General features: G+C 75.3%; 52 protein-coding genes and 1 pseudogene (1 of these 53 cut by a window edge). 22 read left to right on the plus strand and 31 right to left on the minus strand.

Going from position 1 to position 55769, the window contains the following annotated elements; all coding sequences use genetic code 11:
• Window positions 1-143: 143 nt before the first annotated feature.
• Together ACFWW8_RS19120 and ACFWW8_RS19125 are read right to left on the minus strand one after the other, a co-directional pair.
• Window positions 144-2318, minus strand: coding sequence for a bifunctional serine/threonine-protein kinase/ABC transporter substrate-binding protein (locus ACFWW8_RS19120; RefSeq protein WP_386530135.1), 2175 nt, complete (start codon window positions 2316-2318; stop codon window positions 144-146).
• A gap of 34 nt (window positions 2319-2352) precedes the next feature.
• A complete protein-coding gene (locus ACFWW8_RS19125; RefSeq protein WP_386530136.1) occupies window positions 2353-3216 on the minus strand; it encodes a hypothetical protein in 864 nt (287 codons plus the stop codon).
• A 305-nt stretch (window positions 3217-3521) separates the two neighbouring features.
• Here ACFWW8_RS19125 and ACFWW8_RS19130 point away from each other — a divergent pair, with 305 nt between their 5' ends.
• Window positions 3522-4088, plus strand: a complete 567-nt coding sequence (locus ACFWW8_RS19130; protein ID WP_386530137.1) for an SH3 domain-containing protein — start codon at window positions 3522-3524, stop codon at window positions 4086-4088.
• A gap of 40 nt (window positions 4089-4128) precedes the next feature.
• Here the strand turns inward: ACFWW8_RS19130 and ACFWW8_RS19135 are convergent, their stop codons facing one another.
• The 7 genes from ACFWW8_RS19135 to ACFWW8_RS19165 all read right to left on the minus strand — a co-directional run bounded on the left by ACFWW8_RS19135 (window position 4129) and on the right by ACFWW8_RS19165 (window position 8934).
• Window positions 4129-4479 (minus strand): NTP pyrophosphohydrolase, encoded by a 351-nt coding sequence (locus ACFWW8_RS19135; RefSeq protein ID WP_386530138.1) that lies wholly within the window; start codon window positions 4477-4479, stop codon window positions 4129-4131.
• A 5-nt stretch (window positions 4480-4484) separates the two neighbouring features.
• Window positions 4485-5564 carry an AAA family ATPase gene (locus tag ACFWW8_RS19140; protein WP_386530139.1) on the minus strand — a complete coding sequence of 360 codons (1080 nt, stop codon included), beginning with the start codon at window positions 5562-5564 and terminating at the stop codon, window positions 4485-4487.
• A 3-nt stretch (window positions 5565-5567) separates the two neighbouring features.
• A complete protein-coding gene (locus tag ACFWW8_RS19145) occupies window positions 5568-6776 on the minus strand; it encodes an RNA ligase (RefSeq protein WP_386530140.1) in 1209 nt (402 codons plus the stop codon).
• A gap of 84 nt (window positions 6777-6860) precedes the next feature.
• On the minus strand, window positions 6861-7142 hold the full coding sequence (locus tag ACFWW8_RS19150) for a hypothetical protein (protein ID WP_386530141.1): 282 nt from the start codon (window positions 7140-7142) through the stop codon (window positions 6861-6863).
• A gap of 74 nt (window positions 7143-7216) precedes the next feature.
• Window positions 7217-7693, minus strand: a complete 477-nt coding sequence (locus tag ACFWW8_RS19155; protein WP_386530142.1) for a cupin domain-containing protein — start codon at window positions 7691-7693, stop codon at window positions 7217-7219.
• Window positions 7694-7793: 100 nt separating this feature from the next.
• The gene (locus ACFWW8_RS19160) at window positions 7794-8231 is read right to left on the minus strand and encodes a VOC family protein (RefSeq protein ID WP_386530143.1); all 438 of its coding nucleotides are present in this window, start codon (window positions 8229-8231) and stop codon (window positions 7794-7796) included.
• 568 nt (window positions 8232-8799) lie between these two features.
• Window positions 8800-8934, minus strand: coding sequence for a hypothetical protein (locus ACFWW8_RS19165; protein WP_386530144.1), 135 nt, complete (start codon window positions 8932-8934; stop codon window positions 8800-8802).
• A gap of 460 nt (window positions 8935-9394) precedes the next feature.
• Here ACFWW8_RS19165 and ACFWW8_RS19170 point away from each other — a divergent pair, with 460 nt between their 5' ends.
• Window positions 9395-10012, plus strand: a complete 618-nt coding sequence (locus ACFWW8_RS19170) for a YoaK family protein (RefSeq protein WP_386530145.1) — start codon at window positions 9395-9397, stop codon at window positions 10010-10012.
• Here the strand turns inward: ACFWW8_RS19170 and ACFWW8_RS19175 are convergent.
• Window positions 9981-10925 carry a tellurite resistance/C4-dicarboxylate transporter family protein gene (locus ACFWW8_RS19175; protein ID WP_386530146.1) on the minus strand — a complete coding sequence of 315 codons (945 nt, stop codon included), beginning with the start codon at window positions 10923-10925 and terminating at the stop codon, window positions 9981-9983. The two genes, ACFWW8_RS19170 and ACFWW8_RS19175, sit on opposite strands and share 32 nt — an antisense overlap.
• A 282-nt stretch (window positions 10926-11207) precedes the next feature.
• On the opposite strand from ACFWW8_RS19175, the gene ACFWW8_RS19180 reads away from it, so the two are divergent.
• The 5 genes from ACFWW8_RS19180 to ACFWW8_RS19200 all read left to right on the plus strand — a co-directional run bounded on the left by ACFWW8_RS19180 (window position 11208) and on the right by ACFWW8_RS19200 (window position 14122).
• Window positions 11208-12059 carry an oxaloacetate decarboxylase gene (locus tag ACFWW8_RS19180; RefSeq protein ID WP_386530147.1) on the plus strand — a complete coding sequence of 284 codons (852 nt, stop codon included), beginning with the start codon at window positions 11208-11210 and terminating at the stop codon, window positions 12057-12059.
• Between the two features lie 187 nt (window positions 12060-12246).
• Window positions 12247-12639 carry a molybdopterin-binding protein gene (locus ACFWW8_RS19185; protein ID WP_386530148.1) on the plus strand — a complete coding sequence of 131 codons (393 nt, stop codon included), beginning with the start codon at window positions 12247-12249 and terminating at the stop codon, window positions 12637-12639.
• A 9-nt stretch (window positions 12640-12648) separates the two neighbouring features.
• Window positions 12649-13437, plus strand: coding sequence for a sulfite exporter TauE/SafE family protein (locus tag ACFWW8_RS19190; protein WP_386530149.1), 789 nt, complete (start codon window positions 12649-12651; stop codon window positions 13435-13437).
• 138 nt (window positions 13438-13575) lie between these two features.
• Window positions 13576-13755 carry a CsbD family protein gene (locus tag ACFWW8_RS19195; protein ID WP_386530150.1) on the plus strand — a complete coding sequence of 60 codons (180 nt, stop codon included), beginning with the start codon at window positions 13576-13578 and terminating at the stop codon, window positions 13753-13755.
• Between the two features lie 151 nt (window positions 13756-13906).
• Window positions 13907-14122, plus strand: coding sequence for a hypothetical protein (locus ACFWW8_RS19200; protein WP_386530151.1), 216 nt, complete (start codon window positions 13907-13909; stop codon window positions 14120-14122).
• A gap of 268 nt (window positions 14123-14390) precedes the next feature.
• On the opposite strand, the gene ACFWW8_RS19205 is transcribed toward ACFWW8_RS19200, so the two are convergent.
• The 5 genes from ACFWW8_RS19205 to ACFWW8_RS19225 all read right to left on the minus strand — a co-directional run bounded on the left by ACFWW8_RS19205 (window position 14391) and on the right by ACFWW8_RS19225 (window position 17589).
• On the minus strand, window positions 14391-14582 hold the full coding sequence (locus ACFWW8_RS19205; protein ID WP_150521392.1) for a DUF4236 domain-containing protein: 192 nt from the start codon (window positions 14580-14582) through the stop codon (window positions 14391-14393).
• A gap of 124 nt (window positions 14583-14706) precedes the next feature.
• Window positions 14707-14970: a hypothetical protein gene (locus ACFWW8_RS19210; protein ID WP_386530152.1), complete on the minus strand. Its 264-nt coding sequence runs from the start codon at window positions 14968-14970 to the stop codon at window positions 14707-14709.
• A gap of 217 nt (window positions 14971-15187) precedes the next feature.
• Entirely contained in the window at window positions 15188-15517 is a 330-nt protein-coding gene (locus tag ACFWW8_RS19215; protein WP_386530153.1) for an STAS domain-containing protein, read from the minus strand.
• Between the two features lie 356 nt (window positions 15518-15873).
• Window positions 15874-17004 carry an EcsC family protein gene (locus ACFWW8_RS19220; RefSeq protein WP_386530154.1) on the minus strand — a complete coding sequence of 377 codons (1131 nt, stop codon included), beginning with the start codon at window positions 17002-17004 and terminating at the stop codon, window positions 15874-15876.
• A gap of 321 nt (window positions 17005-17325) precedes the next feature.
• Window positions 17326-17589, minus strand: coding sequence for a hypothetical protein (locus ACFWW8_RS19225; protein ID WP_386530155.1), 264 nt, complete (start codon window positions 17587-17589; stop codon window positions 17326-17328).
• A 329-nt stretch (window positions 17590-17918) separates the two neighbouring features.
• Between ACFWW8_RS19225 and ACFWW8_RS19230 the strand changes: the two genes are divergently transcribed.
• Entirely contained in the window at window positions 17919-18227 is a 309-nt protein-coding gene (locus tag ACFWW8_RS19230; RefSeq protein WP_386530156.1) for an SCO0607 family lipoprotein, read from the plus strand.
• 66 nt (window positions 18228-18293) lie between these two features.
• Here the strand turns inward: ACFWW8_RS19230 and ACFWW8_RS19235 are convergent, their stop codons facing one another.
• The 5 genes from ACFWW8_RS19235 to ACFWW8_RS19255 all read right to left on the minus strand — a co-directional run bounded on the left by ACFWW8_RS19235 (window position 18294) and on the right by ACFWW8_RS19255 (window position 24012).
• On the minus strand, window positions 18294-18905 hold the full coding sequence (locus tag ACFWW8_RS19235) for a GPP34 family phosphoprotein (protein WP_386530157.1): 612 nt from the start codon (window positions 18903-18905) through the stop codon (window positions 18294-18296).
• A gap of 347 nt (window positions 18906-19252) precedes the next feature.
• A complete protein-coding gene (locus ACFWW8_RS19240; protein WP_386530158.1) occupies window positions 19253-19834 on the minus strand; it encodes a TMEM165/GDT1 family protein in 582 nt (193 codons plus the stop codon).
• A 557-nt stretch (window positions 19835-20391) separates the two neighbouring features.
• The gene (locus tag ACFWW8_RS19245) at window positions 20392-21579 is read right to left on the minus strand and encodes an ALF repeat-containing protein (protein ID WP_386530159.1); all 1188 of its coding nucleotides are present in this window, start codon (window positions 21577-21579) and stop codon (window positions 20392-20394) included.
• A 247-nt stretch (window positions 21580-21826) separates the two neighbouring features.
• Window positions 21827-22453 (minus strand): ATP-binding protein, encoded by a 627-nt coding sequence (locus tag ACFWW8_RS19250; RefSeq protein WP_386530160.1) that lies wholly within the window; start codon window positions 22451-22453, stop codon window positions 21827-21829.
• 209 nt (window positions 22454-22662) lie between these two features.
• On the minus strand, window positions 22663-24012 hold the full coding sequence (locus tag ACFWW8_RS19255; protein WP_386530161.1) for a lysine N(6)-hydroxylase/L-ornithine N(5)-oxygenase family protein: 1350 nt from the start codon (window positions 24010-24012) through the stop codon (window positions 22663-22665).
• Window positions 24013-24391: 379 nt separating this feature from the next.
• On the opposite strand from ACFWW8_RS19255, the gene ACFWW8_RS19260 reads away from it, so the two are divergent.
• The 3 genes from ACFWW8_RS19260 (at window position 24392) to ACFWW8_RS19270 (ending at window position 27624) form a co-directional block, all read left to right on the plus strand.
• The gene (locus ACFWW8_RS19260) at window positions 24392-24871 is read left to right on the plus strand and encodes a hypothetical protein (RefSeq protein ID WP_386530162.1); all 480 of its coding nucleotides are present in this window, start codon (window positions 24392-24394) and stop codon (window positions 24869-24871) included.
• 873 nt (window positions 24872-25744) lie between these two features.
• The gene (locus ACFWW8_RS19265; RefSeq protein ID WP_386530163.1) at window positions 25745-26143 is read left to right on the plus strand and encodes an SAV_915 family protein; all 399 of its coding nucleotides are present in this window, start codon (window positions 25745-25747) and stop codon (window positions 26141-26143) included.
• Window positions 26143-27624 carry a diaminopimelate decarboxylase family protein gene (locus tag ACFWW8_RS19270; protein WP_386530164.1) on the plus strand — a complete coding sequence of 494 codons (1482 nt, stop codon included), beginning with the start codon at window positions 26143-26145 and terminating at the stop codon, window positions 27622-27624. Before ACFWW8_RS19265 ends, ACFWW8_RS19270 begins: the two co-directional genes overlap by 1 nt.
• 183 nt (window positions 27625-27807) lie before the next feature.
• Here ACFWW8_RS19270 and ACFWW8_RS19275 read toward each other — a convergent pair whose 3' ends face one another.
• Both ACFWW8_RS19275 and ACFWW8_RS19280 read right to left on the minus strand, forming a co-directional pair.
• Window positions 27808-28779 (minus strand): SMP-30/gluconolactonase/LRE family protein, encoded by a 972-nt coding sequence (locus tag ACFWW8_RS19275; RefSeq protein ID WP_386530165.1) that lies wholly within the window; start codon window positions 28777-28779, stop codon window positions 27808-27810.
• A gap of 85 nt (window positions 28780-28864) precedes the next feature.
• Entirely contained in the window at window positions 28865-29785 is a 921-nt protein-coding gene (locus ACFWW8_RS19280) for a helix-turn-helix domain-containing protein (protein ID WP_386530166.1), read from the minus strand.
• A 144-nt stretch (window positions 29786-29929) separates the two neighbouring features.
• Between ACFWW8_RS19280 and ACFWW8_RS19285 the strand changes: the two genes are divergently transcribed.
• The 4 genes from ACFWW8_RS19285 to ACFWW8_RS19300 all read left to right on the plus strand — a co-directional run bounded on the left by ACFWW8_RS19285 (window position 29930) and on the right by ACFWW8_RS19300 (window position 32932).
• A complete protein-coding gene (locus ACFWW8_RS19285) occupies window positions 29930-30442 on the plus strand; it encodes an SRPBCC family protein (RefSeq protein ID WP_386530167.1) in 513 nt (170 codons plus the stop codon).
• A gap of 200 nt (window positions 30443-30642) precedes the next feature.
• Window positions 30643-31278: an ATP-binding cassette domain-containing protein gene (locus tag ACFWW8_RS19290; protein ID WP_386530168.1), complete on the plus strand. Its 636-nt coding sequence runs from the start codon at window positions 30643-30645 to the stop codon at window positions 31276-31278.
• Window positions 31275-32141, plus strand: coding sequence for a metal ABC transporter permease (locus ACFWW8_RS19295; RefSeq protein WP_386530169.1), 867 nt, complete (start codon window positions 31275-31277; stop codon window positions 32139-32141). The genes ACFWW8_RS19290 and ACFWW8_RS19295 overlap by 4 nt, the downstream gene beginning before the upstream one ends.
• On the plus strand, window positions 32099-32932 hold the full coding sequence (locus tag ACFWW8_RS19300) for a metal ABC transporter solute-binding protein, Zn/Mn family (RefSeq protein WP_386530170.1): 834 nt from the start codon (window positions 32099-32101) through the stop codon (window positions 32930-32932). Before ACFWW8_RS19295 ends, ACFWW8_RS19300 begins: the two co-directional genes overlap by 43 nt.
• A gap of 91 nt (window positions 32933-33023) precedes the next feature.
• Here ACFWW8_RS19300 and ACFWW8_RS19305 read toward each other — a convergent pair whose 3' ends face one another.
• The gene (locus ACFWW8_RS19305) at window positions 33024-34721 is read right to left on the minus strand and encodes an AMP-binding protein (RefSeq protein ID WP_386530171.1); all 1698 of its coding nucleotides are present in this window, start codon (window positions 34719-34721) and stop codon (window positions 33024-33026) included.
• Window positions 34718-36508 carry a CoA transferase gene (locus ACFWW8_RS19310; RefSeq protein WP_386530172.1) on the minus strand — a complete coding sequence of 597 codons (1791 nt, stop codon included), beginning with the start codon at window positions 36506-36508 and terminating at the stop codon, window positions 34718-34720. The genes ACFWW8_RS19305 and ACFWW8_RS19310 overlap by 4 nt, the downstream gene beginning before the upstream one ends.
• Before the next feature lie 196 nt (window positions 36509-36704).
• Here ACFWW8_RS19310 and ACFWW8_RS19315 point away from each other — a divergent pair, with 196 nt between their 5' ends.
• Window positions 36705-37859 (plus strand): acyl-CoA dehydrogenase family protein, encoded by a 1155-nt coding sequence (locus ACFWW8_RS19315; RefSeq protein ID WP_386530228.1) that lies wholly within the window; start codon window positions 36705-36707, stop codon window positions 37857-37859.
• Between the two features lie 9 nt (window positions 37860-37868).
• On the opposite strand, the gene ACFWW8_RS19320 is transcribed toward ACFWW8_RS19315, so the two are convergent.
• From ACFWW8_RS19320 to ACFWW8_RS19330, 3 genes are all read right to left on the minus strand, one after another.
• Complete coding sequence (locus tag ACFWW8_RS19320) at window positions 37869-39104, minus strand: sugar ABC transporter permease (protein WP_386530173.1); 1236 nt, start codon at window positions 39102-39104, stop codon at window positions 37869-37871.
• The gene (locus ACFWW8_RS19325; protein WP_386530174.1) at window positions 39101-40309 is read right to left on the minus strand and encodes an MFS transporter; all 1209 of its coding nucleotides are present in this window, start codon (window positions 40307-40309) and stop codon (window positions 39101-39103) included. Before ACFWW8_RS19325 ends, ACFWW8_RS19320 begins: the two co-directional genes overlap by 4 nt.
• A gap of 363 nt (window positions 40310-40672) precedes the next feature.
• On the minus strand, window positions 40673-41206 hold the full coding sequence (locus ACFWW8_RS19330) for an RBBP9/YdeN family alpha/beta hydrolase (protein WP_386530175.1): 534 nt from the start codon (window positions 41204-41206) through the stop codon (window positions 40673-40675).
• A 117-nt stretch (window positions 41207-41323) separates the two neighbouring features.
• Here ACFWW8_RS19330 and ACFWW8_RS19335 point away from each other — a divergent pair, with 117 nt between their 5' ends.
• The gene (locus tag ACFWW8_RS19335; protein ID WP_386530176.1) at window positions 41324-41461 is read left to right on the plus strand and encodes a hypothetical protein; all 138 of its coding nucleotides are present in this window, start codon (window positions 41324-41326) and stop codon (window positions 41459-41461) included.
• A gap of 123 nt (window positions 41462-41584) precedes the next feature.
• Here the strand turns inward: ACFWW8_RS19335 and ACFWW8_RS19340 are convergent, their stop codons facing one another.
• Together ACFWW8_RS19340 and ACFWW8_RS19345 are read right to left on the minus strand one after the other, a co-directional pair.
• The gene (locus tag ACFWW8_RS19340) at window positions 41585-43000 is read right to left on the minus strand and encodes a M1 family metallopeptidase (protein WP_386530177.1); all 1416 of its coding nucleotides are present in this window, start codon (window positions 42998-43000) and stop codon (window positions 41585-41587) included.
• Window positions 43001-43143: 143 nt separating this feature from the next.
• Window positions 43144-47334, minus strand: coding sequence for a Pls/PosA family non-ribosomal peptide synthetase (locus ACFWW8_RS19345; RefSeq protein WP_386530178.1), 4191 nt, complete (start codon window positions 47332-47334; stop codon window positions 43144-43146).
• A 237-nt stretch (window positions 47335-47571) separates the two neighbouring features.
• Between ACFWW8_RS19345 and ACFWW8_RS19350 the strand changes: the two genes are divergently transcribed.
• The 4 genes and pseudogenes from ACFWW8_RS19350 (at window position 47572) to ACFWW8_RS19365 (ending at window position 50280) form a co-directional block, all read left to right on the plus strand.
• Window positions 47572-48861: a PP2C family protein-serine/threonine phosphatase gene (locus ACFWW8_RS19350; RefSeq protein WP_386530179.1), complete on the plus strand. Its 1290-nt coding sequence runs from the start codon at window positions 47572-47574 to the stop codon at window positions 48859-48861.
• A gap of 12 nt (window positions 48862-48873) precedes the next feature.
• Window positions 48874-49445: pseudogene (locus ACFWW8_RS19355) on the plus strand (hypothetical protein); the annotation flags it as partial.
• A gap of 258 nt (window positions 49446-49703) precedes the next feature.
• On the plus strand, window positions 49704-49958 hold the full coding sequence (locus ACFWW8_RS19360; protein ID WP_386530180.1) for a hypothetical protein: 255 nt from the start codon (window positions 49704-49706) through the stop codon (window positions 49956-49958).
• 175 nt (window positions 49959-50133) lie between these two features.
• Window positions 50134-50280, plus strand: a complete 147-nt coding sequence (locus ACFWW8_RS19365) for a hypothetical protein (protein WP_386530181.1) — start codon at window positions 50134-50136, stop codon at window positions 50278-50280.
• A gap of 120 nt (window positions 50281-50400) precedes the next feature.
• Here ACFWW8_RS19365 and ACFWW8_RS19370 read toward each other — a convergent pair whose 3' ends face one another.
• Entirely contained in the window at window positions 50401-51405 is a 1005-nt protein-coding gene (locus ACFWW8_RS19370; RefSeq protein WP_386530182.1) for a BtrH N-terminal domain-containing protein, read from the minus strand.
• Window positions 51406-51569: 164 nt separating this feature from the next.
• Window positions 51570-53303 (minus strand): putative Ig domain-containing protein, encoded by a 1734-nt coding sequence (locus ACFWW8_RS19375; RefSeq protein WP_386530183.1) that lies wholly within the window; start codon window positions 53301-53303, stop codon window positions 51570-51572.
• Between the two features lie 656 nt (window positions 53304-53959).
• On the opposite strand from ACFWW8_RS19375, the gene ACFWW8_RS19380 reads away from it, so the two are divergent.
• Window positions 53960-55769, plus strand: partial view of an AAA family ATPase gene (locus ACFWW8_RS19380; RefSeq protein ID WP_386530184.1) — the 5' portion only. Its footprint extends 959 nt past the window's final position; 1810 of the gene's 2769 nt are visible here — the first part of the coding sequence; it begins with the start codon at window positions 53960-53962; the stop codon falls past the right edge of the window.

Consider the following 55769-nt stretch of genomic DNA (forward strand, 5'->3'; position numbering starts at 1 on the left):
GGTTCTTCCGCGGGGGCGGCCCCCCGGGGGGGCGCGGCCCCCCCCCGGGGGGCCGGCGGGGGGCCGGGGCGCGTGGGGGGGAGGGCACGGCCGCGCTTCCGCACGCCCCCGACGCTGATCGGTCGGGTTGGGCGGTGGCGGGTTCAGGCGGGCCAGGCCGTGGAGCGGGTGCCGAGGAGACGGAAGCGGGCCGAGGCGACCTCGTAGCAGAACAGGCCGTCGCCCGTGTAGGTGCCGTTGGCCTGCTCGAAGGCGTAGCGCTTGGAGACGCCCTCGTGCGTCGTCGCGCGCAGGGTGGGCAGCAGGTCGCCGCGGCCGACCTGGGCACGGCCCAGGTCCTGCGCGCAGCGGGCGAGCAGGTGGACCGCGTCGTACGCCTCGGCCGCGTGGAGCGGCGCCGGCCGGTCGTGGCGGGTGCGGAAGGCCGTGTCGAAGGCGCGGGCGGCGGCCGGGGCGACGGCCGACACCGGGTCGACCGCGGTGGAGACCAGCAGCCAGCCCTCGGCGCTCTCCCCCGCCTCCTGGAGGAAGCGGAGGTCGTGGACGGCCTGGGTGGCGACGGCACGCCCCCGGTATCCGGCCGCGGTGAGGGCCCGGGCGAGACGGGCCGCGCCGAAAGGGCCGCCCCCGTAGAGGACGGCGCCCGCTGCGGCGCGCACGGCGTCCCGCGCGACCGCCGTGTGGTCGGCGCCCGCGGCGACGGTCGCCGGGGTCACGGGGCTCTTGCCCGCGCGCAGCGCCTCGCTGAGGAAGCGGGTGGTCTGCCAGCCGTACGTCGTGCCGTCGTCCACGAGCAGGGTGGTGCCGCGGTCCCTCCCGGTGAGGTATTCGGCGACGGGTCGCATCTGGTAGGCGTCGTTGGGGCGCAGGCAGGTGTAGACGCGGCTGAGGTGGGTGGTGTCCCCGTCGGTGACGGTCAGGACGGGCAGGCCCGCCTTGTCGTAGCCGGTGAGGGCCGCGCCGACGGCCGGGCCCGCGGTCGCGGCGAGTACGGCGACGACGGAGGGGTCCGCGGCGAAGGCAGCGGCCGCCGCGGCCGCGGGGCCGGGAGCGCCTTGGTCGTCGGCCTCGACCAGACGGAAGGAGAAGGGGAGGTCGGCGCGGGCGGACAGCTGTTCCACGGCCAGCAGCGCGCCATCCCGCTGGGCCTGGCCCGCGGCCCGGCCGGGACCGGTCAGGTCGGCCTGGAGACCGACGGCGAGGGTGGGGCGGACCCGTTCGCCGCCCTTGCCGTCGAGGCCGGTGCCCTTGCCGTCCGGAGGGGTACGGTTCCCCAGCAGCCAGGCCGCCCCGCCGCCGGCGACCAGGGTCGCTGCTGCCGTGCCGAGCAGGATCCGGCGGCGGGGGCGCGGGGGCGCCACCGGTGCGGGCGGGGCGTCGGCGGGGGTGGCATCGGCGGGAGCGGCCGGGACGGTGGGGGCCGTCGCCCGGGTCGGCTCGATGTCGGGCAACTGCAGCATCTGCGCCGAGCGTTCGGCGATCAGCTGGAGCAGGGGACCGGGCAGCCACGGGCCCTCGGCGTCCCGGACGAGTGCGTCCCTCAGCCCCGCGGCCGTGGGACGGTCGCCCGGCGCCTTGGCGAGACAGGCCGCCACCACGTCGAGCAGCCCGTGCGGGATGCCCGTGGTGTCGGCCGTGTCGTGGACGGTACGGAACAGCATCGCCTCCACGGGGCCGGAGCCGAACGGCCGCCGCCCGGTGGCCGCGTACGCCAGCACGCACCCGAGGGAGAAGACGTCGCTCGGCGGTCCGACGTGCCCGCCCTGGGCCTGTTCCGGGGAGAGGAAACCGGGCGAGCCGATCACGACGTCGGTGGCGGTGAGCACGGTGTCGTCCAGGGCCCGTGCGATGCCGAAGTCGATCAGGCGGGGCCCGTCGGTGGCGAGCAGCACGTTCGCGGGCTTCACATCGCGGTGGACGAGCCCCGCCGCGTGGACGGCGCCGAGGGCCTCCGCCAGCCGGGCTCCGAGGAAGCGGACACTGTCCGGCGGGAGCCCTCCGGCCCGGGCGACGGCGTCGCTCAGCGCGGGCCCGGGGACGAACTCCGTGGCGAGCCACGGCGCGGGGGCCTCGGTGTCGGCGTCCACGACCGGGACGGCCCAGCGGCTGCGGACCTTGCGGGCGACCGCAACCTCCCGCCGGAAGCGGACGCGGAAGGCGGGGTCGTCGGCGTACTCGGCCCGGACCAGTTTGACGGCGGCGAGCGCGCCGCCGGCCGAGCGGCCGAGCAGGACCACTCCCATGCCGCCGGCGCCGAGCCGCCCGAGCGTGCGGTATCCCCCGACCCGTGCGGGGTCGGTGGGGTGCAGCGGCTGCATCAGCGGGTTCTCCCGCGGGAGGGGGTGCGGGGGTTCACTTCAGCTCCAGCTCGACGCGGTACAGGGCCTTGGCCCCGCCCTCGGCGGCCACCGGCAGCAGGTCCCGTACCTGGTACCCCCGGGCGCCCTTGACGGACAGCGCCATCACGACCGTACCGATGCGGGACTTGACCCATACGTAGGGCTGCGGGCCGCCCGAATCGGCGGACGTGTACGCCCCCGACTCGAACATCGAGGCGTCGGCGTTGAGCACCGACTCCTTCGGCTGGTGCATGGACATCAGGCCGCGGAGGAACTGGCCGCCGCCGAGGTCCTGGTCGGGGCAGCGGAAGCTCTGCTGCACGGTGTCGCTCATGTCGCGGTCGGCCGCGGCCGCGTCCCGGTGCACGGTGAGCGTGACGGAGCCGAGCAGCCGGCCCTTGCCGTCCTTGGCCGGCATGTCGATCTTCCGGGTGTAGCTGTCCAGGACGTCGGCTGGCAGGCCGCCGCGCGACCAGGCGCAGTCGCCCGAGAGGACGGGCACGCTGCCGCCGCTCTCGTACGGGTCGTGCGCCACCATGCCCGCCGACCAGGAGTCCGGGTCCAGCGCGGCGGCGCGGGTCAGGCGCCGCGCCTCCTCCCCGGTGCGCGGGACGCGGCCCGGGTCGGGCGTGAAGGTGTACGCCGTCGGCAGCGTGCCCGGGGGCGTCGAGCCGGAGGGTGCCGGGGTCCCGCCCCCGGGTGTCCCGGTGGGGGTGGTGGTCGGTGTGCCGCCGGGCGCGCGCGGCACGGGGCCGGACGCCGTGGCCGCCGGCCCCGGTTTCGCGGCGGTGTCGCCGCCGGCTCCGCAGCCCGCGAGGGCCAGCGCCCCCGCCAGTGTTGCGCCCAGTGCCCCCGCCAACGCGCGCGCACGCCGCATGACCGCCCCCCGAACCCTCGTCGGACTTCGCCTGGCCCCCGTGTGGATCTCACCGTAGCGAGGGCGGTGGCCGCTCGTCCTGAGTACGCGGGCCCAGCCCTCTGAGTACGAGCGCGCCGTCGTGACCGGCCCGAGGGGTCTGCGGACCGCCACGGATGGACAGATTGGGCATTTCGGGCTAAACGACGGTGAGTCAGCGGGGCGGCCGGGCCCGGCGTCGTCATAGTCGACCCTGGCAGCCGCCTGGTTGCCGCCCCGCGCCGCACGTCGCGGCCGGGTGGATGTCTTCGTAGAGGAGCCGGCTCATGCTGAAGCCCACCAGGACCATCCTCGCTCTCGCCGCCGGAAGCCTGGTTCTCGGCCTGGTCGGGGCGGGCGCCGCCGTCGCGGACGAGAACCCGATGGCCGGGGCGCCGTCGCAGGCCTCCGCGGTCCGGGACGGCCACGCCGTCGGCCGGGTCGTCTCGAAGGGCCCGCTGAAGGTCCGCAGCAAGCCCTCCACCCGCTCGCGGATCGTCGGTCAGGTGTACCCGAACCACAGGGTCGAGATCGAGTGCAAGAAGTACGGCGAGTCCGTCGACGGCAACCGCCTCTGGTACCGCCTAGACGACCGCAACGACGACGTGGAGAACGGCGACGGCGGCATGGACGACCGCGAGGACGAGCGCGAGGACGAGCGCGAGGACGACCGCGAGGACGGCGGCATGGACGACCGCGAGGACAGCCGCGAGGACGAGCGCGAGGACAGCCGCGAGGATGACGGCGAGGATGCCCGCCAGGACGACCGTGCCGGCGTAAAGGCAGGCGACGGCGACCGCTGGGTCTCCGCCCGCTGGGTCAAGAACCTCTCCCAGGTGCGGTTCTGCCGCTGACCGGCTCCCCGTCGAAGCCCCCGTGCGCCCGGTGCCCGTTTCAGGGCGCCGGGCGCACGGCGCGCGGGCCCACGCACTCGGCCCCGTACGCCCGGACCCGCTCGCGCAGTTCCCGGTCGGCGGTCACCACGGTGCAGCCGCGCTCCGCATAGGTCGCGGCCAGTTCCACGATCAGGTCGTCGCCGCTGCCGGGCGCCGACTCCACGCGCACGCCCGGTACGGACTCGACGCCCCGGGCGGCACCTTCGACGACGAGGACGACCTCCTCACCGCCCTCCCACCCGGCGAGCCGGTCGCGCAGCCGCTCCGCGGCGCCGCGGCGGTCACGCCACCAGCCGTCCGGAACCGAGCCGACGACGTTCGCTCCGTCCACGACGAGTACGCGTCCCACGGCGGTTAGAAGTCGCCGTAGTTGACCTGCCAGGTGGGCAGGCCCATCCGGCGCCAGACGGCGACCACCCGGTCCCGGTCGTCGAGCGACACCCGCACCGCGTACCGGTGGCGCACGTGGGCGTCGAAGAGCTCTGCCTTCACGACGTCGTCGCGGCGCCCGTCGCCGGCCGCACGCATCCACAGCTCGTCGTACGGCACCTCGTGCCGGCGCAGCCAGGACTCGGTCTGCGACCGGTGCTCCTCGCTGCGTCCCGACAGCAGCACGATGGTGTCGCCGTCGGCCCGACGGAAGGCGTCCAGGGCGTGCTTGACCGACTCGTTGAGCAGGTCGAGCTCGCAGCGCGAGAAGTCGTACGGGCCACGGTCGCCGGTCAGCGCGAGCGTCCCGTCGATGTCGCACATCACCGCGGACGGCAGGTCCGGATCGGGGACGTACTCCGTCACGGGCGGCACGGCCGCGCCGGAACCGCCGTTCATCCACTCCGCCGTCAGCCGCCAGCCGGCCTTGCGGACGTTCCGGTGCTTCTCGGCCAGGATCCGGATGATCTCCTCGCCGACCGGGCGCTCCCGGGCCGCGTCCCTGCGCAGGCACTCGTCCAGGGGGACGTCGGTGAAGTCGTGCACGACGAAGGTCGCCAGGCCTCCGACGGCCGCCTTGAGCCGCTTGGGGATGTGCTTGGTCAGGTGGGTGTTGTCGACGACCACGTCGAACCCGCCGTCGACGGCCGCGCGGAGCGCCGCGTCCTGGACGGCCAGCACCGTCTGCTCGTGCGCGAAGCTGCGGCCCCGCTCGGGATCCGGCAGGTCGAGCATGCTGCGCAGGTCGTCGAGGTTCACGCGGCGCATGCGCCCGCCGGCCTCGGCCTGCAGGGCGCGCGCGGCCGTCGTCTTGCCGGAGGCCGGCAGGCCCGTCATGACGTGCACGACGGGCAGCCGGGCCTCTTGGGCGGCTGCGAGGGCCTCGGCCGCGGCGTCGGTCCCGGGAGGGGTCCGGGTCTCGGCTCCGGCTTCCGCTTCGGCTTCGGCTTCGGCTTCGACTTCCGCTTCGGCCAGGGGCTCGGGCTCGGGTGTCTCCTGGGACACGGTTCAGTTCTCCTCGTCGTTCGTGAAGGGGGCGGGGGTCTCGGGCCGGACGAAGCGCCAGACGACGAGGTCGGTGGGCTTGCCGTCCAGGCGCAGGAACATCGCCGCGCGGATCCCGCCGTCGGGCAGTTCCCTGACCGCGCGGGCGAAGGCGCCCCGGTCGGCGGCCAGGTGCGCGAGGCCCGTGTACGCGTCGTCGACGGCGCGCTCGCGGAGCGCGGCCTGGTCCTCCAGGCGGGCGACGACCTCGCGGACCCAGCTGTCGAACTCGTCGGGCACCTGCTCCAGCAGCGCGTCGAGCGGCTTGCCGTCGGCCGCCTCGATGTCCGCGACCCGGCAGTTCAGGCCCTGGGCGAGCTGCTTGGCGGGCAGGCCGGCGAACCGCTGGACGCCGTACGACCGCCAGATGTCCCGCTCGGTGACGCCGGTGAGCACCTTGTGCAGGCGTACGTACTCGGCCAGCTTGGCCTTCGCCCGGACGCCCGAGGCGAAGCGCAGCACGAAGCCCTCGGCCTGGGTGCCGGTCGCGGGGGCGCCGCCGGGCAGGGTGTTGGAGTCGGCGAGCGCGATCAGCTCGTCGAGGGGCATCGCGGGCCACACGGTGACGACGGAGCCGATGTTCTGCCAGCGGGGCGCGGCCTCGGCGAGCGGCACCTCGGCGCCGTCCGTGGTGAAGGCGGCGAGGAGGACGAGGTCCCGGCGGTCACCGTAGTCGACGACGATGCGGTTCTGCGGGTGGAGGACCTCCGCGAGGTAGGTCGTGCCCGGCACGAGCGCCGTGGTGTCCCGGGCGTCGAGGTGGCGCTGCGCCCAGGTGGCCTGGGTGCTGGTGAAGGACCCCTTGGAGGCGGCACGCCAGCGGCCCGCGTAGTGGAAGACGACCGCGAGGCTGCCGTCGACCTTGTCGTAGACCTCGAACGGCTCGTCGGGCAGGGCGGGCGCGTACGGCTGGCCCGACTCGTGCTCGCCGACGTTGAAGAACTTCGGCAGCGGCAGCGCGACGATGGCGCCGGTGGCGTCGTCGGCGACGAGCCCGCGGCAGCGGGTGGTGACCTGGTTCCAGACGCGCTCGTACTGGGCCGTCCGCGTGTACGTGTAGAGGGACAGCGGCAGTTCGGGGTGCGCCTTGCGGGTCACGTACCCGGCGTCGATCGAGGCGGCGAGCTCCTGCGCGGGCATCAGGTCGTGCAGAGTCAGGCGGTCCTGGCTCATGGGGTCCTCCCGGATTGAGATGGTCCATTCTCACGTGCGGGAGGGTCGGCCCGGTAGTCGATTATGACTGGTCGGAGCCCGCTGTCAGCCGGTTGGTGTGCCGGGGCGCAGGACGCGCTCGGGGGTCGTGGACGGCACGCCGCACACGGGCTGCTCGATTCCGGGCCGGAACATCGAGGCGCCGAAGGGCGGTCGGAGGAGTTCGTTCTCGGTCCACCCCCTGGCGCGGGCCCACACGGAGCGGCCCCGCTCGGTGCTGTCCGTGTCCTCGCCGGAGACGTGGACGAAGGCGACCGCGGGATGGGCCGCGGCCAGGAGGTGGGCCACCGCGGGCGTCAGTCGTACGTCACGCGCCGGTACAGGCATTCCCGCAGGACGCCCCGGCCGGTCATGCCGGTCGCGCCGAAGAGGATGACGTTCACGGCGGCGGCCGGGGACGCTCAGTGGGGCAGTCGCGTGCCGCACCGGGTGCAGTGGCGCGCGTCCCGTTCGGCGGCGAGGCGGCCGCACTCGGTGCAGACCCGGTCCAGGAGGCACACCGGCTCCCCCGCATCAGCCGCGCGGACGGCGGGGGGCGGGCGGCGGCGGTGGGCCGTGGCGTAGGCGAGCCCCTCGGCGCCGGCCCGCACGGAGCGGACGGTCCCGGCCGGGAGCCAGGCGACGGAACCCGGGGCGAGCACCTGGGCGGCGTCCGGGGTGCGGAGTTCTCCCGTACCGGAGACGACGACGAGCAGGACGCCGAGGGCCGTGTCGGTGTGATCGCCGATGCCGGCGCCGGGGCCGAGCCGGACCAGGTTCGCGTCGAGGTCGCGGGCGCCGTCGCGCAAGGCCCACACGACACCGGTCGGGCCGCCGGCGGCGGCCGGGTGCGGTGGCGCGAGGAACACCGGCGAGGCCGCGGGACCGGGCGTGCTCATCGGGGGCTCCCCTGCTGCGGAGGCCGGGGCGGCCGGGGCGTGGAGCCCGGCCGCACGGAGGGGTGTGACGGCGGGTGTGGCTGCCGGGTGTGACGGCGGGTCAGTTCGTGATGCAGATCTCGTTGCCCTGCGGGTCGGCGATCGTGGTCCAGACGCTGGGGCCCTGGTGGCCGTCGTGCAGGAAGGTGGCGCCCTTGGCCAGGAGCCGCTCGACGACGCTCTTGTGGTCCTCGTCCGGCTCGGTGCGGACGTCCAGGTGGACGCGGTTCTTGACCGTCTTGGGCTCGGGGACGAACTGGAAGAGGACGCGGGGCGCGCGCTCCAGTCCCTCCGGGTGGCGGATGGCGGCGCCCGCCTTCCACACCAGCTCGCCGTGGTGGGTCGTCGTGTCGTCGTCGGTCGCGTGGCCCGCGGCGATCAGCCCCCGGATGAACGCCTCGTCGCTCGGTTCCACCTCCCACCCGAGTGCGTCGGCCCACCAGTCGGCGAGGTCGTGCGGGGAGGCGGAGTCGATGGTCACCTGGAACGTGTATGCCATGCCGGGACCCTACTGAGCGGACGCCGTGCCCGCCACAGGGGCGGGCGCGTAGTCGGAGGCGACGGCGGGCCGGCCGGTGTGGTTCGGACCCGCTGCCGGATCGGCGCGAGGTGGCCGAAGGTCCGCCGGACGGTGCGCGGGCCGTCCGGGGAGATCCTGTGGCGGCGGGCGCTGTGGCGGAACCCGGACGCGCGCAGCGCCGGGCCGACAGCCGTACGCCCGGCGGGCGCGCCGTCGGCCCTGCGCAGGGATCCGGGGTCGAGGTGCGCGAGCCGCAGCCGTACGCCCGGAGGGCGGGCCGATCGGTGTCCGGTGCGCGCGCGCTCGCACGGCAGGAACGGGTGTGACGGCACCCCCTGGCAGTCCGAGCCGGTCGCCGACGTGGTGGAGGCCGTGGACGCAGGTGATCAGGCCGTACGTCCGGTGGGGCAGCCGGTGCGCGACGAAGGCCCGCACGAGTTCCTGCCCCGGCGGGACGGGGGCGGGCACGAGGCGCCCGACCAGGTCGACGCCGGTCAGCACGGCTCGGTCGGGCAGCCGGAAGGCGGCTTCGCACAGGGCCCGGCCCTCACCGCTGCACAGATCGAGCCGGGGCGGTGGCGCGGGCGGCCAGGCGGACGGCGGGGTCGAAACCGAGCTCGCGCGCGTGGCCGTCGACGCCGGACAGGCCCCGCTCGCGGTTCACGGTGTTGCTCGCGACCACCGGGGACCGTTCCGGTTCGTCGGCGGGGAACCGGCGGGGTGCGGTCAGCGGGCCGTGGCCCGGGGCGGTCGCGGACGTCGGAGCGGCGGGTCGCGCGGGACGCGGCGGCCACGGCCCGCACCATGCAGGGAAGCCGTGCGAGACTCCCGCGCCGGCCCGTCCCGCCGACGGGCGCGGGCCGGCACGGACCGGCGCGGACCGGCCCGGTACGGCGCGGTACGGACCGCACCGCTGACGGGCGGCCCGAACAGGACGGCGTGGCACGGCGCGCGGCACGGACCGGCACCGGCCCGCGCGGATCGGCACGGCACGGCACGGCACGGCACGGCAGAGCGCGGCACGGGAGGACTCATGACGTCAGGCACCCGCCGCGGCATCCTGCGGCCGCTGGCCGCGCTGCTCTTCCCGCCCGCCCGACGGCCCCGGCGGCCCGCACGGGGTGCTGCCGCCGCTGCTCGTCGTGCTCACCTTCGTGAGCGGACTGGTGGACGCGGTGAGCTACCTCGGGCTCGACCACGCCTTCGTCGCGAACATGACCGGGAACGTGGTCTTCCTCGGCTTCGCACTCGCCGGGGACCAGGAGCTGTCCGTCCCGGCCACCCTCCTCGCCCTCGGCTCCTTCGTGGTGGGCGCCGGGGTGGCCGGGCGGCTCCTCCCCGGCGGGACGGCGCAGCGTGCGTTCGGTCCGCTGGTGGCGGTGCAGGCCCTGCTGGTGTCGGCCGCGCTCGCGATGACGGCGGGGGGCGCCGGGCAGCTGGCGGTGGTCGCGCTGCTGGCCCTCGGGATGGGAGTGCAGAACGCGGTCGTCCACCGGCTCGGCGTCCCGGACCTGACCACCACCGTCGTCACCCGGACCCTGACCGGCCTGGCCGCCGACCCGTGGGGCGCGGCCTCCGTACGCCGGCTGGTGTCGGTCGGCGCGCTGGTCTGCGGGGCGTTGTCCGGGGGCCTCCTGATGCTGCGGCACGGGTCCCGGTGGGCGCTGCTGGCAGCGGTGGCGCTGCTGGTCTGGGTGGCGGTCCTGGGGTGGTGGAGGCGTACGCGACTCAGCCCGGCCGCCCCGCCCGGCGGGAGGTGACCATGGCGGCGAGGGTCACCAGCCAGGCGCCCACGGCGATCCAGAGCAGTACCTCGCCCAGCGGGCGCAGCCAGCCGATCCCCGCCGGGCCGGCGGCGGAGAGGCAGGCGGTGGCGGTCATCCCGAGGGGGAAGACGGTGGACCAGCGGCGGATGTCGTAGCGCGTCCGGGGGTGGCGCAACTCGGCGGCGAGGAGGACCGCGTACCAGGCGAGGGACACGGCGAGGGTGACGAGCGTGGCGGCGCGCAGGGCCTCGTGCGCGGGACCGGTCCACACCGGTGACGCCGTGAGCTTGGAGCCGGCCAGTGCGGAGATGGACAGGGCGCCGCCCGCCACCCAGTGGTCGCCGGCGCCGCCGGCCACTTCGCGGAGGTCGAAGAGCACGAGGGCCCGGGCGTAGAGCAACAGCCCGAGGCCGAAAGCGGCGAGGGCCGCCCAGGCCAGCCAGGTACGGGACAGGGCGACGGCGAGGACCGCCGCCAGGATGGCGAGCCCCTGCGTGGCCACGCAGACGAGGAAGGCGACGCCGGGCATCCGCCGCCGCCAGTGACGTACGACGTGGAGCATCAGCCAGGGCCACAGCGCGGCGGACACGGCGAGCAGCACGCACGCGGCGCCCTGCCATCCGAGCCCGCAGACCCGGGTGCCGATCACGGTGGTGGCGGCGACGGCGGTCAGGCCCGCAGGGGTGTCGGCCTCGGCCCGGAACCGGCCGCGGTCGCCGATCAGCCGGGCGGTGAAGTCGATGCCGAGCACCAGCCACAGCGCCACGGCGACGGCCAGTGCGGCCAGGGACAGCACCTCGTGCCCGACGATTTCCAGGCCGACGGAGAGGATGCCGGTCGCCATGACGGCGGCTCCCGCCGCGGGCGGGAGCCCGGCCCACCAGCCGCGCTCGGGAAGAGGGCTCACTCCTCCAGCGGACACCACGGCCCCGGACCCCGCCAGCGGAACCCGACCCGGGCGGGCGGGGCGCGGCAGCCGGGGCGGGACGGCCGGGGCGCGGCGAGCGGGCGGGCGGGACGGGCGACCGGGCCCGGCAGCCGCGGTGACGGCCCGGCCGGGGCGCGGCCTCAACGACCCGTCCGGGTGAACGGACGGCGAGCGGAACCGGCCGGATCGTTCCTGCTCCACCGTGCCCGGACAGGATCGCCACAACGGGACCCGCCGGGTCCCCTCGGGTGAGGAGCCACCGTGGTCCGCGATCGTGGAAGTGCGCTGCGGCAAGCCGTAGCGGAGCCGGGTACGACCCCCCTGGTCGGGGTGTACGACATGTACTCGGCGTCCGTGGCCGCCGGTCACTACGAGGCCTTCTTCCTCTCCGGGTTCGGGTTCGCGGCCTCCTTCTACGGCCTGCCGGACGTCGGATTCATCGCCTGGCCGGACATGGTGGCCTTCACCGAACGGCTGCGCGCCGCGTTCCCCGACCACCACCTGCTGGTGGACATCGACGACGGGTACGGCGATCCCGAGGTGGCCGGCCACGTCGTGCGCCGGCTGGAGCAGGCCGGTGCCTCGGGCGTGATCCTGGAGGACCAGCAGCGCCCCCGCCGCTGCGGTCACGCGGAGGGCAAGCAGATCCTGCCCCTGCGGCAGTACCTCGACAAGCTCGACCGGGTCCTCGACGCGCGTCGGGACCTGTTCGTGGTGGCCCGCACCGACGCCACAGAGGAGTCGGAGATGCTGCTGCGCACCAAGGAACTGGCGGCCACCGAAACCGACATGGTCCTCGTGGACGGGGTGCGCAGCGCCGCGCAGCTGAAGCTGGTGCGCGACGCGGCCGGCGACAAGCCCCTGCTGTTCAACCAGATCGGCGGCGGGAAGTCCCCGCGGTTCTCCCTGACCGAGCTCACCGGGCTCGGAGTCGACGCCGCCATCTACAGCACGCCCTGCCTGTTCGCCGCGCACCGGGCCATGGAGGCGGCGCTGGCCGAGCTGAAGGCATCCGACGGGCGGTTGCCGGACCCCTCGGCCGGCCGGGACGTCGGGGTGGCCGGCTCGACCGAGCTGCTGGCCCGCAACCTGGCCGGGCGCCGCCGGGGCTAAGGGCTGTCCCGTACGCCCGGAGGGCGGGCCCGTGCGGTGTCCGCCTCCTTCGGCTGCCCGGGGCCGGCCCGGGCCAGGGCGGGGAACGAGGTGCCGACGGTCGACGCGTACGGCCTCCTCGTCGCCGCATCGCACCGGCCCGGGGGGAGCGGCCGTGCGGGTGGGGCCGCTGAGTAGGGTGGGGCGCATGGAGTCCTACACGATCGGCCAGGCGGCACGCCTGCTGGGCGTCAGCGTCGACACCGCCCGCCGGTGGGCGGACGCCGGCCGCTTCCCCACCCGGCGCGAGGCCAACCGCCGCATCGTGGACGGCTCCGACCTGGCGGCGTTCTGCGTGGAGGCCGCCCGGGACGGTGCCGAGGACGAGGACCCGGCGTACACCTCCGCCCGCAACGCCTTCCCCGGCATCGTGACCGGGATCCGGCTCGGCGACGTGTCGGCCCAGGTCGAAGTGCAGGCGGGCCCGCACCGGGTGGTGTCGCTGCTGACCCGGGAGGCGGTCGAGGAGCTGGGCCTCGAAGTCGGCATGCGGGCCACGGCACGCGTGAAGTCCACCAGCGTGCACGTCGACCGCGGCTGAGCGACCACCGTGGAGTGGGGGACGGTCCTGGGCGGCCTGGCCGCCGGGCTGCTGATCGCCGTGGTGACGGCGCCGGTCGGGGTATCGGGGGCGGTGTTCCTCCTGCCCGTGCAGGTGAGCGTGTTCGCCGTGCCCAGCCCGGCCGTGACCCCGACGAACCTGCTGTACAACGTCGTCGCCGGACCGGGGGCGCTCCTGCGGTACCGGCGCACCGGCGCGCTGCGCGGCGCGCTGGTACGGCAGTTGGTGCTGGGCACGCTGCCGGGCGTCGTCCTGGGTGCGGTGGTCCGGGTGTTCGCCGTGCCCGGGCCCGGGGTCTTCCGGCTCCTGGTGGCCTCGCTCCTGCTGCCGCTGGGGGTGTGGCTCGTCGCCCGGACCCTCCGGCCGGCCCGGCGTCCGGCCGGTTCGGGTTCCCTGCCGCGGCCCCGGACGGTCACCGGGCTGGCGCTGGTGGTGGGGGTGATCGGCGGGATCTACGGCATCGGCGGCGGCTCGCTGCTCGGTCCGGTCCTGGTGGGGCGCGGCGTGCCGGTCGCGCGGGTCGCGCCGGCGGCGCTGGCCGCGACCTTCGCCACCTCGGTCGTGGGGGCGGCCACGTACGCGCTGCTGTCGCTCGCGGGCTCGGACGACATCGCGCCGCACTGGCTCCTCGGCCTGTCCTGCGGCGCGGGCGGGCTCATCGGCGGCTACCTCGGAGCCCGGCTCGCGCCCCGCCTGCCCGACCGGGCCCTGCGGCTCCTGCTCGGCACGCTGGCCGCGTCGGTCGGCGCCCTGTACGCGACGGGAACGCTGGGCTGACGGGCCCGCGGTCACGTACGCGCGACGCCTGCACATGTTGCAGAGATTCGCCCCTTTTTCATCCGAATTGCACGGGCGCTTCACCGGACGCATGGTGAGCTTGCGTGACCAATCTCCCCAGGAAGGAACGACCTCATCATGAGCAAGGCGAAGGCGAAGGCCAAGCAGGCCAGGGGCAAGCTCAAGGAGACCGCGGGCAGCGCCATGGACGACGAGAAGATGCATGCCGAAGGCAGCGCCGAGCAGATGAGCGGCAAGACCGAGGAGATGGCCACGAAGGCCGGCGACAAGACGAAGAAGGCCAGGGGCACCCACTGACGCTCCGGCCGGCGCAACGAAAGCGGCGTCCGTCACCCGTACGGGCGCCGCACCCGACTCTCTTCCCGTGCTGACACGTACGCCCCCTCGGCGCATCCCCGTCCACACCCCGGGCACGCGCGAGGGGCCACCCCCTGCCGAAGGGACCGTCGTGATCTTCACCGTGCTCCTCGTGCCGCCCCTCCTCCTCTGCGTCATGCTCGCCCTCGGCCGCTACGAGGAGCACATGTTCGATCCCGACCGGCTGCAGCCGGCCCCACCGCGCCGGCATCTGACGCCCGTCCCCGAGGCGGAGGCGGAGACGGCCGTCGAGACCGCTCCCACGCCGCCCGTCGCGCCGGTCGTCCCCGGCAGCCAGGCCGCCTGACCGGGCCGCCGGAGCCGCGCCGCGCCGCGCCGCGCACCAGCCGGGACCGGCTTCGCACGGTACGCAAGGGTCCGATCCGCTCCGCCTCAGGCCGGCTTCAGCGCCAGGCTGCCGAATCGGACGTACGGCCAGCAGCGCGAGCGCGCAGGCGAAACCGATTACCGCCCCGGCGCGCATGCGGACGGGCCCGCCTCCCGAGAGAGGCGGGCTTGTCCGCATGCGCCGGGCGGCCGTGCGTCCGTGGACGCGGCGCGCGCCACCGCGCGGATCAGCCGCGGGTGGTCTTGCGCCAGCCGAAGGGGCCCGGCAGGTCCACCGAGGTGGTGCGGCGGCCGGTGCTGCTATGCGTGTGGCGCGGACCGTGCTTGCCGCCACCGGTGGTGATCGACCACGACTTGCGGTTGATGTTCAGCCGGACGCCGGGCAGGATCCTGAAGCTCTTGCGGAATGTCAGCGGCATGACGTCTCGCTCCCTCGGGGCGCGTAAGGTCGGGCGGGCCCGACTGTTCCTGTGTGCAGGCCAGTTGGCATACGTGTGTCCCGCGCCCGACGTTCCATGCACCCGCGTTCCGCCCGGGCGACGGTCAGGGGGTGTCGCCGTCCCAGACGAACCGCTCGTCGGGGTCGGTCGGGGACGGGCTGTACAGTGCCCGCCCGCCCGGGCCGAAGAGTCCGCGGTCGGTGGCGAGGAGCACGCCGTCCACCCGCTCCTGGTCGGGCAGGTTGGTGACGTCGAGGAGCTGACCGTCGAGAGGACCGCCCGTCAGCCGCACGTACACCCGGCCCGGGGTCGGCCGGACCCGGTGTCCTTCGTCGCCGCAGTACACCCGGTCGTCCGCCGTACCCACCTGCCCACCTGCCCCTCTCCCCGTTCGACCCGCTTCGGAAGACATCCTCTCCTACGCTTCCGGGTGGACGGCAGCCCGGTGGGGTGCGAGACGGCGGCCGGCCCGCGGCGGCTGCCCGGCCCCCCGGATGCCACCGGCGCCGCGCACGTTCCCGCAGGCCGCGCGAGCGGACGAGGGCCGCCGCCCGGAGGCCCGATCGGCCGGCCCGCACCCGGGTCTACAGGGTGCGGGCCGCCTCCACCCCGTCCGCGATCGCGAACAGGTCCCGGGCCTGCGTGAGGAGCAGCAGCCGGTCGAGCTGGTGCGGTACGGGGCCTGCCAGGACCAGGCGACCGGTGCGCAGCAGCATCAGCATCTGGTTGAGCATGGAGGAGTCCGCGAAGGAGACGCCGCGGAGGTCGAGGACGATGCGGCGGACCCCGGGATCGGCGGCGGCCGCCGCGCCCACGGCCCGGAAGGGCTCCAGGGTGTCCTGGTCGAACTCCCCCGCACACACGATGACCCGGACCCCGCCGACGTCCGGCTCGACCCGCACCTGCTGTTCCATCGTCTGCTCCCTCCCACCGGTGACCAGCCCCATTCTCCCCCTCCGCCGCGCGCCTCGCGGCAGCAGGAGCGCCGGAAGCGGCGGACCGGGAGTCCGTACGGCTCCCCGGGGCCGGACCCCGTCGGTACGTACCCGGCCGCCGGGTGGAGGGCGGCGATCACGGGCCGATCATGGTGGTGCAGGCCGCTCCCGGGCCGGGAGTCTTCTCGTGGAGATCGCCGGAAGGTGTGTACCCGGCCGTCACCGCCGGGCCGGGCCCGGGTAGGTTCCGCAGACGAGGGTGTGCGGCCTTGGCCAACAGGGCCGCGACGGGGGCCGCACACCCCGGCCGGTCCGGGCAGGTGGGGTGGGGGTGGTCAGCGGAGGTCGGGACCGCCCGCGTCGGCCAGCTCGCCGAGCAGGCTGATGGCCTCGTCGGCGTCGTCCGGGACGTCTGGGTCGTCTTGGTCGTCCTGGTCGGCATCGGGGCCGGAGCCGGGGGCTTCCTCGTCGCCGAGGTGGGGGTACTTCTCCAGGAGGAACCGCCGCCGGTACGCCGTGTCGGCGGCGTCGACGATCTCCTCCAGCGTGGTCCAGTTGAGGGTGCCTCCCACGAGGATCCCGAAGGCGGGCACCGCCTTGCCGAGTCCCTTCTTGGTCAGGCGGAAGCCGAACGCCTTCGCGAACCGCGCGGCGACCGTGGCGACCACCGACCCGTTCAGGACGTCCCATGACTTGCCGCGGACGAGGGCTTGGGTCAGCCGTGAGATGTCGGCCATGGCGGCGTTCTTGGCGCCGGCCGACACGGCCGTCCCGGCGTTGACGACGGACATCACGAAGAGCTTCTCGGAGGGCTCCTCGGGGTCGTAGCCGTAGAGCAGCGACACCTGGCCGACGGAACGGGAGGCGAGTCCGAGGACGACCGCGGCGTCCACGGCGAAGGCGCCGACGATCGCACCTCCCGAGGGCGCCGCCGCGGCTCCCGCGGAGGCGGCGGTGGCGAGCTGCCCTCCGGAGATGACGAGCCCGGCGCCCGCTCCCGAGAGCGCCGCGCCGGCCGGGTAGTACCAGCTCGCCGCTCGTCCGCGGACCGCGTCGATCTGCTGGAGGTCGAGGCGGCGCAGGTCGGACAGCGATGTCACGTCGTGTCCGCGCTTCGTGTGGAGCGCCACCACCCGCTTCGAGGAGAGTCCGGCGCGCGAGACCCGGCCCACCGTCTTCCGCACGGACTGGAAGGCGGTGCCGCCCCAGTCGGGGAGGGCGTCGGCGGCTCCGCGAGCGCCGGCGCCGACCTTGTGCGCGCCCTTGGCCGCGAGGTCCTGTCCACGCGCGACCGCCGATTGGGCCCGCGGGTGGTTCTCCAGGTACGTCGTCGCCCGCCTGCCGAGTTCCGCGGCGCCGCCGGCCACGTGATCGCCTGCGTTCCTGAGCGCGCGCGACAGCGGGCGGCCTTTGAACCGCTGGGTTTCACGCCATGCCGCGAGCTCGTATTCCGAGGGAGTAGCCACGCCGTGAAGGTAAGGGCCACGCCTCCGCACCGTGCTCGAATCCATCCCATCGGTCCACGCACACAACGGAGTTGTCCGGGTTCAGGATCCAGCAGCGCCGGTCCGTCCGCGCGCGCGTGAGGGGTCACGGGCTGTCGAGTGCGGCCTCCGCGACGTCGGCGCGGGTGATCGCGACGGACCGGCCGTTCTTCGTCCTGACCGTGACCTCCGGCCGGTCCTGGGGCATGGGTGCGTTCCCGGTTGCCCGGCGTCCCGTCGAAACCGGGTGACCGTGACCGCGACGCAGTCCCGCCCGGCCGTCGGGTACGAAGCCCGCACGGGTCACTTGGCGTCGAGGTCACTCCTGATCATGGACACGGCGGAGGCCAGCCGGCTGAGGCCGGTCAGCACCTCGCGGATGCCTTCCGCGGCCTGGGGTTCGTCGTTCTTGGCGGCCCCCGCCACCCACTCGTTGCCCCCGTGTTCGAAGGCGGTGAGCGCTTCCGTCCAGAACTCCCGGGCGTTGTCGCTCGGGGTGGTGTCCAGCTTCTTGGCCTTCGCCACCGCGGTCAGCAGCTCCCGGCATGCGGTGTCCCGGCTGTCCATCGGGCCCGCATACACGTTGCTGACTCCGCTCGAGGCGTCGGAGAGGGCCTTGACGCCGCTCTTGCCCCCGGAAGACCATCAGTCGTCCAGTTCCTCGGCCGGCGTCGAGCTGCACCCGGCGAGCAGCAGCCCGGTGGCCGCGGCGGTGGCGGCGCGTGTGCGTAAGCGGGCGCGGATGCGCATGGACCCCCCCCAGAGATCGGTCGTACCGATGCTGCCAGGAACCACCGCGGCCGGGAGGGCCCGTGACAGTACCGTGACTGCACGGCCACGGGCACGCACGTCCGGGCCGGCACCGGGCACACGTCCCCGGACGACAGGAGGCTGACATGGTCACGTTCCGTACGCACCGTCACCACGGCGGTACCGGCGCCCTCTTCACCGTCGCGGTGCTCACGGCGACGCTGGCCGGGTGCTCGATGGAGGACGCCGTCTGCCGTGACGGGGAGTACCCCGTCATGACGGTCGGGGACACCGGTTCCGCCTGCGTCACGAACGGGGAGCCGCCGCCCGAGGGCTACACGCGCTACCCCGCCGGCGAGGTGCCGGAGCACGTCGACGACACCTGGGACGTGTACTGGCGCACCCATACCCTCGACGCCGGGGGCAACACGGTCGACGTCCCGGCCCCGCGGTAGGCGCCGCCCCCGTCGGAGGCGGCGGCGCGGACCGCGGCGGAGCGCGACGCGCCGGGGGGCCTGGGTTCAGGGGATCCGCCACACGTTGGCGAAGGCCGCGTTCTCGATGGACCGGCGCTGGCGCACCGCTTCCAGTTCCATCACCGCGTCGTTGACGGCGGCCAGCACCGTCGCCACCTCTTCGCCGTCCCAGGCCGTCGCCGCCTCGTCGTCGGACGGGTCGCGGCCGATGCCGACGGCCGCCGCGAGGGCCACGAGCACGGGCTCCTCTTGCTCCCAGCGGCTCCGCGCCCGGCTGCGGCCCGGGGTGTCGACGAGCTCCATGCGCTCGGTCCCGAACGGCAGGCGGCCCCTCCGGGCCCGCGTCAGCAGGCCGTCCTCCTCGAAGGCGGCCTGGTAGGCCGCGGACAGGTCACGGCCCCGCCGCCACAGCCAGTCCTCGACGCGCTCGTACGGCACCTGCCGCACCAGCGCCGAGTCGGCCGCGGCGAGCAGCCGGTCCTCCGGCGCCTGCTGCGGGCCCGGCACGACGCGATCGCCGTCCAGGGCGACGGCCCGCGCGGTCAGGAGATCGAGCAGTTCGGCGCCCGCGAGGGACAGGGACAGGTCGCCCTGTCCCACGGCACCCTCCGGGCGGGGTTCCATGGCAAGGCTGAACAGGTCTTTCGCCGTGGTCATGTACGACTCCCTCGTCGTCGGCCGGATCGGCGTCCCGGGGCCGGGGTGGTGCGGGTCACAGGCCGTTCCTGAGCGCCAGCTAACCACACGCCGCCGACGGACCGGGGCGACCGGACACCGGGTCCCGGCCCCGGTGCGGCCCGTCCGACGGGGCGCCTGCCGCCGCCCTCCCGGCGGGTGTCGCCCGCGCCCGTGGCCGGTGTACGACACGAGCCTGCTGGAGCGGTGCGGCTGGTTCGCCCCGGACGGGGGCGGGTACCCCGTCCGGGCCGTCGATGTGACGACCGGCCGTTCGCGGGTCTGAGGGATCCGGGCCCCGCCCCGGGTACGGCGGCGGGCCCGGTGGTTCAGCCGGTGAAGGCCTCGACGAGGGTCCAGAGGGCCAGGCCGGCCATACAGACGGCGCCGACGCGCTGGACGGTCTTCAGCGGCACCTTCTTGGCGATGAACTGCCCTGCCACGAGGGCGAGTGCGGACACCGACATGAGGGCCGCGGCCGAGCCGATCGCGGTGGGCAGCCAGCCGTTGGAGGCAGCGAGGTTGGCAGTCGTGATCTGGGTCAGGTCACCCCACTCGCTGATGAAGACGGCCGTGAACGCGGTGGTGTAGACGGGCCAGAAGCCCGTCACGATCTTGCTGTCGGCGTCTTCTCCGTCGTCGTCCCCGCTGCGCAGCAGGACGAACGCACCGAAGGCGAACAGGGCGGCGGACACGAGCTTGACGGCCATGTTCGGCAGCAGGCCGAGCAGGCTGCCCGCGCTCACCGCGATGGCGACGTGCACGATGAACGCGGTCGACGTGCCGAACCACACGTACAGGGGGCGCATGCGCGTGCCCATGGCCAGCGAGGCGAACATGGTCTTGTCGGGAAGCTCGGCGAGGAAGATCAGCCCGAAGGCGGTCAGGATCGCCACTGGGTCGAGGGTCATTCCGGGTCTTTCTGCTGGGGCCGGGCCGCCAGCTCCTTCTGCACCCGGGCGGGCGACGGGAAGAACCACTCGGCCCGGCACGACGAAGGAGCCCGCATGGCGATGCGGGCCTGGTCATGCCGTAGCCGAAGGTCTCGTCCACCCCAGGATGCGGGGCCCGGTGGCCGGGATGTCCAAGGACATCCAGCGTGTCGACCAGCGGTATTACAGGACTACTCCCCTTCGCCGCCGACCATTCTAGCCTCATTGGCCCACGGGCCCCCGCCGGCCGGGTGCGCCGCCGGGCTCCCCGCCGACCGTCGGTGCGTCGGCGGTACCCGGGGATGAAGAGCCGGCACGCCTCGCGGCCGCCGATCCGGCGGCCGCGCACGTCGGCCGAGCACCTCGGCCGGCGCCGCCGTCGGCAGGACGACGCGCACGCGTCCGCCCAGCCGGCGGCGTGGATCCATCGCGCCGGCTGGGCTGAACGCGTTCAATTCATTCGTCGCGCCGCCCCCGCGGCGTCCTCACGCCGGCGGCCCGGCACGAACGGGGCGGGAGGGGTGGCCGCCCGGGGGTCAGCGCCCGGAGGCGGCGCGGCGCATCCGCGCGGCGAGCAGGAGGCCGGCGCCGGCGACGAGCGCGGTGCCCGCACCGCCCGCGATCAGGGCCGAGTCGCCCGCACCGGTGGCGGCGAGGGCGGAACCGCTGCCGCCCTGGGGGGTGACGGTGCTGTCGCCGGTACCGGTGGCGGAGCCCGCGCTGATGCCGGTGCCTGTCGTGCCGGTGCCTGTGCCCGTGCCCGTGCCCGTGCCCGTGCCGGAGTTGTTCTGGTTCTGCTGGTCCTTGCTCTTGTCGTTCTGCTGGGCCTGCTTGTCCCTGGCACGCGCCTCGTGCTGACCCGTCTTCAGGAACTCCGTGCGGTCGGCGGCGGTGCCCGCCAGCGCGGCGCGGCCGGCCTTGACCAGTTCCGCTCCCCCGCCGTCGATGATCCTCGCGATCGCGACGCGGTTGTCCTGGTCACGCAGCTCGTGCTGGGTCACCTCGAGGAAGCGGCGCAGCTCGGCGGGGGTCGGAGACCCGTTCAGGAGCTTGCCGATCGCCTCGCTCAGGATGACGCCGTCCCAGCCCTCGTCGATGCGGGCCAGCTCGACCCGGTCGTCCGAGGCCTGCGCGAGGTACTGCCCCGTTTTCAGGAAGGCGGTCCGGTCGGCGGGGGTGCCTTTGAGCGCCTTCTTGCCCGCTTCCCTCACTCCGGGGCCGCCGGTGGAGATCAGCCTGGAGATGGCGACCGCGTTGTCGTCGTCGCGCAGCTCGTGCTGGGTGACCTCGTAGAAGTGGCGCAGCTGCTCCAGCGTCGTCCGCTCACCGCGGGAAAGCTCTTTGATGCCCTCCTTCAGACCGGGACCGGCGTCGTTCAGCAGCCGGGTGATCAGCACCCGGTAGTCGTCGAGGCGGATCTTGTGCTGGTCCGTCTCGATGAACTTGCGCATGGTCGCGGGGCCGTCGGCGATGGCTTTGCGCCCGGCTTCCTGCATGTACTCGCTGGCCATCGGGTCGGCGATGATCGCGAGGATGGCCTTCCGGTCCTGCTCCGCCTGGTCCTCGGCGGCGTGGTCCGGCGCCGCTCGGTCGGGTGCGGTCGGGCCAATCGGGTGGGTGGACGCCGCGGACTCCTGGCCGGCGGCGAAGGCCGGCGACGCGATGAGGACCACCGGAGCCAGCGCGGCAGTGGTGACGGCCGCGGCGATACGGGACAACTTCACAGACAAAACCCCCTGGAAAATGTTCTTACGACCACGAGACCCACCAGCAGCGCCGATGGTTGTACGAACCACCGGAATCGGCAGCCCCGGCCCGCTCCCCCGGCCGGATCCCTCCGGCGCGGGGGTGGCGCGGCGCCCCCGAAGGTCTTGCACCGCGAGAGCTACGCCCCGGCCATCGGCTACCGGCGCCCAGAGCCCGACCGGGACGTTCCCGCCCCTCACGGGGACCGGCGGCCTGCCGTATCCGTCAGTCATCGCGTCGGTCGTCGATCCGCACTTCGAGATACGGCCAGGTCGTGGCCAGGCGCGCAAGGCTGCCGGCCGTCCGCGCGGTCACCCGACCCAACGACTCGTCCGGCCTGAAATGGACCAGCGTGCCGGTCGTGCCGTCGGCCTCGACGGGCTCGAGGTCGGTGACGGGAAGGCCGTGTTCGTAGCGCTGGGTCCAGGCCCCGTTGAGACGACGGTTCGTGTGAACGAGCCACTCGCTGAGCGCCGCAACCAAGGACATGCCGCGCCGAGGAAGGCCGTCAGGAAGCACCTCCGCCTGCGGAAAGTCGAAGTACCGGAGATCCTTCGTGGCCATGACCGGCTTCTTCACGCTCCGGCCGTGCTCGTCCACACGGGTGTCAGTGCCCCGTCCGTCATCACGAACAGACAGCGAACCGTCGGGATGGAGGACGACAACACAGCGTCCTGCGCCCCTGTTTGCCGCCTCGTCGGCAGCATAGGCAAGCACCTCAAGGACGAGGTGCCACGGTCCGTCCGGAGCGAACTGCGCGGGACTCCGCCGGATGAGTGCCAGATGATCGAGATCAACGCCGCCGGACCAGTCATGCGTCGTGTTGACCCAGGAGACCCTCGATGCGTCCATCAGGCAAGTATTCACACGACGATGACGGCCGTACGGCCGGCCGGGTTCATGACGGCCCCCGTCAGCGCGGGGCGGGAACCGACTGACACGGGTGACCGGGGGAAACACTCCGGAGGCCGGGGCGGGGTCACGGGGCGGCCCGGTCGGCGGGTGCGTGGGGCCGCGGGGTGCGCTGCGGGGTGCGCCGCGGGGTGCGCCGCGGGCGGGGACTACCGGGCGGAGCCGATCTCGTCGGAGGTCCTGCGGGGGCCCGCGACGGGGGCGCGGCGCCGGCCGGCGATCGACTCCAGGATCTCACCGACCCGGACTGCGGTGTTGGACAGCAGGGAGGAGGTGATGCCGTGCGTGTGCTCGGTACCGCCCTGGAGGTAGATGCCGCAGCGCAGCGCGGGGTCCGTCGTGATGCGGTAGTCGCGCTCCACGCGGACGCGGCCCTCGTCGTCGTGGAGGCAGTGGCGCGCGACGTCCCCGAGGAGCGCGAGCCCGTCGGCGCAGCGGTATCCGGTCGCGTAGACCAGCACGTCGGCCTCCAGCGACTCCTTCTCCCCCGTGACGAGGGACTCGACCGTGGCAAGCACCTTGTCGGGGGCTTCCAGGACCTCGGTGAGCCGGGACACCCCGAGGAAGCGCAGCCGCTCGGTGCCGAGCACCTTCTCCCGGTACGCCTGGCGGTAGAGCTCGTCGATCAAGTCGATGTCCACGACCGAGCAGTTGGTGTTGGCGTGGTAGGCGATCAGCTTGCGCTTGGTCTCCGCGGGGGCGGTGAAGTAGGCGTCGACCGCGGCGGGGTCGAAGATCCGGTTCGCGAAACCGCTGTCGTCGGCGGGGCTGTAGCCGTAGCGGGAGAAGACGGCGCAGACCTCCGCCCCGGGGAAGGTCCGGTGCAGGAAGGCCACGTTCTCCGCGGCGCTCTGGCCGGCGCCGACGACGATGAACCGGGACGGGTCGCTCCCTTTGAGGGCCTCGACCCTGGTCAGCAGCTCCGACGTGTGCCAGATCCGCTCGGTGCGGTCGACGCCCTCGGGCATGTAGGGCCGCAGACCGGTGCCGATGACGAGGTTGCGGGCCCGGTGGGTGACCAGTTCCGCGCCGGAGCGGGCGGTGACGTCCACGTACTCGATCACGCCGTCGCGCACGACGGGCCGCACGGCGACGACTTCGTGCCCGTAGGACACCATGTCGTCGACCTTGGCCGCGGCCCACTCGAAGTAGTCGTGGAACTCCACGCGCAGCGGGAACAGGTTCTTGTGATTGACGAAGTCGATCAACCGCCCCTTGCTCTGCAGGTAGCAGAGGAAGCTGTACTCGCTCGACGGGTTCCGCAGTGTCACCAGGTCCTTGAGGAACGACACCTGCATGGTCGCGTCGTGGATCAGCATGCCGCGGTGCCAGCCGAAACGCGGCTGCTGCTCGAAGAAGTGGGCGGTTATCGCCTCCTGTCGTCCGACGCCCGCGTTGTGCTCGCCGAGTGCGATCGCCATGGCCACGTTCGAGGGCCCGAAGCCGATGCCGATGAGGTCGTGGATCACTGGCGCGCCGTCGGGAAGATCCGGTGACATGTCACTCCCAATCGTGCGGGGCAGCCGATTGCCGTGCGTGGGGGAGCAGGGTGGGGGCACGCCGAGGGAGCGGCACCCGAACCGAACTTAGGGCAGGCTAACCTGATCGCCGAGGCCTGTCGATGGGCACATCAGATCGAGCCCCATGCAATGTCCGCCGAATTCGCCTAGGACCGGGGCGCCGGGCCGGGGGTGCCGGCGGCCTTCCGGGCGACCTTCCGGACGGCCTTTCCCACGGCCTTCCGCGGGGCGGCCCGCACCGGCCGTTTGCGGGGCCACCGGTCCGCTCACGCCAGTCCAGCGGGTGCGCGCCGCGCCCGGATGGGGGAAGCTGGCAGGGTTCCCGTGCCGATGGCGGGACAACGGCGAGGAGGGTCTCGTGGACGCTTCACAAGACGGCCTGCGCGCATCCCGGTCCAGGCTGCGTACGGCCACCCTGTTGTGCGCTGCCGCGGCCTTGGTGGCGGCGGCGGTTCCGGCCTCCGCCGTTCAGTCCCAGACGCGGGCCGCGCCGATACCGGATCCGGTCGTGGTCGTGGACTGCTTCTCCGAAGACCAGGTGCGTCCCGAGACGTTCCTGCTGGCTTGCGGCGACGGCAACAACCGCCTCGTGGATCTGGACTGGAAGACGTGGGGGCACCGGACCGCGACGGCCACCGGCACCGACATGGCGAACGAGTGCCGGCCCAACTGTGCGGCGGGCCGTTTCCTCTCCTACCCCGTGTCCGTGACGCTGGCCAACCCGGAGCCGTGGCCCGACCGGCCCGGCGTGGAGCGCTTCACGACGATCCGGCTGCTGTTCCCTGCCGATGCGCCGTCGCCGATCCCCCAGGACGTGACGTACAAGCTGGTGTACTGACCGATCCGCGCGGCGGAGCCGCCCCGCCAGGGAGCAGGCGTGCCGGCCGTAGAAGGCGCGGCCCCGCGGGCCGGCCGGAAGCATGCGGTGGAGGGTCTCACCGACCAACACCCTCCTGTCCCCCGCCGGAGGTCTACGAGTCTCCGTCTCCGCGTCGCTGCGCAGCGCGAGCCGCGGACGCTGCGGCGCTGGTCCTTGCGGGGGCCGCGAGGCGGGACATGCCGCCGGCTGCCGCCCGGGCCGGGCGGTCGCGGGGACCGGTCTCCCTTCCCCGGCGGTGCAGTGGGAGGGGCACCGTGTGGAACGCGTGCTCGGCGACGATGAGTTCGAGCCAGTCCCGTACGGACGCGCCCGGCCGGACCGGCCGGTCCGGTGGCAACCGGAGCCGTACCGCCTCGCCGTTCGACCATGGGCCCGCGCCAGTCGGACTCCTCGACGTGCACCCGGGAGTGCAGCGGGGCGCCCCCGTCGTCCAGGGCGTGCAGCCGGTGCCAGCGGGTCAGGTGGATCAGGCGGTCCACGGCGTCCGCCGCGTCGCCGGGGTCCCCGAGCGGCAGGCCGGGGAGCTCGACGGTCCCGTCCCGGCGGAGCACGTCGGCGCGTCCGTCCCGGACGGCGAGGCGGAACCGGATCGGCGCTCCGGCTGCCGGAGGTCCGCCGCCGGGCCGGGACGCAGCAGCGGGGTGGCGCGGAGCGGTCGCGTACGGCGCCGGGCGCCAGCGGGGCGTATGGACCCGGCCACCCGCCGTCAAGGTCCCGTTACCGAGTGGTCGGGGGCGCTCGGAATCGGGGATAGCTTCGGGTGTCACGTCCCGGGCCGCATCATCGCGCTCCGGAACGTCAACCGCCGTTCGTGGCACCCTGGGAGGGCCCATGTGTTTGTTCCTGTACGACGACGACCCCGAGCCCGAGGAACGGCCCCCGGCCAGGCCCCTGTACGTGCCGGCCCGGCCGGGAGCGACGGGGATCGTGGTCCGGCTGTTCCGCACCCCGCTGGGAGCCCGTACCGCCGTCGGCTTCACCGCTCCGGGCCGGCTGGCGGCCACGCTCGGTGCGGAACAGACCTGGATCCGGCTGTCCGGTGCCGCGCTCCGGGCGATGGCCGAACCGCTCGGGGCGTCGCTGCTGACCGTCGACCCGACGTTCACCGCCCCCGCGGCGGCGCCGGTGCCCGAGCCTGAGCCGGTGCCCGTCGGGGAGCCGCTTCCGAGCGCCACCGGCACCCGGAGCGCGGCCGTGGTCGTGGTCGCGCCCGTGGCCGGGACCGCTTGATGGGCCGGCCCGCCGTGACGGTCGCCGCTCCCCCCGGGCCGCGGCCCGGCGGAGGGGACCTGTCCGTGTGGCCGGCGTCCACGACCGGGCTCCCCGGCGGAGACCTGGCAGTCGGCGGGGTGTCGCTGGCCGGGCTGGCCGACCGCTTCGGGACACCGGTCCGCGTGCTGGACGAGGCCGAGGTGCGCGGGCGCTGCCGGACGTACCGGGACGCCTTCCCCGACGCGGACGTGCTGTACGGCGCCCATGCGTTCCCCCACCCCACGATGGTGCGCTGGGTGCGGGAGGAGGGGCTCGGCCTCGGCGTGTGCTCGGCGGGAGAGCTGGAACGGGCGGTCACCGCCGGGTTCCCGGCCGAGCGCACCGTGCTGCACGGCAGCGCCGGATCGTCCCGCGACCTGGAGGCGGTGCTGCGGCTCGGCGTGGGGCGGATCGTCATCGACGGCCCGTCCGGGATCGCCCGGATCGCGGACGCCGTGGGTCCGGGGGGCCGGCAGAAGGTCATGGTGCGTGTGGTGCCGGGCATTTCGGCCGGCGGCCACGACACGTTCCTCACCGGCGCGGACGACCGGAAGGCGGGGCTGTGCCTGGCGGACGGCTCCGCACAGCACGCGGTCGCCCGGATCCTGGGCCGGCCGCAGCTCGAACTCACCGGGCTGTACTGCCATCTCGGCTCGCAGATCACCGAGGTGAAGCCCTACCTGGTCGCCCTGCGCCGCATGGTGGGGCTGATGGCCCGCGTCCACGACGCGCACGGGGCCGCCCTGACCGAACTGGGGCTGGGCGGCGGGCACGGCATCGCCCACCGGCCCGGGGAGCCCGTCCTCGACCTCACCGCGCTGGCCCGCAGGCTGCGGGCCGGCCTGGCCGAGAGCTGCGCCGCCGCGGGGCTGGCCGTACCGCGTCTCGCCGTCGCACCGGGGCGGGCCGTCGCCGGTCCCGCGGGGGTCGCGCTGTACCGGGTGCTCGCCGTCGAGCGCACGGGCGGGAGGATCCTCGTCGCCGTGGACGGCGGCACGGGCGGCCTCCGCCCGGCGCCGTACGGAGCCCGGTACGCACCCCGCCTGATCGGCCGCCGCTCCGCGGCGGAGCCCCGCCCGGCCACGGTCGTCGGCCGGCACCGCGGGGCGGGCGACGACCTCGCGGCCGGCGCGGTACTGCCGGGCGACGTCCGGCCGGGCGACCTGCTCGGCGTACCGGTGACGGGCGCGTACCACCTCCCGGTGGACTCCGGTGACGGTCCGGCCGGCCGCCCGCCCGTCATCGCGGTCCACGCGGGCACGGCGACGCCGCTGTCGGAGGACGAGCCCTGCGGCCTGATCGCCGAAGTTCACCATCGCCCGCCGTCCCCCCGCCGCAAGAGCACGGCAGGTCTCGTGGCGGCCGATGGCTCGGAGGATGACAGCGGCCTCCCTCGTACGGGAGAGCCCGCCGTCCCGCTCTCGTTCCGCGGTGGCGTCAGGGTTCGCCGCGTGGGGTGATGAACCCGGTCCGGCAGCGCGTGACGGTGTGTGGCACGAGTGTCGGGCGGAGTGTGGCGCATCGCCCTGGTGCTCGGGCATCCGGCCGACTGCACCGACGCCGGCTCCGCGTCCTTCCGGACGATCGACGCGCAGGCGCAGGCGCACATGCGGACGCTCAGCGTGTTCTGCGAGCTCGCGGCCTCAGCCGCTCAGGTGGGCCAGGAGGAGGTTGGGGTCCTTCGCCGTGACGTACACGGCGCTCAGGACGTAGGCCGTGTCGCCGCGCAGGGCGATGGAGGTGGGGTTCTGCAGGCCGTCGGCCGCGGTCAGCACCGTGGTGTGGGAGCCGTCCGGCTGGACGAGCGCGACCTCGCCAGGACCGTTGAGGGCGGCCAGGATCTGGTCACCGCGGCCGGTGAAGGCGACGTCGTCGATCCCCGTCAGGCCGGTGGCCCGGGTCTGGACCGGGCCGGCGCTCCCGTCCCGGCGGATCGCGATGCGCAGGACGGTCCCCCGGTCGAGGTTGGTGACCCACAGGGCCCCGTTGCGGATCTTCAGCCCGTTGGCGCCGAGGAAACCGGTGGAGGCCAGTTCGGGGCCGGCCGACCAGGTACGGGCGGCGCCGCCGGTGGTGGGCACGCTCGCGATGGTGCCGAGGACGGAGTCGGTGACGTAGAGGGTGTGCGTCCGCGGGTCCAGGGCCAGGCCGTTGGGCAGGCCGGCCGCGGGCAGCGCGGCGATCCGCTGCGGTGTGCCGCCGGGACGCAGGCGCCACACTCCGGTCAGGTCGGCGGTGCCGGTGGCGTACAGGACGTACAGGGTGCCGTCCTGGGCGCGGACGATGCCGGTGGTGAGGGCGAAGCCGAGGACCGGGGTGTGAACGCCGCCGTCGGCGGGTGCGGGCAGGGTGGCCAGGATCCGGGTGGATCCCCCGGGGGTGGTGCGGGCGATCTGCCGGGCGGCGGCGAGGGTGACGTACGCGCTGCCGTCGGGGGCCACGGCGATGTTCTCGGGCGTCTGGCTCCGGGCCAGGTCGAAGTGCGCGGCGATGCGCACGCAGCTCAGCGGGGCGGAGACGGCCGACGCGACGCCGGGGCCGGCCGCGACGGCGACGGCGGCCGCGGTCAGTACGGCGGTGGTCGCAGCGGTCCTGGACAAGGCGGTCGTGAACATGGTTCCTCCAGGGTTTTCGGGCATGCGGCAGCGGTGCGCCGACGCGATGGGGAATGGGGGTACCCGGAGCGCGGTGCGCGCCCGGTCAGCCGGTCTCGGTGCGGGCCCCCGGCCGTGCCGGGGCGGGCCGGGGGGCGGCCTGCGGGTCGAGGTGGGCGAGCAGGGACAGGGCGGTGTGCGCGGGCGAGCCGGCCTCCGTGGTGGCGACCACGACGTTCTGGCCCGGTTCCTGGCTCAGGGTCTGCTGGGTGACGGTGAGCGGGCCGATCAGCGGATGCCGCATCGCATAGGTCGCGACGGCGCACGCCGTGACGCGGTGGTCGGCCCACATCGAGGCGAAGTCGGCGCTCTTCGCACTCAGTTCGCCCACCAGCGCGTGAAGCGCGGTGTCGTCCGGATGCCGGCCCGCCACCAGGCGCAGGTTCCCCACCACGGCCCTGGCCTTGGCCGGCCAGTCCGCGTACAGGTCGCGGGTGTGGGCGTCGAGGAACACCAGCCGGGCCATGTTGGGGCGTTGGGCCGGGCGGTCCGGGGCGTCCGGGTCCAGGTGGCCGGCGAACAGCGCGTGGCCCGGACGGTTCCAGGCCAGGACGTCGCTGCGGCGGCCGGTCACGATCGTCGGAACGTGGGCCAGCGCCGCCAGCAGTTGGCCGGTCGCCTCCGTCACCCGCTCCGGGGCGGGCCGCCGGGCCCGGCCCGAGCCGCCGCCGGTGCCCTCGGCGGTGGCCGGGGAGCGGGCCAGGTTGTGCAGGTACAGCCGCTCCGCCTCCTCCAGCCGCAGGGCCCGGGCGATCGCGTCCAGCACCTGCGGCGAGGCGTTGAGGGACTGTCCCTGTTCCAGCCGGGTGTAGTAGGAGACGCCGACACCCGCCAGCAGCGCCAGTTCCTCGCGCCGCAGGCCCGGCACGCGCCGCCGCTCCCCGTAGCGGGGTATGCCGACGTCCTCGGGTCCCAGCTGGGAGCGCCGCGTGCGCAGGAACTCTCCGAGCTGCGCTTTTCCGTTCATGGATCCGAGTATGGGCCGGTCCCGGCCGCGCAGCCTGACCCTGGCGTGGGTGGGCACCGGCGGGTCTGGCTCCCCTGCCGGGCGGGTGGTGACGTGGGAGTCGCCGACACGGCACCACACCACCCGCACCTCCAGGAGGACGCCTTGCGCGACACCACCACCAGCGAACACGACCTCTTCGAGGCTCTGGACGCGTCGGACTACGCCTTCACCCGCCGCGCCTGGGTCGATGCCCCGCCCGTCCGGGTCTACGGCCTGGTCAGCGACGTGTCCGCCATCGGCCGCTGGAGCCCCCACGCGAGCGGCGTCGCGTTCGACCGGGGCGCGGGGCCCTGGGCCGGGGCCTGGTTCAGCGGCCGCAACCACCGGGACGGCAAGCAGTGGACCACCCGCTCCCAGGTCGTACGGGCCGACCCCGGCGCCGTCTTCGCCTTCGTGGTCGGCGGCGCCGAGGGCGGCATCGTGCGGTGGAGCTGGACCTGCCGCCCCCGCGGACGCGGAACCGTCGTCGAGCAGTCCTGGCAACTCCTGCGCCTCGACCCCGTACTGGGCACCACCCGTGGCGATCTCGACGCCCTGCGCGCCACCATGGCGGACAGCGTGGAGAGCACCCTGCTCGCCCTCGCCCAGTGGATCGCGGAGGCGCCGGCCGGGTGAGCCGCCACTTCCCCGCCGGCGGAGCCGTTCCCGCCGAGGGGTTCGCGGTGCGGCCGGGCAGCTGAGCGGGCCCCGCCCGGCCCGGTTGCGCACGGATCCGACGGTCGGGGGAACCCGGCGGGCCCGCCGTCCGACTACTGCGATGGGGAGGGCGGGAATCCGCCCGGCCCACTCTGCTGCGGAGGATCGAGGAGCGTGTGATGGGCGGGCTGGATGTGCACATGCGGGAGGTGGCCTGCCGGCACGGCCGGGTGGAGGCCGTCGGCGACGTGGACCTGGAGATCGCCGCCGGTGAGCGCGTGGCGCTGACCGGGACCAACGGCTCGGGCAAGACCACCCTGCTGCGGGCGGTCCTCGGGCTGCACCGGCAGGTCACGGGTTCCATCCTGGTCGGCGGCCGGAGCACCCGCTCCCCCGCCGAGTGGGCCTGGCGGCGGCGGGCCTGCGCCTGGATCCCGCAGAAGCCGGCCGCCGGCCGGTTCCCCTTGCTCGGCGCCGAGTTGCTGGCCGGCAGCGGCGCCGCCGCGGACGCGACCGAGGCCGCGGACCGGCTCGGGGTGGGGGCGCTGACCGGGCGGCCCCTCCACACGCTCTCGGGCGGCCAGTTGCAGCGCATGTACCTGGCCCGGGCGATCGGGTGCGTGGCCGCCGGGGCGCAAGTGCTCCTGGCGGACGAGCCGACCGCCGCCCTCGACTTCGACGGCCAGTCGGAGGCCGCGGACGTCCTCACCTCCCTGCCGGTGACGCTGGTGGTGGTGACGCACGACCGCGTGATGGCCGCACGCTGCGACCGGGTCCTGGAGATGGCCGCGGGCCGGCTGCGGGAGGTGCGGTGACGCTCGCCACCGCCGACCTCGGTGAACTGCTCCGGCTGCTTCCCGTACAGCGGGCCGGGATCGCTCTGCTGCTGGCCGCGATCGGACTGCCCGTCATCGGGGTGGTCATCGTCGGTCTCGACATCATGCCGGTCCGGTTCGCGATGATGCACGTCGCGCTCCTGGGCATCGCGGTGGGCCTCCTGACCGGGCTCGACCCGATGCTGTGCGCGCTGGTGGCGTGCGCCCTCGCGGGCGCCGGTGTCGCGCCGCTCGCCCGCACGCCCGACGGGCTCTCGGGCGCGATGGGTCTGCTGATGAGCCTGGCGATCGCCGCGGCCCTCCTCCTGCTCGCCGTGTCGGGCGTCAACGCCTCCGGCGCGTTCGCGCTGCTCTGGGGGTCGATCCTGTCCGTGGGCACCCCCGACCTGGTGGTCCTGGGTCTGCTGGCCGTCCTCGTACCGGGTCTGTTCTGGTGGCGGCGGCGCGAGATCGGCCTGCTCCTGTACGACCGCGAGCTCGCGCTGTGTTCCGGCGTCCCGGTCCGGGCGCTGACCGCCGTGCTCCTGGTCCTGGTGGCCGTCGCGGTCGCCGGGGCGATCAAACTCACCGGGGCGCTGCTCGTCGACGCCCTGACCCTGCTGCCGGCCCTCGCCGCACGCCGTCTCGGCAGCTCGCTCACGTCCATCACCCTCTGGGCCGTCGGCATCGGCGTGGCGGTCAACCTGACCGGCTTCCTGCTGGCCCTGTGGCTGGACTGGCCCCCCGGGCCGGTCCTCGTCCTGACGGCGGGGGCCCTGGTCCTCGCCGTCCATCTCGTCCCCGAACGGAGAACCAGCTCATGGCGCGCACCGGTGTCCGCATCCCTTCCCTCCTCGCACTGAGTGCGGCCCTCTTCCTGACCGCGGCCTGCGGTGGTGGCACCGCCTCCGACGCCGCTTCCGGCACGGCGTCCGGCGGCCCGGCCGCGAGCGGGGGCGCGGCGAAGAAGGACAGGCCCGTGGTGGTCGTCACGACGACCTGGGAGGGCGCCTTCGCCAGGGCCGCGGGCGCCGAGGACGTCACGGTGATCGTGCCGCAGTCCGTGCGGCACGCCCCCGACTACGATCCGAAGCCCTCGGACCTCGCCGCCGTCGCGAAGGCCGACTTCGTGCTGTACGCGCCCTTCGAGCCGTACGCCGCCAAGATCAAGGAGGCGGCGGGCTCCAGGGCCGAGCTGGTCGAGGTGAACCTCGACAACGATCCCGACAAGGTGAACGCCGAGGTCGCCAAGCTGGGCGCGCTGTTCGGGACCGAGGAGGCCGCCGCCCGGTGGAAGACCGGCTTCGACACCGAGTACGCGAAGCTGAACACGGAGCTGCGGGCCGCCTGGCCGGGCGGCACGGCCCCCTCCGTCGTGACGCAGGTGTTCACCGCGTGGGCGGCGAAGCTGGCGGGCGCCACCACCGTGGGGACGTTCGGGCCCGAGGCCGTGACCCCGGCGCAGCTCGCCGCGCTCTCGGCGAAGAAGCCCGCCCTCGTGCTGGACAACGCGCACATGTCGACCGGTACGGTGCTGCCCGACTCGGGTGCCCGGCAGCTGAAGATCGTGAACTACCCGGGTGACGACCTCGACCTGCTGCCCGTCTACCGCAACGCGGCGGCTGAGCTGAAGAAGGGCGCGGCCGCTCCCTGACCGTTCCGCGCCCGGCGGAAGGTGTCCGCGAGGTGCGAGGGGCCCGCGAGGTGCGAGGGGCCCGGCGGCATCGTGCCGCCGGGCCCCTTCGTCATCCGGCCTGGGCGAGCGGGGTGTCGGCCGCCGCGCCGGTTCCCGGCCGCCCGGGGGCCGCGGCGAGGCGCTCGCGCAGGGCCGCCCGGTCCGGCTTGCCGGCCGCCGTCAGCGGCAGTTCACCGAGGACGAGGAGCCGCTCGGGGTGCTTGCGCCGTTCCAGACCGCGCCCCTCCAGGTGGGCGCCGAGGGACGCGAGGGTCGGGGGCCGGGAGCCCCGGGCCACGACGCAGGCCGCGAGCCGCTCCCCCATCAGCGGGTCGGGAACGCCGACGCAGACGACGTCGCGGACCTGGGGGTGCGCGGTGAGTTCGCGCTCCACCTCGGCGGGACTGATGTTGGCGCCGCCCCGGATGACGACGTCCTTGAGGCGGCCGACGACGTGCAGGACGCTGCCGGCGTCGAGGTAGCCGAGGTCCCCGGTGCGGACCCAGCCGTCGGGCGTCCGATAGCGGGCGTCGAGCTCGGGGGCGCCGACGTAGCACAGCGGGGTCATGGGGCCGCGCGAGACGATCTCGCCGATGTCCCCGTCGGGCAGCGGCTCGTGGGTGTCGGGGTCGGCGATGCGGATCTCGGCGACCCGCGGGTCGGGGTGGCCGGCGACGACGCCCGAACCGTCGGTGGGTGGCACGGTGTTGCCCAGTCCGGTGTGGCAGTTGACGCCGTCGGCGGACCCGTAGAGGTTCACCACCGGGCACCCGAACGCCTCGGCCGCCGCGGCGGCCGTGGTCTCGTCGAGCGGCGCCCCGCCGAGGACCAGGGCGGTGGGCGCGGGCAGGTCCTCGCGGGTCTCCTCCAGGCGTTCGAGGATCATGCGGACCATGGTGGGCACGCCGAGGACGTGCGTCGGCTCGTGCGCGCGCACCGCCGCGACCGCCGCCTCGGGCGTGAAGTGGTCGAGCAGGACGAGGGTGCCGCCGTGCCGGGCCAGGGTGACGGCGGTTCCGTTGGAGCCGAAGGCCGAGGCCAGCGGTACGAGGAACAGGCAGCGCGGCGGGGTCCGGTCGGGCATGAGCGACGCGAGGAAGTTGCCGCGTCCCCCGGCCAGCGCGTTGTGCGAGTACGCGATCATCTTCGGTTCGGCCTCGGAGCCTGACGAGACCAGGATCCGGGCCGCGCTGTCGGGATCGGGCCTGGCGGGGGCGAATCCGCCCGGGTCCCGGCGCATGAGGTCCGCCATCGGAACCGCACCTTCGGGGGCGCCTCCCGGACCGGCGGCGATGACGTGGCGCAGGACCGGCAGGGTCGTCGCGAGGGTCAGCAGGTCGGCGGCGTGCCGGAAGCCGCGGTGTTCGGTCGCGGCGATGACGGCGACGGCCCCGGACCGGCGCAGCAGGCATGCGGCCTCCAGCGTGCCCCGGCCGACGGGGAAGGGGAGCGCGACGGCGCCGAGGGCGGCCAGTGCCAGGTCGGCGATGACCGCGCCGCGGTGGTTGGGGAGTTGTACGCCGACCACGTCGCCCGGGCCGATCCCGAGGTCCCTGAGGCCCGCGGCGAGACATCGCGCCTTGCGGTCCAGCGCGGTGTAGCAGAGGGAGCCCTTGGCGTCGATGACGGCGGTGCGGTGCAGGTCGGAGATCTGGCGGGCCCGGAAGAGGCTGTAGAGGTCGAGGTCGGGGCAGGTGCCGTCGGCCACCCAGGACCGGCGGAGTTCGGCGGGCAGCAGGTCGCGCAGTTCGAGCCGGTGGGCGGTCATGTGAAGCTCCAGGGGTCGGGGACCGCGGGGGCGCCGTGCGCGTCGCGGCTGATCGAGCCGGCGAACCGCGGATCGTGGCGCAGGCCCGCGAGGTCGGTGGTGACGGCGGTGGCCGTCAGCCCGTGGTCGTGCAGTTGGGTGAGGGCTTCGGTGGTGCTGAGCTCGCGCAGGTCGTAGGCGGCCGCGGCGGCGGCGCTCGTGTCGGCGGGGGCGATCCAGCCGTCGGCCGTCCTGAGCGGATGCCGGAACCCGGCCGGCCGGCGGGGGTTCTCGCCGCGCGCCGCCCGGCGCAGGGCGGGTGCGGTCAGCGTGTCGGCGGCCCCGAGCAGGGAGGAGTCCACGCGTACGCCCTGGCCGGTGCGTTCGCGCAGGAGGAGTCCGGCGAGGACGGCTTCGGCGCCGTGCAGGCCGCCGAGCACGTCGAGGAGCGTCATCAGCGAGGGGGCCGGGGCCTCGCCGTCCGGGCGGACGGCCTCACCGACACCGGTGCGGGCCTGGACCATGAAGTCCGTTCCCATGGGAGCGTCGGGAAGGCGGCCGGCCCAGCCGCTGGTGTACGCGTAGACCAGCGCGGGGTTGACCCGGGCGAGGTCGTGGGCGTCCAGGCCGAGTTCGGCGGCCTTGCCCGGCGCCCAGTTGTGCAGGAAGACGTCGGCCCGCGCGGCCATCTCCCGCAGCCGGTTCCGGTCGCGCCCGGACTTGATGTCGATCTCCACGGCCCGCTTGCCCCGGTTGAGGGCGAGCCAGCGTGCGGAGGTACCGGAGCAGGTGGGCGGCATGCCCCGGAGCGGGTCGCCGCCCGGCGGTTCGACGCGGATGACGTCGGCCCCGAGGAGTCCCAGGAGGTGGGCGGCGAGTGGGGCCTGGATGCGCCGGCCGGCCTCCAGCACCGTCAGGCCGGCCAGCGGCCCGCAGGGGCCGGGCCGGGCTCCCGTACCCGTCGCACGGGGAACCGCGGTGCCGGGGCCGAGGGGCTCCAGCGACCAGGGTGCCCGGCCGTCGTCCTCCCCGGCGCGCTCCGCGAGGGTCCGCACGGAGCACACCTGGGCGCCGGCGAGGGCCGCGGCGCTGCTGATCCGCGCCATCGGGTGGGACCGGGTCACGGTGTGCAGGACGGCGGGGAAGGGGGCGCAGGCGGTGGCGTACCGGAACTGGAACGGGCGCCAGCCGGCCCGCAGCGCCTCGGGGGGCGCCTCCAGGGCCCGCCAGAAGGCGGCCCAGGCGGCCGGGTCGAGGGTCTCCAACTCGAAGAGGACGCCGTCGGCGGAGGTGAAGGGCGGTCCGCCGGCGGCGACTGCGGCGGCCTCCCCCTCGTCGGCTCCGGCGGCTGCGAGGTACTGGGACACGGCGAGCAGGCCGGCCCGGTCCGCGCCGGTGGCGACCGTGGCGGCTGCGCCGCCCCGGGCCTGTCCCACCAGCCCCGCGAGCAGCCCCTGCACCGTCAGGACGGCGGTGGCCGTCGCCGCGTAGTCCGCGGCCAGGCCGCGCGGGCCGCCGTCCCGGCGGCCGTGCACGGCCATGACGCCGGTGGCGGCCTGCACGGTGGCCTCGTCGACGAGACCGGTCCCCGCGCGGCCCCAGGCGGCGGTCGCGCGGGCCGGTGCGAAGTCGCCGCCGGTGAGCGTGGCGGCGGCTTCGGGGCCGTCCCCCGGGCCCGACTGGTCCGTTCGAGCGCCGAGCAGGCGCAGGCGGCCCGCGACGACGTCCGCGATCTGAGGTGGCCCCGAGGTGTCGAAGCGCAGTGTGTCGAGCGGCCGGACCGTCTGCGTGGTGGCTGGTGACGCCATGCCTCTCCTCTCCTGGCGCGGCGGTGGCCGTCGCCCGGGTCTCGCGGAACTCGGGAACCCGGGCGCGTCCGCGCCCGACCAGTTCCACGGACAGACAGTCGGGCAGCCGTTCGCACGGGTTCCCGGGAACGAGGAGAAAACAGTGAGCGACGCGGCAGACCCCCGCCCAACAGGTGTGGCGCGGACCGGAGTTCCGCTGGCGGAGGTGAGGGAGCGGATCGCCCGGTTCGTCGCGGACCGGGTGGTCCCCCGCGAGGAGGTGCTGGACGCCGGTGGGGCGGCCGCCGCCGCCGTACGGACCGCCCTGCGCGGCGAGGCCCGGGCGGAGGGGCTGTGGGCGCTGCCGCTCCCCGCCGAACTCGGCGGTGGCGGGCTGGACTTCCGGGCGTACGCCGCGCTGGCCGAGGCGGAGGGCGCCAGCGACTACGGCCCCGCCGCGCTGGGCTCCGCGCCGCTGCTGGACGTCACGATGCTGGCCCGCCACGGGAGTCCGGGGGTGCGGGCCTACCTGGAGCCCCTCGTCTCGGGGGAGCTGCGCGCCTGTTACGCCATGACCGAGCCGGACGTCCCCGGTACGGACCCGTTCCTGACCGCGACCCGGGCCGAGCCCCGGCCGGACGGTGGTTGGCGCGTCACCGGCCGCAAGTGGTTCACCTCCGGCGCCGCCGACGCCGGCCTGGTGACCGTCATGGCCCGCACCGCCGGGACCCCCGGTGACCGGCACGGGCTCTCCCTGCTGGTCGTGCCCACCCGGTCCCCCGGTTTCCGGGTGGTCCGGGAACTGCCCGTGTTCGGCGCCGCGGGCCAGTACGAGATCGAGCTCGACCGGGTCCACGTACCCGCCGACCACCTCCTCGGCGCGCCCGGTGACGCCCTGGGCATCGCGGGCGCCCGGCTGGAGCTCGGCCGTACCCTGCGCTGCCTGCGCTGGCTGGGCCAAGCCCAGCGCGCCTTCGACCTCATGTGCGGGCGGGCCGCGACCCGGCACGGCTCCCGCGGGCCGCTCGCCGACCACCAGCTGGTCCAGCAGCACGTCTTCGACGCCCTGCTCGCGCTGCGCACCACCCGCCCCCTGGTCCACGAAGCGGTCGCCCTGGTCGCGTCCGGGCAGGACGCCCGGACCGAGGTCGGGCTCGCGAAGGTCGCGGCGGCGCGCATGCTCCAGCAGGTCGCCGACTCGGCGATCCAGGTGTACGGCGCCGCCGGGCTGGGCCCGGACACTCCGCTGCCCGCGCTCTTCCGCGGCGGGCGGGCGGCCCGGATCCTCGACGGGCCCGACGAGCTCCACGTCACCTCCGTGGCCCGCCGCGTCCTGCGCGGCCATGGCGGCGGGACCTCCCCGCGGCCGTGACCGGACCCGCTACACGAGAGCCAGGTCGACGCCGCCGACGAGCGCGGCCAGCCCGAGCGCCAGGAAGAAGTCGCCCCAGACGAGTTCGTGCCGGACCGCGAGGCCCTTCCCCGCGTCGTAGCACCCGTCCAGCAGCATCCCGGCCGGGCGGCCGGGCCCCCGGCCGGTGAGGTGGGCGTCCGCGAGGTGCCGCAGGACCGCCTCCCCCCGGGCCGCGCACACCGCGGCCCGGGGTCCGGGCACCCGGGCGAGTTTCAGCAGGGCGACCGCGGTGATCGCGGCGGCGGAGGTGTCGGGCGGGCCGCCCGGCCGGGAGGAGTCCGCCGGCGGGACGGCCCGCCCGGCCAGGACTCCCGGCTCCGCGAGCAACTGCCCGGCGGCCGCGTCGAGCCGGGCGGCCGCGCCGGCGCTGACGGCGGGGCGGAGCAGGGCGTCGGCGACCGCCAGGAGCAGCCAGGCCCGGCCCCGGCTCCAGCCCGGCGCCGGTTCCTCGCAGGGCTGCCATCCCGTGGCGGAGTCGAAGCTCCAGGCGGGGTGAGGGCGGGCGGGCGGGGGCGGGGGGCCGGTGCGGCCGCCGTCGCGGTCGGGGTCATGGCCGCCGTCGTATCCGCGGTGTTGACCGCCGTCGTATCCGCGGTGTTGGCCGGCGGCGTGTTCACGGTCACGGCCGCCGGCGCCGTTCGGGTCGGCTGCGCCGAGGCACAGGTCGAGGTGCCGGTGCAGGTGCGCGGCGGCCGCGGCCGCTCCCCGCGGCCCGGCTCCGGCCAGGAGCGGCACCGTGCCCGGTACGCCGTCCGCGCGGGCCAGCAGGCGCGGCCCGCCGAGGGCGCCGCCCCAGGGCAGCAGGCCGAGTTCGGGGTCGTAGGCAGCCAGGCAGGCGCGGGCGGCCCGTTTCCGGAGCGCGGCGGCCCGCCCGTCGGACCCGGCGGGGGCGGTCCCGTACCAGAAGATCAGCCCGCGGGTGGCGGTGTCGGCCTCCGCCCACGGGACGAGCCGGGCCGTCCACGCGGCGGCGGTCCGCCGGTCCGCCCAGTCCTCGGTGTACCGCGCCCGCAGCCACAGCAACCCGGTCCAGAAGCCGCCGGTCCACGAGCCCCGGCCGGTCGTCGTCCAGCGCCCGTCCTCCGGGTCCGCGTACAGCGGGAACCGGGTGCCGACGGCCGCCTCGGTGACCGCGACGCGCGCGAGGACGGCCGCGAGCGCGCCGTCGGCCCAATGCGCCGCGGGCGCCGGTGCCGCACTCACGCCGGCACTCCGCGGTGGTCCCGTACGGCCCAGAGGAACGCGACGGCGCCCGCCGCCGCGAACTCGGCGGCCACGAGGATCCACCCGGGCCCGTACCTCCCGCTCTGCGCGAGCAGGCCGAACAGGGGTGGTCCCAGGGCGAATCCGGCGAAGAACCCGGCCGCGACGAGGGCCGAGTCCTGTCCGGCCCGGCCGGCCGCCGCACGCTGCACGACCAGCACCATCGAGACGGCGTTCCCGGACACGGCGAACACCCCGACGGCGGCCGCCCCCGTCCACACCAGCTGGCTCGTGGACACGGCGGCCGCGAGCAGCAGCGCCGCCCCGAGCGCGCCGCACGCCAGCCAGCCCGGCAGCCATTCGGCGCGTCCGGGCCGGGCCGCCTTCGACCAGCCCACCCGGCCGACGATTCCCGCCACGCCCAGGACCGCCACCAGGACCCCGGCGGTCGTCGGCCCCATCCCCAGCCGGCGGACACCGAAGAGGGCCAGGTAGGTGTTCACCGAGGCGATCCCGGCGCCGAGGAACAGCGAGAAGACCGCCAGCCAGGCCACCATCCCCCGCGGGACGAGCGACGCGGGCGGGCCGGCCGGCGGCGCCGGGGCGTCGGCCGGGAGCGCGCGCAGCGCCCACAGCCCCGCCAGGAGCGCCCCGCCGGACGCCGTCCACACCGCGCCCCGCCAGCCGATCCCGCCCGCGAGCAGCACGAGCGGCAGCCCGGCCACGAACGCGCCCAGTTGCACCCCGGACTGTTTCAGTCCCGTCACGGCGCCCCGCCGGGCGGGCGGGACGCCGGCCAGGACCGCTGTGTTGGTGGCCGGGTTGGCCAGCGCCTGCGGTACGCCGCCCAGCGCGACCGCGGCGAGCACGAGACCGGTTCCCGGCGCGGCCCCGATCAGGGCCAGGGCCGTGGCGGACACCAGCAGCAGGGCCACCAGCGAGCGGCGCGGCCCGATCCGGTCCACGATGCGGCCGCCTGCCGGGGACAGGACGGCTGCGGTCCCGAAGCCCAGGGTGGTCGTCAGCCCGAGCACGGCGGGCGTCATCCCCAACGCGTCCACCACGCGCGGGCCCAGCGCGCCGAGGACGAACAGCTGCAGCATCGAGAACGCCATGGCGCTGGTGAGCAGCGCGGTCAGCTGACGGGTGGGCCGGTCCCCGGCCCCCGGCGGCGCGGCGGTCGCCGCCGCCCCTTCTGTCGCCACGGAGATCTCCCGTCACCAGTTGTCGAACACGGCCGTGAAGGGGGTCGGTTGGGGGCCCGGGCGAGTTCCCTCCGCGCGTTGTGCGCTGTGCCACATCGCGGGAACGGCCCCTCCCCACTCCTCGGCCTGCCCTACGCCGAGGCCGCCACCACCATCGGCTACCCCATCGACACCGTCCGCTCCCGCGTAGCCCGCGCCCGCACCACCCTCATCACCGACACCACACCCACCACCCCAACCGGACGGGCCCGGGAGCGGCGCTCGCGGCGCCGGCCGCCTGATCCCCCGGGTGTGACGCGGGCGGGGGACCGGCGGGCGGCCCGGACGGTTCGGCCCCCGTTCCGCCGTACCGCAGCGGTGGGTTCAGGGTGTACGGGCGAGCAGAGCGGCGAGCAGGCGTTCGCCCTCGGGCCACGGTCCGTAACCGGCGTCGGGGTTCAGATGCCCGGCCTCGCCGGCGTCCGTGAACCCGCAGCCCCACGCCGCGGCGAACTCCGACGCCCGCTCGCCGGTCATCCACGGGTCGTTCCGGCTGCCGACCACGAGGGCGGGGAACGGCAGGGGCGCCCTCGGCACGGGCCGGAAGCCGAAGAGTTCGGGCTGGTCGGCCCGGTCGACGTCCGGAGGCGCGACCAGCAGCGCGGCCCGGACGGACGCCGCGGGCGTACGGGCGGCCCAGTGCACGACGGTGGTGCAGCCCAGGCTGTGGGCGACGATCACCGGCGGCTCGGGGCACGCGGCAACGGCCTTGTCCAGCGCGGCGACCCAGCGGTCGGGGTCGGGCCGGTCCCAGTCGTCCTGCCGGACGCGCACGCGGTCGGGGCCCGCCGCCTCCCAGAGCGACTGCCAGTGGTCCGGGCCCGAGTTTCCCCAGCCGGGGACGATCAATGTGGTCATGGGGCGATTCTGGCACCGGCCCGTCCGGCCCGTGGCGCCTGGTCCGGGCGGGTGCCGGCCCCCTGCTCACGGGGGCGCCGACGGCCCCCGCCCCCGCCCGTGGCGACATCCACCTGGGTGGCGTCCACGCCGGCGGCGCACCCGTCGGCGGCTGCTGCGGCCCCGGCCCGCTCCGGACGGGTCGGCTGCCTGGTGGCGGTCGGCCTCGCCGCGGCCGTGGTCGGCGGCTTCGTGCTGTTCGGGACGGACGACTAACGACATCGGCACCGACGCCGCTGACCACCCCCGTCGCCAGGGCCCACCGCCCCGGTCCGGCGGCTCGATACCGCCCTCGCCGTATCGGCCCCGCCGGCGGCGCGCACCGGCCGAGGCGCCCGGTCAGGCGCGGCCGCTCTCCGGGGGGACGCCCGGGGTCGGGGGGTAGCCGGGGCGGGCCGGTATGCGGGGCAGGGCGGCCGGGGGCGCCGAGGGCGGTGGCGGGAGCGGCGGGAGGGCCGGCTCGTACAGCCAGGCCGTGAGCAGCTCGTCCAGCGGCTCGGCCGCGTAGCGGGACGCGTGGGCGGCGAAGCCCGCGGTGGTCACCACGCCGTGCCGGTGCACGGTCGCCCATTCGCGGAGCATGCGGAAGAACGTCTCGTCGCCCAGGGCGCAGCGGATCGCGTGCACCGTCAGACCGCCGCGCTGGTAGAGCCGGTCGTCGAACATCAGCTTGCGGCCCGGGTCGGCCAGCCGCAGGTCCTGCGGGTGGAGGGACAACAGCCGGTGCGCGGTGGCCGCGAGCTCGTGCGCCGTGCGGCTGCCCGAGCGCTCCGACCAGAGCCACTCCGCGTACTTCGCGAACCCCTCGTTCAGCCAGATGTGCCGCCAGTCGGCGATGGTCACGCTGTTGCCGAACCACTGGTGCGCGAGCTCGTGGGCGATCAGGCGCTCCGAGCCGCGGACGCCGTCCACGTGGTTGGTGCCGAACAGGGAGAGCCCCTGGGCCTCGACGGGGACGTCCAGTTCCTCGTCCGCGACGACGACCGCGTACTCCCCGAAGGGGTAGGGGCCGAAGATCTCCTCGAACAGTCGCATCATGGCGGGCTGTCGGGCGAAGTCGCGGGAGAAGCGGGCCAGCAGGTGCGCCGGCACGTGGGCGCTCTGCGGGACGCCGCCGAGGCCCGGGTCGCCGAGCAGCACCGTCTGGTACATGCCGATGGACAGGCCCACCAGGTAGCTGGAGGTCGGCGCGGGCTGCTCGTACACCCAGGTGGTCGTGCTGGCCCGCGTCGTCCGGGTGAGCAGCCGGCCGCCCGCCACCACGGTGTAGGGCGACGGCGTGTTGATCGAGATCTGGTACGAGGCCTTGTCCGCGGGCCGGTCGTTGCACGGGTACCACGAGGGCGCGCCGACGGGCTGGCTGGCCACCAGCGCGCCGTCGGTGAGTTCCTCCCAGCCGATGCCGCCCCACGGGCTGCGCACGGGCTTGGGGTTCCCGGCCCACTGCACCTCGACGGTGAAGGCGGCGCCGGCGGGCAGCGGCTTGGCGGGCCGGATGCGGAGCTTGCCGCCCCGGTGGGCGTAGTGCGGGGCGCGGCCGTTCACCAAGACCCGGCCGACGCGGAACTCCGCCAGGTTCAGGTGGAACTCGATGAGCGGCGCCCGCCCGGCGATGGCGCTGAGCCGGGCCGTGCCGGCCAGCCGGTTGGGGCCGGGGCGGTACTCCAGAGCGAGTTCGTACCGGTGCACGCGGTAACGGGGGTCGCCGTTGGCCGGAAAATACGGGTCCGATACCGCTGTCTTCTGGCCGCTCACTGCCGCTTCCGCTCCCTGCGCTGTGCTCGTACGACGTGCCGGTGTGCCTTGGTCGCCGCTGCCGTGACCGGCCCCGGCCGACCGCCCGGGAGCGGGGCCCGGACCGTACCGGAACGGGTCCGGGACCACCCCGGGGCCGCCGTTCAGGACCGCCACGCCTCGATCGGATTGCCCAGCCAGCGGCTGTCGGCGGGGACGGATTCCCCGGCCATCACGAGAGACGCGGGACCCAGGGTGCTGCGGGCCCCGATCGTACTCCCGGGCAGGACGATTCCGCCCGGGCCCAGGGTGGCGCCCTCGCGGAGGACCACAGTATCCGTCCTCAAGATCCGGTCGTGGAAGAGGTGCGTCTGGAGCACGCACCCGCGGTTCACGCTGACCGCGTCGCCCAGCTCCACCAGGTCCGTCTCGGGCAGCCAGTAGCTCTCGCACCAGACGCCCCGGCCGATGCGGGCGCCGAGCCCGCGCAGCCACAGGGACAGCAGCGGCGTCCCGGGGACCGCTCCGACCAGCCACGGCACGGCGAGTACCTCGACGAAGGTGTCGGCCAGCTCGTTGCGCCACACGAAGCCGCTCCACAGCGGGTGCTCCCCGGCCCGGTGCCGGCCCACCAGCAGCCACTTCGCCGCGACCGCGACCCCGCACGCGACGAGGCCGGCGGCCAGCAGGGCCGCCCCGGACAGCAGCGCGGCGCCGCCGATCCCCGGGCCGGCCGTGATCAGCGCGCAGAGCCCCGCGGCGGTCAGGACGGCCAGTGCGGCCGAGCAGAAGACCGGGACGATCCGGCACAGCTCCACCAGGCCGCGCGCCCACAGCAGCCGCGCGGGCGGGTCGTACGTACGGCTCTGGTCGGAGTCCGCGGCGGAGCGCGGCAGCCGCACCGGCGGCAGGCCCAGGTACGAGCTGCCCTTCTTGGCCTTCTTCGGGGTCGCGGACAGGACGCCGACCAGCCCGCCGTCGGGCACGCTCCGGCCCGGCGCGGTCATCCCGGAGTTGCCGAGGAACGCGCGGCGGCCGATCTCGGAGTGCCCGATCCGCATCCAGCCGCCGCCCAGTTCGTAGGGGGCGGTCAGGGTGTCGTCGGCGAGGAACGCCCCCTCGCCGACGGTGGTGAGGCTCGGCAGCGCGAGCACGGTGGACACCTCAGCGCCCCGGCCGATCTTCATGCCGAGCAGCCGGAGCCACACCGGGGTGATCAGACCGGCGTACAGCGGGAACAGCGTCTCCCGGGACAGGTCCATCAGCTGGGTGACCGTCCAGGCCTGCCAGCCGATCCGGCTGTGCGTGGGGTGGCTCCCCGTCCGCAGCCCGAGGCTGAGCAGCCGTACGAAGACCAGCAGCAGCAGCGCGTACGCCAGCCCGAAGGCGAGCGCACCGGGCACGACGGCGAGCAGCGCCCCCCGCAGCGCCGCGCCGAGCTCCGCACCGGCGGGCACGAACCGGCTCAGCACGAGCAGGGCGGGCAGGGCGGCGAGGACGGGAAGGGAGGTGAGGCAGAAGCCCGTCGCCCCGTACACGGCGCGCCAGTGGAGCGGCCGCGGGGGCCGTCCGTCGGGCCAGTTGTGCTTGGCCTTGCCGAGCTTCCCGGCGGGCGCCCCCGCCCAGCGCTGGCCGGTCGGCACCTGCCCGACGACGGCCGAGCCGGGGGCCACCTCGGCCCGCTTGCCGACGCGCGCGCCGGGGAAGAGGATGCTGCGGGTGCCGACCACCGCGCCGACGCCGACCTTGACGGGGCCGATCACGAGCCGGTCGCCGTCGAGCCAGTGCCCGGAGAGGTCCACCTCGGACTCCACCGCGCAGCCGCGGCCGAGCTTGAGCATGCCGGTGACCGGCGGCAGCGAGTGCAGGTCCACCTCGGGGCCCACCTTGGCGCCGAGGGCGCGGGCATAGCGCTCCAGCCAGGAGCCGGTGAGGGAGGTCGCGCGGACGCACTCGGCCAGCCGCTCGGCCGTCCACAGCCGCAGGTGGACGCTTCCGCCGCGCGGGTGGCGCCCGGCCGTGACCCCGCGCAGCAGCAGGCGGGCGCCGCCGGCCGCGATCGCGAGCCGCCCGGGCGGGCTGTACAGCAGCGCGGCGCCGGCGGCCACCAGCCACCAGGAGGCGGCCGGCGCCCAGGGGTAGGCCCCGAACGCGTGCAGGACGTTGCCGAGGGCCAGCAGCGCCACGGTCCAGCGCAGGCCGACCAGGGTGTACAGCGGGAGCAGCAGGAGCGACTGCACCACCTGGGACCGCAGCGGTACGGGCCCGACGGTCCGGGCGGCGCCGTCGTCCTGTACGGACTTCTCCAGCCGCCGGGCCAGCTTGCGCAGGGTGGGCTGCTGGTAGATGTCGAGGACGGCCGCGCTCGGGTAGCGGGTCCGCAGTCGGGTGGTGAGCTGGGCGGCGGCGAGGCTGCTGCCGCCGATGGCGAAGAAGTCGTCGGCGGGGCCGGAGACGGCCACACCGAGGGTTTCGCTCCACTGCTCGGCGAGCCAGGCCTCGGTGCCGTACAGCTGCTCGGTGGGGCCGGTGGTCTCCAGGTCGGGCAGCGGCCAGGGCAGCGCGTCCCGGTCCACCTTGCCGGAGGTGCGGGTCGGCAGTTCGGCGACCGGGGCCAGCAGCGGCACGAGGGCCGCGGGCAGTTCTGCGCGCAGGCGCGTCACGGCCGCCGCGTGGTCCCAGCCCTCCTGGGTGACGAGGTAGCCGACGAGCAGCTGGTTGCCGCTGCGCGCCGTACGGACGGCGGCCGCCGCGCCGGCGACGCCGGGCAGGGACTGCAGGGCGGCGTCGACCTCGCCCAGTTCGATCCGGCGGCCGCCGAGCTTGATCTGCTCGTCGCCGCGGCCGAGGAAGACCAGCCCCTCGGGTTCCGCGCGGACCAGGTCGCCGCTGCGGTAGGCGCGCTCCCAGCCGAGGGATTCCAGCGGGGCGTACTTCTCGGCGTCCTTGGCGGGGTCGAGGTAGCGGGCGAGGCCGACGCCGCCGATCACGAGCTGGCCGCTGCCGCCCATGGGCACCGGTTCGCCGGACTCGTCGACCACGGCCAGCTCCCAGCCGTTCAGCGGGAGGCCGATCCTGATCGGTTCCTCCCCGGTCAGGAGAGAGGCGCAGGCGACGACGGTGGCCTCGGTGGGGCCGTACGTGTTCCAGACCTCGCGGCCCTCGGTGACCAGGCGCTGGGTCAGCTCGGGCGGGCAGGCCTCGCCGCCGAAGATCAGCAGCCGGACCTCGCCCAGGTCCTCGGGCTCCCACAGCGCGGCCAGGGTCGGCACGGTGGAGACCACGGTGATCTCCTGGTCCACCAGCCAGGGGCCGAGGTCGGCGCCGCTGCGCACCTGCGAACGGGGTACGGGCACGAGGCAGGCGCCGTGGCGCCAGGCCAGCCACATCTCCTCGCAGGAGGCGTCGAAGGCGACGGAGAGGCCCGCCATGACCCGGTCGCCGGGGCCGATCGGCTCCTCGGCGAGGAACAGGGCGGCTTCGGCGTCCACGAAGGCGGCGGCGCTGCGGTGGCTGACGGCGACGCCCTTGGGCTTGCCCGTGGAGCCGGAGGTGAAGATGATCCAGGCGTCGTGGCCGGGCCCGGGCCGCGCGTCCCCCGCGGGAGCCGGGGCGGGGGCGTCCGCGGGGGCGGTGACGTCGATGCGGCCCCCGGCGCCCAGGACCGCCCGTACCCCGGCCTCGCCGAAGACGAGCGCGGCCCGCTCGTCCGGGTCCTCGGCGTCGACCGGCACGTAGGCGGCGCCCGCGGCGAGGACGGCGAGGACCGCCGCGTACAGCTCGTTCGTCCCGGACGGCACGCGGACGCCGACCCGGTCGCCGAGCCGGACCCCGGCGGCCGCCAGGGCGCGCCGGCGGCGCTCGACCTCGACGGCGAGCGCCCGGTAGGTCAGCCGTTCCGTGCCGTCGTCCAGGGCGAGTTCGTCGGGGTGGGCCCGTACGGAGTCCTCGAAGACGTCGACGAGGGTGCGCGGCGCGGCCGCGGAGCCTGCGGAGAACCGGGCGGACTTGCCGACCTCCTCGGCCGCGTCCCCGGGGCCGGCCCCGGGCGCGTCCACGCGCACGTCCACCGGCACGTCCACGGGGTCGGCTCCCGGCGCGTCCACGGGCACGTCCACGGGGTCGGGTCCCGGCGCGTCCACGGGGTCGGCCTGGGGCGCTGCCGTGTGATCGGCCTCGTAAGCCGCCGCATGAGCGGCCCGGGAACCCTCCACGGGGTCCGCCCCGGGGGCCTGCGCACGGTCGGCCCCGGACATCGCCGGGCGGTCCGGCGCCGGGGTGTCCCCGGCGTCGGTCCCGCGCGTTTCCACGCTGTCGAGCAGGGCGGGTTCACCGCGCTCAGGTGTGGCTGCCATCGGCCCTCGCGTCTCGTTCCCGGAGTCGGTCCGGGTCGCCGTCGGAGCCCGGGTCTGCCCAGGTTGTTCCGGTTCAGCGCCAAACAACCCGTCAGTCTAGTGCGCCATCGAGAATCTTCCGCGTGACGTCTTGCCGGTGGCCGGGAGGGAACGGTATGGCGTCGCCTGCGGTCCGACGGTGTACGCGGGCGGGGACACGCGGCGCATCGCTCCGCGAAACGGGCGACGCCTGGTGGAATGCCTTCCTCAGCGGGCCGGGCGGAGGGACGGGGTGACGAGGGCGTCGTGTCGGAGGAGCCGAGCGGGCTGGAGGGGCGCCTGCGCGCCGCGGAAGAGGCACTCGCGCGGATCGGCACGTCCGAAGACGAGCGGGAGACCTGCCGGGAGCTGGCCGGTTTCCTGCTCCGCACGCTGTGCGACGCCGTCGCCGTGGACCTGGTCGTCCGGGGCTCGGGCATCAGCGGCCCGGGCCTGAGCCGCGTGGCCGAGGCCGGCGCCACCGGCCTGCTGTCGGCGGGCGCGGCGCCCGGCCCGGCGCCGGGGTCGCCGGCCGCCGGGGACCCGGACCGTTCCGCACGGGTGTGGACCGGGCGTACCGCCGGGGGCGGGACCGCGTACGCCGTCTCGGTGCCCCTGATCGGCCGGGGCGAGGTGTACGGGACGGTCCTCGCCGTACGGGCCCGCGAGGCGTTCGGCCGCCACGAGACGGCGGCGCTGCACTTCGCGGCCCGCGTGGCTGGCATCCACATCGGGCACGCGAGGCGGCTCGCGGCGACCGAGCGGACCGCCCTCGCACTCCAGCGTGCCCTGGTCGCCGAGCCGGGCCGGCCGCACCCGAACGTGGAGATCGCCAGCCGCTACCTGCCCGCCGGAGCGCGCGCCCTGGTCGGCGGGGACTGGTTCGAGACCGTGCGCCTGCACTTCGGCCGGACGCTGCTCGTGATCGGCGACGTCATGGGGCACGGCCTGGACGCCGCCGCGGACATGAACGCCTACCGCGCCACGCTCCGCGAGGTCGCCGCCACCGATCTCGCCCCGCACCGGGTGCTCGGCCGGCTGGACGCCCTGGCCGCGGCCGACGGGACCCGGCGCCCGGCCACCTGCCTGCTCGTACGGATCGACCCGGCCCGCGGCAAGGCCGACTACGCCAGCGCGGGCCATCTGCCGCCGGCCGTCTTCACCGGCGGCGGGCGGGGCGAGCTGCTGGACGTGCCGGTGGGCCCGCCCCTGGGCACGGGCTTCGGCGGGTACGAGGCGTACGCCCGGCCGATCGCCGCCGATCACACCCTGGTGCTGTACACGGACGGTCTGGTCGAGCGCCGGGGCGAGGACATCGACGTGTCCCTGGCCAGGCTGGCGGCGCTGCGGATGCCCGCCGGGGCCGGGCCGGCCGGTGTCGTGGACGCCGTGTGCCGGAACCTGGACGCGCCGCACGCCGAGGACGACGTCGCGGTGCTCGCCGCCCGGCTCCGTCCCCGACAGGCGCCCGGCGGCTCCGAAGGCCCGGCCGCTCCCGCCGGGGACTGACGCGGGCGTCAGCTGCTCGGCTCCTCGGCGATCCCCGCCGGCGGGCCCGCCGTGGGGCAGGTGCACCGGGCCCTGCCCGGCCTGTTCCCCGAGTGGGCGGTGCTGCGGCCCTCGTGGTTCATGCAGAACTTCACCGGCGGGCACGTCCATGCCCGGACCGTCCGCGCGGACGGGATCCTCCACGCCGCGGCCGGCGCCGGGCGCGTCGGCTTCGTGGACGCCGACGACATCGCCTCCGTCGCCGTCCACGCCCTCACCGATGCGCGGGCCCCGGACACGGACCTGTCCTCACCGGGCCGCAGACGCTGAGCTGTGACGACGTCGCCGCGGTCCTGTCCCAGGTCACCGAAGCGTTCGCCGCGATGCTCGCCGGCATGGACCGGTCGATCGCCGAGGGCGCCGAAGACCGCACGACCGACACCGTCGAACGCCTCACCGGCCGCCCGCCGGGGCCCTTCCGCGCCTTCGAGGAACGGGAGATGACAGGTGCTCAGCAGCAGCGCCGACCCGTCCCCGGCGGCCCGATGGCGCCGGAGCGACGGGGGCGCCGGTCCCGAGGTGCCGAGTGGGACGGGCGCGACTAGCCTTTGTGAGTGAGAGCCGCGATTGCGGAGCACGCCTGTGGCTGCCGGAGTTCCCGCACCCTGGGGGGCCGAGGGGCCGCTGCCCGCCCGGCACGCGCGTGGCGTACCGCCGCGCCGTCGGTGGAGACGTGCTCGATGCTCGCACGCACCACGCACGCGGCACCGCACACGACCCGCGCCGCACGCTGCGTCTGCGGCCGCGGCCACCCCCTTGATGCCCGGAGAGGCGTGCGGGAGGGTGGAAGGAAGGGCTATTCCATGCATGCACAGAGAGCGAAGCGTCTTTTCGTGGTCTCCGCCGCCGGTCTTCTGATGGCAGGTGGCGTGGCGCTCGGCACAGCGGGCACGGCCTCGGCGGCAACTCCCACCGCGGCCGTCAGCTACCTCAACGGCGGCGGCTGCGGCGATGACGACGACGACTACGGCCACGGCGGCTGGTACCACAACAGCGGCTGGGACGACGACGACGATGACTACGGCCACGGAGGAGGCCACGGCTGGGGCGGTCACTGACCGGGCCCGCTGAAGGCGCGGTGCGCGGACCCTCCGGGGCCCGCGCACCGCGGCGTTCGGCCGGGCCCCTGTGGGCGGCCGCAAGTCGGCTCGGATACCACGCGGGTTTGTTTCACCCGGTCGCGTCGGGGCACACGTCGTTTCACCACGAGTGACCACGCGCCAGGAGGGCCTCATGTCCGGACTACTCGCACGGATAAAGCAGTTCAGCCGCAGCCCGCAGGGCCGGCAGACCATCGAGTCGGTCCGTCGGGCCGCCGCCGACCCCCGCAAGCGGACGCAGGCCCGCGGGCTGCTCGGCCGCCTGCGCGGCCGCCGCTGAGCGTCCGGCGGTAGCGGCACGCGTCGGGAACCGAGCGGCCACCGGGAAGGGGGATGCCCACGGGCATCCCCTTCTCCTTTCCGGCGTCCCACGTCCCGGGCGTCCTGCTTCCGGCGCGTCCTACTTCTGGAGCGCTCGGACGGCCTGGCTCTCCAGATCCACGCAGCGGTCCACCCGCTGCGCGCACGCCTCGAAGAGTTCCCGCCGCGCCTCGGCGCCGGCGTCCGCGTCGGCGTCCCGGGCGAGCGCGGCCAGCTCCGACCAGTGGCGTGCGGACTCCCGGAAGAGGCCTGCCGCCTCGGGGCGCCCGACGAGGTCCAGAAAGTCCGCGTACAACGGCCGGGTCGCGCCCGGCGCGGTCCACTCCTCCTCCAGGCAGGTGTACAGCCGCCCGGTACCCGCGCGGAACGCGGCGGGCGAGCCGCCGAACCTGCGCTCCCAGCCCGTCCTGGTGGTCCGGTCGCGCAGCTGCGCCGCGAACTTCTCCATCCCGGTGAAGCCGAAGTTCACGTCGAACTGGTTCCCCAGGACGGGCCCGGTGAGGTGGGTGACGGTGAAGGCGATCGCCCCGTCCACGTCCGGCTCCCCCTCGGGCGGCCCGGTCGGCACGATCAGCTGGTGGCGGCCCTTGCGGTGGGCGGTCCAGGCGGCCCCGAACTCCTCGCGGTCGATGCGGTACGGGGTTTCGGCGCCGTCCTCGATGAGCAGGTCGTCGCCGTCGTACCCGGCGATGACGACGGTGTGGGGGTCGGCGCCGGTCATCTCGGCGGCCGGGTCGGGCTCGTGCCAGGGCAGGGAGGACCGGTCGACGACGCAGAAGGCGGGCTGGCCCTCGTCGAGCGCGGCCCGGACGCGGCCCCACCGGGGCTTCATCGCGCGCGTGGCGTCGTACGGAACGCCCAGGCGGCCCAGCGCGACCTGCACCCAGGGCTCGGGGTGGGACTGGGCCACGATCGTGGCCATGGGGGTGAGGCCCTCGTACTCGAAGACGAAGTACATGAATCCGATCCCCCCGGCCAGGCCGGCGACGAGTTCCTCGTCGTGGGCACTGCCCAGGGCGTGCCGGATCAGGGAGGCTTCCCGGTGGCGTCCGGTCCCGAAGTCTTCGTACACGAGCACAGTCATGCGGCAAGCCTAAGGGCTGTCCCGACGCGCGCGGCAGCACGCGGCAGGCGGTGCTCCGGTGGGAGCGCGCCGCCTGCCGCCCGCCGAGGGGTGCCCGGTCGGGTGGGTGGGCACCCCGGCGTGTCCGGGGCCGCCGGGTGGGCGGCCCCGGGTCGTGGGACGGCCTAGAAGTAGACGTTCCAGGTGAAGCTGACCGAGGCCGTCCTGCCCGCGCCGTCCGTGACCGTGAGGGTGCTGGTGCGCAGGCCCCACGTGGTCGGGGTCCCCGTGACGGTCCCGGTCGCCGGGTTCACGGTCAGTCCCGCCGGGAGGTTCGAGGCCTTGAAGGAGTACGGGGCGCTGCCGCCGGCGGTCCGGAGCGGCAGGGTGACGGGCTTGCCTATGGTGGCGGTCTGGTTGCCGGGGTTGGTCAGGGTCGGGCTGCCGGCCTGGCCGGTGGTGACGGTCCAGGTGAAGGTGGCGCTCCCGGTCCGGCCTGCCTTGTCGGTGGCGGTGACGGTGACGGTCGAGGTCCCGGCGGTGGTCGCGGTCCCGGAGACGGTTCCGGTCGCGGGGGCGATGGACAGCCCGGCGGGCAGACCCGTGGCGGACCAGGTGTACGGGGCGGTTCCGCCCTCGGCGCTGTTGCGCAGCTCGGCGGCGACGCCGACGGCGGTGGTCTGCGCAGACACGGCCGCGACGGTGACGTTGCCGGGCTGCGGGGTGGAGGTCACGAGGCTGGCGCCGAAGCGGGTGAGGGCTTCGCCCACGGGCTGGAAGATGGTGAACTTCTCCCCGCTGCCGGACGTGCACGTGGCGCTGCCGCCGCCGGAGTGCAGGCCGACGGCCTTGCCGCCGGTGGCGGTGACGTAGGCGCCTCCGGAGTCGCCGCCGGCGGAGCAGGCGCTGGAGTAGGAGAGGCCGTCGATGACGACGTTGCCGTAGTCGACGCTCTGGTCGACCTTGGTGACCTCGCCGCACCGCAGGCTGGTGGTCTGTCCGGAGCGGCAGATCGCGGTGCCGACGACCGCTTCGGCGGATCCGGTGACGGTGATGTCGCCCTGGCCGTATCCGGCGACGGTGGGGGCGAGGTTCCAGCCGGGCCGGTCGACGTCGACGATGCCCATGTCGCCCTCGCGGGCGTTGACGCTGCCGCTGCCGTTCCTGTTGGACGTGCCGACCCGGCTGCCGTCCTTGCCGTAGGCGGCCTGGTTGGCGTCGTTGGTGCAGTGGCCCGCGGTCAGGAAGGCCTTGGCTCCACCGCTGGTCCGGGTGACGGCGAACCCGATCGAGCAGGGGCTCTCCGTCCCGGGCGTCCACTTCTCCCCGCCGACGACGTCCGCCTGCTGGCGGGGGGTCTGCTCGGACTCGGCGATGTGTACGACGGGGCCCAGCGCGGCCACCCCGGCGAGGAAGTCCGCGGTGGGGGCCGTACGGCCGGTGCGGGCGACGGTGACCTCGACGCGGTTGTTGCGGGCGTCCGGTCCCCACGCGTGGACTCCCGGGACGCCGTCGCCTGCCAGGGCGGAGACGCTCCGGGCGGCCGCGGCCAGCTCGGCAGGGGTGTGTGCGGCCGGGTGGACGACCGCGCCGGCGGCGCGGGCGGTGTCCGCGTCGGCCCGGTCGGCGACAGCGGCGTTCAGGGTGCCGGAGGCGGCGTCGAACCACAATCCGGAGACACGGTCGCCCAGTTGGGCGCGGACGCGGGTGGCGACCAGCCCGGCCGCCGCTTCGTCGGCGACCCGGCGGCGCACCTCGCCCGCGGAGAGACCGAGATCCCGCTGCATGGCCTTGCTCACCTGGGGAGAGACCGGGGGGCCGGGGTCAGCCTGGGCCGCCGGGGGCAGGGCGGCGAGGGCGGCCACGGTGACGACGGTCGCGAATCCGGCCAGCAGGGGCCGTGGGGGGAGAGCACGCACGGAGGTGTTCCTCTCGGAGGGGGACGCACCGGCTGGGACACCGGTGCGGGCCGGGACCCGCACGCCGGGGAGGCGGGCGGGCGGCCCCCGGATGGGACCCGGAGCCGGCGAGGCGGTTCGGAGGCCGTCCGGGGGTGGCCCACACGTTCCGCCTGTCGACGGGTTGCGGGCATCGGAGGAATCCCTTGCACCGGGGCGGACTCGGGGGTGTCGTCACCGTCATTCCGCAGGCCCGGAGGGCGGGCCGCCGTGCGGTGTCCGGTGCGTGCGCTCGCACGGCGGAGGGTCGCCCGCGTACCGCATGTGTACGGGTGATCCGACAACGCGGCGGGCGTGCCGGGCGCCGCACGGCGGGGACGGGTTCGACGACACCCGCGAGGGGAAACTCCACCGCCGCCGGAGGCTTCACCGGCGGTCCGGCGGTCCGGCGGTCCGCGCGGAACACGGTGAGCCGCCCGGCCGGACTCCCCCGGGCCCGCCTGCCCGGGGTGGATCCGCCGGCCCCACTCCGGCTCCCCCGGGGCCGGGACGGCTCACCGCACCCCCACGATGCGGGGCCTCGCCCGCTGTGCCATCAGGGGAAACCCTTGACCTGGCGCGACCGCCGCCCGGCGGTTGTCAGGGCGTACGGGCCGGTCCTACCGTGCCGTGGTGTGATGGACGTCGAAGAGGCAGCGGGCCCCGGTACGGAGTTCTCCTCCTGGCGGGGCGCGGTCCACGAGGTGGTACGGGCCCTGGCCGGCGGGGGCCGGGTCACGGTCACCGGCGTCTGGGGGTCGGGAAAGACCACGCTGCTGGGCGAGGCCCTGGACGAACTCGGCGGCGGAGAACGGTTCGTGGTGCGGGTCAGGTGCGCCGACGCGGACCGGGCCCACCCCTTCGGCGCCGTGGCACAGCTGCTGTCGGCCGTTCCCCCGGAGGCCGTCGCCGGGCTCCCGTCCGGCTGGCGGGGGGTGGTGGAGCGGCTGTTGCACCGGTCCGCCGACGGCCCGCCGGGGCCGGAGGAGATCGCGGCGGTCCGGCTCGCGGTGGCGGGCCTGCTGGGGTCCGCCCCCGGCTTCGTCCTCGCCGTCGACGGGGTGCAGTGGCTGGACGCGGCCAGTGCGGACGTCCTGGGCTACGCGGCCCGCTCGGTGGCAGCGCGGCGACTGGCCGTCGTGGTGGGCGAACGGGCGCGGGACGGCCGTGGTGCGGCCGCGCGCCTGCTGGGCGGCCATCCCGTGCACGTCCCGGTCCCCGCGCTGGACGTGGCGCGCACGGCGGCGGTCGTGGTCCGGCACGGGCTGCCCCACCGGTGGGCGATTCCCGTCCACCAGAGCTGCGGGGGCCACCGGCTGCTCACCGAGACCGCGTGCGCCGCGCTGGCCCGGCAGGGTCCGGGCAGCCGGTCCGCACTCGTCGTACCGCGCGCGGCGGTCCGGGCCGCGGAGGCGTGGCTGGCGGATCTGCCCGCGCCGGTCCGGGCGACCCTGCTGGTCGCGGCCCTGGCCCAACGGCCCACCCTGGCGCTGCTGGAGCGGGCCGGGTGCGGCGGTGCCGAGGACGAGCTGCGGCTGGCTCAGGCGGCGGGCGTCCTCCACGACGGCCCGCCGGGGGCGGTGCGGTTCACCGCGCGGGTCCTGGCCGACGCCGCGGTGAGCCTGGCGGGCAGAGCGGAGCGGGTCGCCGCGCACGGCGCGCTGGCCGGAGCGGTGGCGGACCCGGTGCAGGTGGTCCGGCACCGGGCGCTGGGCCGGCGGGACGCCACCGACCAGGGTCTCGCGGAGGACACCGCGGAGGCCGCCGGGCAGGCCCGGGAGGGCGGCGAGCGGCAGCAGTCCGCGGAACTCTTCCTGCTGGCGGCCGAGTTGACGCCGCTGTCCCGGGCCCGACTGCGCCTGGAGCGCTACCTCGCCGCGGCGCGGGAAGCCGCCGCGGCCGGGGACAGCGACCTGGCCCGGCAGGCGGCCGAAGCCGTCGCCGCGTCGCGGCCCACGCCGGCCGAGCACGTCGCGGTGCTGCTGGCCGTCGTCGACTCCCACAGCCAGGCCCTGGCCGGGGTCGAGGGGACGCTCGAACGGTGCCGGCAGATCGCCTCCGGCGACCCGTGCCTGCTGGCCTCCGTGGAGCTGCGCGCCGCGATCGCCGCCAACGTGTCGCGCGGCGACCCCGACGCGGCGCTGCGGGCCGCCACGTCCGCGGCGGGACTGGCCCGGGCCGCCGGGCAGCCGCGGCTGGAGGCGGCGGCCCTGACCATGCGGGCCCGGATGGAGCGGGTCCTGCGCAGCGAGGACTGCGCCCGTACCCTCGGCCGTGCGCTGGCGCTGAACGTGCCCGCCCACGCGGACGGGATCGGGAACAGCCCCCAGTACCTGGCGGCCCGGCACGCCGTCTTCGACGATCGGCTGGAGGAGGCCAGGACCCGGCTGACCGCCCTGCTGTCGCTCGCGGAGCTGCACGGTCAGAGCGAGGACCTCGTCGACATCT

The sequence above is a fragment of the Streptomyces sp. NPDC058701 genome, from assembly GCF_042715295.1.
Taxonomy (GTDB): domain Bacteria; phylum Actinomycetota; class Actinomycetes; order Streptomycetales; family Streptomycetaceae; genus Streptomyces.

Bases quoted from the DNA above. Each gene is read 5' to 3' on its own strand.
- ACFWW8_RS19185 (WP_386530148.1), top strand. From the start codon at position 12,247: ATGGAGTCCTACACGATCGGCCAGGCGGCACGCCTGCTGGGCGTCAGC.
- ACFWW8_RS19240 (WP_386530158.1), bottom strand. From the start codon at position 19,834: ATGACCCTCGACCCAGTGGCGATCCTGACCGCCTTCGGGCTGATCTTC.
- ACFWW8_RS19345 (WP_386530178.1), bottom strand. From the start codon at position 47,334: ATGGCAGCCACACCTGAGCGCGGTGAACCCGCCCTGCTCGACAGCGTG.
- ACFWW8_RS19150 (WP_386530141.1), bottom strand. From the start codon at position 7,142: ATGCCTGTACCGGCGCGTGACGTACGACTGACGCCCGCGGTGGCCCAC.
- ACFWW8_RS19155 (WP_386530142.1), bottom strand. From the start codon at position 7,693: ATGAGCACGCCCGGTCCCGCGGCCTCGCCGGTGTTCCTCGCGCCACCG.
- ACFWW8_RS19305 (WP_386530171.1), bottom strand. From the start codon at position 34,721: ATGACCGCCCACCGGCTCGAACTGCGCGACCTGCTGCCCGCCGAACTC.
- ACFWW8_RS19280 (WP_386530166.1), bottom strand. From the start codon at position 29,785: ATGAACGGAAAAGCGCAGCTCGGAGAGTTCCTGCGCACGCGGCGCTCC.
- ACFWW8_RS19130 (WP_386530137.1), top strand. From the start codon at position 3,522: ATGCTGAAGCCCACCAGGACCATCCTCGCTCTCGCCGCCGGAAGCCTG.
- ACFWW8_RS19330 (WP_386530175.1), bottom strand. From the start codon at position 41,206: ATGACCACATTGATCGTCCCCGGCTGGGGAAACTCGGGCCCGGACCAC.
- ACFWW8_RS19250 (WP_386530160.1), bottom strand. From the start codon at position 22,453: ATGGACGCATCGAGGGTCTCCTGGGTCAACACGACGCATGACTGGTCC.
- ACFWW8_RS19270 (WP_386530164.1), top strand. From the start codon at position 26,143: ATGGGCCGGCCCGCCGTGACGGTCGCCGCTCCCCCCGGGCCGCGGCCC.
- ACFWW8_RS19205 (WP_150521392.1), bottom strand. From the start codon at position 14,582: ATGCCGCTGACATTCCGCAAGAGCTTCAGGATCCTGCCCGGCGTCCGG.
- ACFWW8_RS19300 (WP_386530170.1), top strand. From the start codon at position 32,099: ATGGCGCGCACCGGTGTCCGCATCCCTTCCCTCCTCGCACTGAGTGCG.
- ACFWW8_RS19265 (WP_386530163.1), top strand. From the start codon at position 25,745: ATGTGTTTGTTCCTGTACGACGACGACCCCGAGCCCGAGGAACGGCCC.
- ACFWW8_RS19370 (WP_386530182.1), bottom strand. From the start codon at position 51,405: ATGACTGTGCTCGTGTACGAAGACTTCGGGACCGGACGCCACCGGGAA.
- ACFWW8_RS19125 (WP_386530136.1), bottom strand. From the start codon at position 3,216: ATGCGGCGTGCGCGCGCGTTGGCGGGGGCACTGGGCGCAACACTGGCG.
- ACFWW8_RS19225 (WP_386530155.1), bottom strand. From the start codon at position 17,589: ATGGACAGCCGGGACACCGCATGCCGGGAGCTGCTGACCGCGGTGGCG.
- ACFWW8_RS19360 (WP_386530180.1), top strand. From the start codon at position 49,704: ATGCATGCACAGAGAGCGAAGCGTCTTTTCGTGGTCTCCGCCGCCGGT.
- ACFWW8_RS19235 (WP_386530157.1), bottom strand. From the start codon at position 18,905: ATGACCACGGCGAAAGACCTGTTCAGCCTTGCCATGGAACCCCGCCCG.
- ACFWW8_RS19255 (WP_386530161.1), bottom strand. From the start codon at position 24,012: ATGTCACCGGATCTTCCCGACGGCGCGCCAGTGATCCACGACCTCATC.
- ACFWW8_RS19350 (WP_386530179.1), top strand. From the start codon at position 47,572: ATGCCTTCCTCAGCGGGCCGGGCGGAGGGACGGGGTGACGAGGGCGTC.
- ACFWW8_RS19160 (WP_386530143.1), bottom strand. From the start codon at position 8,231: ATGGCATACACGTTCCAGGTGACCATCGACTCCGCCTCCCCGCACGAC.
- ACFWW8_RS19230 (WP_386530156.1), top strand. From the start codon at position 17,919: ATGGTCACGTTCCGTACGCACCGTCACCACGGCGGTACCGGCGCCCTC.
- ACFWW8_RS19290 (WP_386530168.1), top strand. From the start codon at position 30,643: ATGGGCGGGCTGGATGTGCACATGCGGGAGGTGGCCTGCCGGCACGGC.
- ACFWW8_RS19195 (WP_386530150.1), top strand. From the start codon at position 13,576: ATGAGCAAGGCGAAGGCGAAGGCCAAGCAGGCCAGGGGCAAGCTCAAG.
- ACFWW8_RS19120 (WP_386530135.1), bottom strand. From the start codon at position 2,318: ATGCAGCCGCTGCACCCCACCGACCCCGCACGGGTCGGGGGATACCGC.
- ACFWW8_RS19310 (WP_386530172.1), bottom strand. From the start codon at position 36,508: ATGGCGTCACCAGCCACCACGCAGACGGTCCGGCCGCTCGACACACTG.
- ACFWW8_RS19365 (WP_386530181.1), top strand. From the start codon at position 50,134: ATGTCCGGACTACTCGCACGGATAAAGCAGTTCAGCCGCAGCCCGCAG.
- ACFWW8_RS19145 (WP_386530140.1), bottom strand. From the start codon at position 6,776: ATGAGCCAGGACCGCCTGACTCTGCACGACCTGATGCCCGCGCAGGAG.
- ACFWW8_RS19215 (WP_386530153.1), bottom strand. From the start codon at position 15,517: ATGGAACAGCAGGTGCGGGTCGAGCCGGACGTCGGCGGGGTCCGGGTC.
- ACFWW8_RS19275 (WP_386530165.1), bottom strand. From the start codon at position 28,779: ATGTTCACGACCGCCTTGTCCAGGACCGCTGCGACCACCGCCGTACTG.